Source organism: Paraburkholderia steynii, assembly GCF_900100565.1.
GTDB classification, from domain to species: Bacteria; Pseudomonadota; Gammaproteobacteria; order Burkholderiales; family Burkholderiaceae; genus Paraburkholderia; species Paraburkholderia terrae.
The window spans coordinates 72,057-129,371 of record NZ_FNDI01000021.1 but is presented as its reverse complement, the minus strand read 5'-3'; the positions used below and the strand labels follow the sequence as shown (position 1 = coordinate 129,371).

Below are 57,315 nucleotides of genomic sequence, written 5' to 3'. Positions count from 1 at the left end.
GAACTCACGCAGACGATCCTCGAAGGCTTCTTCCCGCAAGTCGAGTCGTCGGCCCGGCCGATGACCCGCACACGCGCCGGCCTCACGCAACTCGGTTTGCCGTACGCGCAGGACGCGGGCATCACGCGTCATCTCGCGGCGTTTCTCGGCCGCCAGGTCGCGGCGCTCGCGGAGTTGCAGGGCACGCAGAGCAACGGCCAGTTGCCGCTCGAAGCCAATGCGACGTTCCTGCATCCGACAGCCGTGCTGTTCAACGGCGGCGTGTTCAAGTCGGCGCTGCTGGTCGAGCGGATCATGTCGACGCTCAACGGCTGGCTCACGGCCGACGGCGCCGCGACGGCGCGTCTGCTCGAAGGCGCGGACCTCGATCTCGCCGTCGCGCGCGGCGCCGCGTACTACGGCTACGTGAAGCGCGGCCGTGGCGTGCGCATTCGCGGCGGCACGGCGCGGGCGTACTACGTCGCAATCGAATCGGCAATGCCTGCCGTGCCCGGCATGGAGCCGCCCATCTCCGCGCTGTGCGTCGCGCCGTTCGGCATGGAAGAAGGCACCGACGCGCCACTGCCGGAGCAGGAGTTCGGGCTGGTGGTCGGCGAGCCGGTGCATTTCCGTTTCTTCGGCTCTTCAGTGCGGCGCCTCGATCAGGTCGGCACGATGCTCGACTACTGGTCGCCGGATGAATTGCAGGAACTCGAAGAGATCGAGGCTTCGCTGCCCGCCGAAGGCCGTACCGTCGGCGAAGTCGTGCCCGTCAAGCTGCACGCGCGCGTGACGGAAGCGGGCACACTCGAACTCGAAGCGATCCCGCGCGGCACGAACGAGCGCTGGAAAGTCGAGTTCGACGTGCGCGGCGGCGCGCAAGACTGACCGTCAAGGCTTCGATGAAGCAAAAGCAGAAGCAGGCAGCCGCGCGTTTCACGGTCGGCATCGACCTCGGCACGAGCAATACCGTCGTCGCGTACGTCGAAACAGGTTCCGACGATATCCGCGTGTTCGAGGTCGATCAGCTCGTCGCGCCCGGCGAAGTGGGCGCACGGCCGCTGTTGCCGTCCGTGCGCTATCACCCGGCTGCGGGCGAGCTGAATCCGGGTGATCTGCAACTGCCGTGGCCGCAAGCCACTGAACAACCGGGCGGCACACAGCCGCCCGTCATCGGCCAGCTTGCGCGCGTACTCGGCGCGCAGGTGCCGGGGCGGCTCGTCACGAGCGCGAAAAGCTGGCTGTCGCATGCATCGGTGGACCGGCTCGCGCCGATCCTGCCGTGGGGCGCGCCCGACGACGTCGCGAAAGTCTCGCCCGTCGCCGCGAGCGCGAGCTACCTCGCGCACGTGCGCGCCGCCTGGAACACGCGCTTTCCCGATGCACCGCTCGAACAGCAGAACGTCGTGCTGACGGTGCCCGCATCGTTCGACGAAGGCGCGCGTGCATTGACGCTCGAAGCCGCGCGTCTCGCGAAGCTGCCCGCGCTGCGGCTGCTCGAAGAGCCGCAGGCCGCTTTCTACGACTGGCTGTTTCATCATCGGGTCAATCTTCGAGAAGAGTTAAACGACACGAAGCTCGTGCTGATCTGCGACGTCGGCGGCGGCACGACCGATCTCACGCTGATCAAGGTTCACATCGACGCGAGCGGCGAGCCGCAATTGACGCGCATCGGCGTCGGCAATCATTTGATGCTCGGCGGCGACAACATGGACCTCGCCCTCGCGCGGCTCGCCGAAACGCGTCTTACGCAGTCGCAGGACGGTCAGGCGCGGCTGTCGGCGGCGAGTCTGTCGCAACTGGTCGAGCGCTGCCGCGTCGCGAAAGAGCAATTGCTCGATGCGAACGCGCCTGAGTCGGTCGCGATCACGCTGCTCGGCTCGGGCTCACGCCTGATCGGCGGCGCGCGCACCACGCATCTGACACGCGACGAGATCGGGCGCGTCGTGGTCGACGGATTCTTTCCGCAAGTCTCCGCCGACGAGATGCCGCGCCGCTCGCGCGCCGCCATCGTCGAATTCGGTCTGCCATATGCCAGCGACGCCGCCGTCACGCGGCACGTCGCGGCGTTTCTGAAGCGGCTCGCGGCGCAATCGCGCGAGGCGCTCGGCGAGGCTGACGGGAACAGCGCAGACGACACGCTGCCCGTCCCCGACACGCTGCTGCTCAACGGCGGCGTGTTCCGCGCACACGCGCTGACGCAACGGCTGGCCGACACGCTCGGCGCATGGCGCGGCAAGCCGCTGCACGTACTGCAGAACGATCATCCCGATGTCGCCGTCGCGCGCGGCGCCGTCGCCTATGGACTGGCGCGCGCGGGCAACGCGCCGCGCATCGGCGGCGGCTCGGCGCGCAGCTATTTCCTCGTGCTCGAAGGCGATCAGGGCATCTGCCTGTTGCCGCGTGGTATGGAAGAAGCGCACGAGGTGCATCTCGACGACCGCGTGTTCGCGCTGCGGCTCGGGCAGCCGGTGCGTTTTCATTTGATGTCGACGGTCGCCGATACGCGCTTCAAACCCGGCGAACTCACGGATCTGTCGCAAGGCGATTTCATCCGCCTGCCACCGATTGCAACCGTCGTGCAACGCCAGCAGGCATCCGATGCCGACGAGCGGCCCGTGAAGCTCACCACGTCGATCACCGAAGTCGGCACGCTCGAAGTGAACTGCATCGCCACCGACGACCCTTCGCAACGCTGGCTGCTGCAATTCGAACTGCGGCGCGACGAGGCCTCTTCGACGACCCATGAAGACGGCGAAAGCGCACGCCACGCGTCGCTCGATCACGCGATCGAACTGATCGAGCGCGCGTTCGGCGCGCGTGCATCGAATGTCGGACCCAACGAAGTCAAGCGTCTGCGCGCGCAACTCGAACACACGCTCGGCCCGCGCGAAAACTGGGATGTAGCGCTCTTGCGCGAACTGTTCGGCGCATTGTGGGACCGCGCAAAGCGCCGGCGCCGCTCGGCGGATCATGAGCGGCTGTGGCTCAATCTCGCGGGCTATTGCCTGCGGCCTGGCTTCGGCTATCCCCTCGACGAATGGCGTGTCGAGCAGTTGTGGTCGATTTTCGACGACGGCATCCAGTACATCCACGAAAGCCGTGTGTGGTCCGAATGGTGGACGCTATGGCGTCGCGCGGCAGGCGGCCTGAGCGAGGACGCGCAGTTGCAGTTGCTCGACGCAATGGACTTCCTGCAAGCCGCGAGCATCAAAAAACAGAAGCTGCCGTTCGATCCCGCCAAGGTCGGCTATGCGGACATGATTCGCGTGCAGGCTTCGCTTGAGCGCATTTCGGTGGAGCGCAAGATCGCGCTCGCGCAGACTTTGCTCGAGCGGCTGCGCAAGCCTTCGGAGAATCATCAAACGTGGTGGGCCATCGGGCGCATCGGCGCGCGGCTGCCGTTCTACGGCAGCGCGCATGGCGTCGTGCCACCCGACATCGCGCTGCCCTGGCTCGAAGCCGTGCTTGCGCTGGACTGGAAAAAGGTCGAGCCCGCCGCGTTCGCTGCCGTGCAGCTGTCGCGCATGACGGGCGACCGTTCGCGCGACCTGCCCGACGCAGCGCGCGAAACGGTGATACGGCGGCTCGAAACGCTCGGCGCGGCGCCCGCGTGGGTCCAGATGGTCCGCGAGACCGTCGCGCTCGATGAAGCCGATACCGGCCGCGTATTCGGCGAATCGTTGCCGGCCGGGCTGAAGCTGATCGGCGGCGCGTAGCTCAAAGCGTTTGAGCGCGAGCGGGTGCGCTCGTCCTTGCCTGCTGATGGCGATGAGCTTCTTCGCTTGCGGGCTCATCGCGGCGTGCATCGGCGGTTGCCGTGACCAGCACCGCGCGACGCGTGCAGCGCGCGACCACGTCGCTCATCCGCTCTTCCCAGAAACGCCATTTCGAGCCCTGCCCCGCGCCGACAACGATCATGTCCGCGTCGAGTTCTTCGGCGAGCCGCGCAATTCTGCGGCCCACGCTACCGCCTTCGAGTTGCACCGTGACGGCCTGCGTATGAATGTCCCATGCGTCGAGTTCGAACACTTCTTTGCAGCGGCGTTCGACCGTACGCTCGAGTTCCGCCACCATCTGTATCGAATCGAAGCAGCCGTACTCGACACCCGCCATCGCCCACCAGGGCATCGTGTCGACGACATACACGGCCGTGAGCCGTGCGCCCGTGTGGCGGGCCTTGTCGATGGCGGACTTCAATACGCTGTTGTCCGGGTTCGTGCCGACTGCTACCAGAATGTGCCTGATCATTTCGTGTGCCTCCGTCGTTACGTTGCTTCCATGTCATGCATGATGCGACGCGAGACTTAGCGATAAATGAGCGAGGCAAGGCACGCTGCGGTGGATGTGCAGCGCGATTGAACTGAGGATTCGAGAGGAAGCGGATGGCGCGAAGCGCGCCATCCGTGGCATTCGATTGGACGAATGCGATCAGATGATCAGGCGGGAAATCTTCGAGCCTTCCAGCGATACGCCCGCCATCAGCCCGCCGTTCGTGAGCACGAACGCTTCGACGGGACTCATCGCCGTCGACGTATCCACGTTACCGTTCGCGCCGACGTTCACCAGCGCGACCGACGCATCGACGCCCGCCGACCAGCCCTGGCTGCGAGTGAACTCGCTGAGTGCGTCGTCCGTCATGAACAGCATGACGATCGCCTTCGACTGCGCGCCGATCTGCAAGCCGAACGACGCCGCCGCGATGCTGTAATAACCCGATGTCTGTCCGCCGACGCGCAGTGCGCCCTGCCCGTACTGCCCGCCGAACCAGAAGCCCGCCGAGATCACCGAAGGGAAGACGAGGATGCCGCGCGACTTGTCGGCAAGCTCGCGCGAGCCGCCGATCGTGTTGAACAGACGCGTGAGTGTTCCGTCGACGTCGGCATCGATCGACCGGCGCTTGCCCGCGTTCGCTTCGGGCGACGCATCCGACGACGGCCCCGTGGTCGTGCAGCCCGCGAGCGCCAGTCCGCCCGTAGCGAGCGCGGCCGTGGTCATGGCGATGAATCGGCGGCGTTGTATTGTCATTGTTTCTCCCTTGCTTGATGCCGTTGTTGATACCGTGGTCGATCCCGGTAGCGGGTGTATGTCGATCGTTCCGCTTCGATCCTTTGACGAAGGTCAATCCTATCCGATGACAGCCAATGCCGCGTTCGAGTTCCTTACCGCCCGCACTTCAAGCATTGGCGATGCGCTCATGCATGGCGCGGCAATGGCGCACCAGTTCGGGCCGCGACAGCACATACGCCTTCAGCGGCGTGTCGATCTCATAGAAATAAATGTTCGCGACAAAGCCGTAGATCGCGGCGTCAATAGTGGCCGGTTCAGGGCCGAACACGAAGCCGCTATCGCCAAGCAGATCGGCCACCACCCGCAAATCGCCGATACCTCGCGCGTACACCTGATCCGGCTCGTAACGGCCGATGCCCTGATAGTGATAGCGCTGCCGGTTGTACTCGCGCGCCGCTTCGAGATCGTTCGTGGTGACGTCGGCGTGCTCGCGCAGCACAGCATCGCGAAACGCCGGCCAATAACGATCGTCGCGCCAGCGCGAATAGCTCATTGGCCAGTAGAGATCGTCGAGTGTGCGGCGCACAAGGAAGTCGAGATTCGCCTGACCTTGCGATAGCGCGCTGTCGATCTGAAGATCGTACTTGTCCTTCAGATACGCGATGATCGCGTCGCTGTCGCCGATCGTCTCACCGTCGTCCGACAGATACGGCAACTGGCCGCGCGGCGCGCGCGACGTATCGAGAATATGTTGGTGCTCGAAATCGAGCCCGCACAGCCGCATGAACGCGTAGACCTTCAGGCCGAACGCATTGTTGTCGGCGACGCCGAACAGATCGGGGTACGAATACAGCGTCAACATGAATGAAGTCTCCGTGGTTCGTGAGTATCGATTCTGCGGGCATTCTTCATGGGCAAAAGCACGGTGCTACAGGCACGTCTTTAACACCGTTGCGCACCGCAATGCGTGCGCCAACCCACATTCGGGCGTCCCGTTTTTTTATTCGGTTTTAATGCGAATCGCGCTACGCTAGCTTCGTTGTCAGTCTGGAGAAAAGGGCATGACGAAGACCCGAGCCATTCTGCGCGCCATTTTCGGCGTTCACCACCATCACGACGATGTTGCGCGGCGCCGCGCTTCCGCCGGTCGCAGCGTGATGATGCGCGTAACGCTCGACGCGCAACACGTTACACCGCTGCGCCGCGCGCTGACCCGCGATTGCGCGGGCCAACCGTGGACCATCCGCATCGCGACGCTGCCGCATACCGAGCGCGTGCAACTCTCGCTCTATCTGCCGAAAGACGCAGTGAACGGCGCGATCCGGCAAGTGACGCGCATTGCGCCTGCCGCGCAGTTCGGCCACCTGTTCGAGATTCCCGACACGCCGACGGACGGCTGGCGCGATCTGCTGCGCGCAACCTCGTGGGCACAGGCAGCGAGCGCGTTGCGCCCCGCGAAGCCGCCCGTCAAAGCCAGCGACGACGACGCCGACACGCTCGACCGTCTGCTGAGCCCCGGCAACGTGCTGCTCGACACGGACGCCGCCGATCGCGCAGCGCTGTTCGCGCAGATCGGCGTGTTTTGCGAAACGCACTATGGCGTGCCCGCCGGCCAGGTGATCGACGGATTGAACACGCGTGAAGCGCTCGGCTCGACGGGACTTGGACAAGGCGTCGCCGTGCCGCATAGCCAGATTGCGGGCTTGCTGACGGCGGTCGTGCTGTACGTGCGCCCGCGCATGCCGCTCGACTTCGACGCGCCGGACGCAAAGCCCGTCAGCGACGTGATCGCTCTGCTCGTGCCCGAAGGCGCGAACACGATGCATCTGAATCTGCTCGCGGACGTCGCGCAGCGCTTTTGCGACCAGCATTTTCGCGAGCGTCTGCACGCGTGCGGCAGTGCAAGCGAAGTGTGCCGGCTGTTCAGCAGCGCCGCCGAGCCGGCAGAAATCCCTTCCCTGATGCCGCATCCCGCTGCGCGTGGCGACGCATCCAGCGCGCGGCTGCGGGCGTGACGCTCGCCCCGATCACCTTGCCCGTTCATTCCCAGCGGACTTCGTCGCGGCCTTGCAACGCCGCGACGCGCAAGGTTTCCTGCGTGCGCCGGAACACGCGCGGCGGTACGCTCGGCGAGTCTTCCGCGAGCCGGTCGAGGATCTCGCGCACTTCACTCACGTAGCGGCCGTCGCGCGCGCCGGTGTCGCCTGCGTAGATCGCTTCCAGCCTGCGCCGCACGGCGCCATAGCGCGCGCCCGCCGAACGATGCTGTTCGGCACGCTCCGCGTAGCGCAGAAAGGTCTGCAACGCCGCCGACACGGCCGCCGCAATGCTCACCAGCCCGACGACGAGCCGCACCCATCGCGAGTCCGCTGACGCCACCAGCGACAGAAACACCGTCGTCCCGACCACGGCCGACACGACTGTCACGCCGATGCCGAACATCCGGTTGCGCGCGGCAAGCAGATCGGCCATGTCGTAGTGGCTTTTCTGCGACTCGCGCGCGCGGCGAATCCACTTCAACAGCAACTCGTCCTCGTTGACGGGCGGCCGGTATTCGGCGCGCCCGCTCAAAGCGGGATCGGGGCGCGAGCCCACGCCGGCGCCCGGCTCCGCATGCGTATCGACCATCGTCATGCCCTTGCCTTCCTTTGACGAAGAGAGGCCAGCATAGCATCGCGGCTTGCACGTACGCACGGTGCCAGTTCCCACTGCGAAAGTTGGTAGGATGATGGAATCCGCAGGGGTATCGATGGCAAAGCGAGAAGTGGAATCCTGGTATCGGCCGCCGGCGGAAGAAGCGTGTCCGTTGTGTGGCCGCGCGATTCCAGCCGATCAGCGCGACGAGCATCATCTGGTTCCGAAGGCCGAAGGCGGCCGCGAAACGGTCGTGCTGCACCGGATCTGCCATCGGCAGTTGCATGCGCTCTTTTCGGAGCGCGAACTGGCGACAACCTACGCATCCGTCGATCGCCTGCTCGAAAACGAACAAGTCAGAGCTTTCGTGAACTGGGTACGCACGAAGCCCGATGGGTTTCATGAGCGTACGCGCAGCAGCCGGCGCAAGCGCTGAAACGGATCGCGCGCATCGGGCGCGTGGTCCTGACATCAACGGAACAAGTCATGCCTGTGTACGACTATGAGTGCGCCGAATGCGGCACGTTTGAAGCAGCGCGGCGCATCGCCGAACGCGACGAACCGGCCAGTTGTCCTCGCTGCGGCACATCCGCGGAACGCGTGCGGGTCGGCGCGCCCGCGTTGCTCGGCAGCGCGTCGGGCGGTTCGTCGGGCGGCGCATCCGAAAGTGAAGGCGGATATGGCATGCGGCATCGCGGCTGCTCGTGCTGCCCTTGAGCGCGTGCGAACGGCGCGGCATGCCCTCGCGCAACACTCGCGGCTTTCGGCACGCACGGCACGCATGGCGCGCCGCTAGTCTCTAGCCGCGCCATGCGGGCTGCGCCCATTGCCTCACGCGAAACCACTTCCCCTCACTCACGACGCCCAAAGGTTGCGCCATGCCGCTTCGCCTGCCCCCGCTGAACTCGCTGCGCTTCTTCGAGGCAGCGGCGCGGCACGGCAGCTTCAAGCTCGCCGCCGCCGAACTGAACGTGACGCCGAGCGCCGTCAGCCACGGCATCGTCGCGCTCGAAGAATCGCTTGGGGTCGCGCTGTTCGTGCGCGAGCCGCGCAAGCTGTCGCTGACACCAGCGGGCGAGCAGTATTTCCCCTACATCGCCGAGGCGTTCTCGCTGATCGCGCTCGGCACGCAGCGGCTGCCCGACAACCGCACGCATCGCACGGTGACGGTGAGCTGCGCGCCGACGCTCGCGATGCGCTGGCTCGTGCCGCGCCTGTTCGAGTTTCGCGCGCAGTGGCCGAACATCGACGTTTCCGTCGATACCTCGCGCCGCCAGGTGGGCTTTCCCGTCGACGGCTTCGACTTCGGCATCCGTTTGAGCCGTGGTCCCGTCCCGGGCAGCGACTGGAGCCGGCTGTTCGGCGAGCGGCTCGTGCCCGTTTGCAGCCCCGCGTATCGCGACGAGCGACGCGACGCACTCGGCAACGTCGACTTGCGCCACGCGACGCTGATCCACGTCGATACCGCGAGCGAAGACTGGCAGGCGTGGCTGGACGGCGCGGGTGTCCACGATATCGACGCATCGGGCGGCGTGCGTTTCGACACGATCCAACTGGCCCTCGAAGCGGCCACGACGGGCATGGGCGTCGCAATCGGCAGACGGCCGCTGGTGAACCGCGAGCTGGACGCCGGGACGCTCGTCGAGGCCAGCACGCCGACCGTCGATGCGAAGACGGCGTACTGGCTGGTCAGCGCGGAAGGCACGGACTCGCGGCCCGATCTGCAGGCATTCAAGCGCTGGCTGCTTCAGGAAGCGCACGCGTTCGATGACGCTGCTTCAACGGGCGAAGCCACGCACTTCACGACGGCAACCCGCTAGCACCCACTAGCGACCCACTCCCCCTGCGAGTGAATTTTCTTCATCTGTCGCCGAAAACTTTTCGTTTGTCGCGCCTGCTGGCTGCTGCGAGGATGCCGCCAGGAGGAAACGAAACATGTCGACAGCCAAACCCGCTTACGCAGCACCCCTTAAAAACCCGACCTTTTACGTGATCGTCGCCGCCGCGCTGATCATCAGCGCGGCCATGGGCATCCGGCAGACCTTCGGTCTCTTCATCGGGCCGTTTTCGTACGATCGCGGCCTGCCCGTCACGCTCGTGGCCTTTGCGATCGCGCTGCACAATCTCGTGTGGGGCTTCGCGCAGCCGTTCGCAGGCGCCGCCGCCGACCGCTACGGCGCCGCGCCCGTCGTCGCGTTCGGCGCCACCACCTTCGCTGCGGGCCTAGCGCTCGCGGCCGGTTCGCCGTCCGCTATCGCGCTGATTGCAGGGCTTGGGCTGCTGGTCGGCATCGGCGTGAGCTGTACGACGTTCGGCGTCGTGCTGACGGCCGTCGGGCGCGCCGCGACGCCCGAGCAGCGGAGTATGGCGATGGGCATCGCGAGCGCGGGCGGCTCGCTGGGACAGGTGCTGATGGTGCCGTTCGCGCAACTGGTGCGCGAAACGTCGGGCATATCGACGTCGCTTTACGCGCTCGCCTTCCTGATGCTGGTCGCCGCGCCCTTTGGCATTTTGCTTGATCGTCGCAGGGAAGTCGGCGCGCCGAATGTGGCTGCATCAACCGCAGCGGCCACTGTCCCGCCGCTGCGCGAAACGCTCGCCCACGCCGTGCGCCATCGCGGCTACCGGCTGCTGACGCTCGGCTTCTTCACTTGCGGCTTCCAGCTTGCGTTCATCGCCACGCACCTGCCCGGCTATCTGACCTTGTGCCACATGCCAATGGGACTCGGCGCCACCGCGCTCGCGCTGATCGGCCTGTTCAACATGGCGGGCAGCTGGGCGTGCGGCTGGCTTGGCGGGCGCTTCCGTCAGCAGCATGTGCTCGGCTGGCTGTATCTGATTCGCGGGGCGACGATCGCGGCGTTCTTCCTGCTGCCGAAGTCGACGGTTTCCGTCGTGCTGTTCGCCGCCGTGATGGGCCTGACGTGGCTCGGCACGGTGCCGCTCACCAGCGGCCTGATCGCCAAGGTGTTCGGCACGCGGCATCTCGGCACGCTGTTCGGCGTCGTGTTTCTCAGCCACCAGCTGGGTTCATTCCTCGGCGCGTGGCTCGGCGGCTACGTGTTCGACGCGACGGGCTCGTACACGCTGATCTGGGCCGCGACGGCATTGGCGGGACTGTTCGCCGCGCTGCTGCATTTCCCGATCAACGACACCGTCCACGCACCCGTCGAACCGGCGCGCGCCTGAGTTTCGCTGAGGCTTTTCCAGAGGCCAGTGTTCAGGATTGGCCATTGACGCGGACGGCTCATGCCGTCCGTTTTTTTGTCTTTTGCCAACCCGCTCTCACGCAATGGCAGCAGCCGCAGCCGCAGCTTCGCGTTTACGCGTCGCGTAGCAGCGCCTGACGAACATCGCGGCCTGCCGCAGTGCCTGATTCGCCTCGGGCAGGAATGGCGCGAAACACGGCAGCGCGTGCGGCATCGCATGCCACTGCGCGACCTGCACCGTCACGCCCACGCGATTGAGCCGCGCCGCGAGCGCGAGCGCATCCTCGTACATCGCTTCCGTGTCGCTGATCTGCAGATGGATGGGCGGCAGATCGTGCAGTTCACCGCGCGACGGCGACACATACGGGTCCCACGCGCTCGCGTCGCCGATGTACATCCGCGCGGCATGCTGCATCGCTACGCGTGTCGTTGGCCCTGTGCCGCGCGCCGCGCGCCATGTCGTCGTCAGATCGGCCCACGGCGAGAACAGCACGGCGCCCGCAGGCAAGGCCTCGCCTGCGTCGCGCAGCGCGACCAGCAACGCGAGCGCGAGGCCGCCGCCCGCCGAGTCACCCGCGACAACGATCGAATTCGCCGCGATGCCGCGCCCGATCAGCGTGCGGTACGCGTGCAACGCATCCTCGAGCGCGGCGGGAAACGGGTGCTCGGGCGCGAGCCGGTAGTCGGGCGCGAACACGGGCGCGCCGCTATGCGCGGCGAGCGCCGTCGTCACCGCGCGATGGGTCGCCGACGATCCAAAGTAGTAGCCGCCGCCGTGCAGGTACAAAATCGCGTTCGCGATGGGTCCGGGTCGGGTCGACGGTAAAGTCCAGAGCCCGTCGAGACCCTCATCGCGCACCCTGCGCGAACGCGGATTGAGAAGCGCCGCGAGCCACGCGCCCGGCAACGAGAGCCGGTGCGAGCGCGAGCGCATCTGCGCGACATCGGGCGCGGGCGCGCAGCGCGCCCGAGCCCGATGCCCGACGAGCAGCGGCATGGCCATCAGAACGGCACGCGCCTGCCAGCTTGCGGCCATGCGATCCGCGAGGCCTTCGATAGCCGGATGGTTCGACATGGCCGCGCCTCAGCCTTGCGTCGAACCAAAACCGTCGCCCCAGCCGGCGCAACGTGGGTAGCGCACGCGCGCGCCGATGCGGCACCGCGAAGGCTGCATGCGGTAGGCGCGCGCGGCATAGACGGGCGCACGCAGGTTCGCACACGCGGCGCCTTGCGGCGTGCAGTCGACATGCACGGCGATCCGCGTACGGGTGCCGGGATCGTACCTATCGAATGCGGCCGGTGTGTGGTTGAACGCATCGTTGCGTTTGACAACTACCTTGACTTCTGGAATGCCTTTCATCGCTCTCTCCTCGCCGCGCGTTTCAGCGTGATTGCTGTGCGGTGAGGAGATTGTGTCGATGCAGAGTGAGGGGAGAATGAGGACGCGCGGCGCTCAGGTTTTAGGCGCTTCGCCGAGCATGACGGTCCAGCCGAGGCCGCGTACATTGCGGATCACCGACTGTCCGAACTTCTTGCGCACCGAGTGAATGAGCACGTCGACGGCATTGCTCTCGACTTCCTTGCCCCAGCCGTACAGCTTGTCCTCCAGCTGGTCGCGCGACAGGATCGTGCCGGGCCGTTCGAGAAACGCGAGCATCAGCGCGAACTCGCGCGCCGACAATACCGACGACACCCCATTGCAGCACAGCGTGCGCTTGTCGAGATCGAGGTTCAGCGCGTCGTCGCCGAGACGCGACGATGCGTAGCCTGCCTTGCGCCGCAACACGGCGCGCATGCGCGCCATCAGCTCGGGGACGTCGAAGGGTTTGAGCACGTAGTCGTCGGCGCCGACGTCGAGGCCCTGCACGCGCGCTTCGAGATCGTCGCGTGCCGTGAGGATCAGCACGGGCACGGTATTGCCCGCCGCGCGGGCCGACCTCAGCAGTTCGATGCCGCCCATGCCCGGCAAGCCGAGATCGAGCAGGACGACGGTATATTCGGCGGCAGCGATGGCCGCGCTGCCCGCATTGCCGTCGCGCACCCAGTCGACGCTGTAGTCAGCGTCCTGCAGCGCGCGCATCAGACTTTGGCCAATCTGCAGATCGTCTTCAACCAGTAGCACTCGCATGATGTCGTGTCCACAGCAACGAAGCGTTGTCGTTGGCCGCAGCGCAAGGACCGATCAGCCGCATGGCGCACTGCGCACTGCGCGCGGGCGGCGGTTTGCGATTCCGGGCCGTGGCGGCCGGCACGCCCCACTCCCGCGCACCAGCCAGATCGCATGATAACCGAGCCTGCACAGGCTAAACCGTTCGGTATCGACGACAAAAAAAGGCCGACTGCCTACGCAGTCGGCCGAAGGATTCTGGCTTGCACCGATCGCCGTGCCAGAACCAGAGGGGCCTGCTCCAACAGTTCCCATCTTAGGCACGGAGAATTAGCAAAGAATGAGCGGCACTGCGCTTGTGGCACCGCTTACGGCACCGACGGAAAACCGATCGACGCGACGATCCCCGATTGCCCATCCGTACGGTTGCGCAGGCTCGCCTCGCCGCCGTACCGGTTCACGATAGCCTGCACGATCGACAAACCCAGCCCGCTGCCCTCGATCTGCACATTGGCCCGGAAAAACCGGTCGAACACGCGCGGCAGCAGCGCCTCGTCGATGCCTGGCCCGTTATCGACCACTTCGATCCACACCTTCCCGTCGCGCACCTGGATACTCAGATCGACCTTGCCGCCATCGGGCGTGTAGCGGATCGCGTTGCTCACCAGGTTGCGCAGCGCGATGCCGATATCGGCGTCGTTCGCGCGCACAAAAGCGCTCGTCATCTCGTCGGCGCCGATGTCGATGCCGCGCTGCATCGCGATCGGCAGGACTTCGGCCACGGCGTCGACGACCACCTCCGACACGTCGACGCGCGTCAGCGTGTCCGCCTTCATGGGCGCATCGGCGCGCGCGAGCCGCAGCAGCTGCGCGATCATCCGGCCGCTGCGCCGGATGCCGCTTTGCAGTTCGCGGAAGCGCTCCTGGTTACCTGGCGCGATATGCGGCGCAAGGTTGTCCGCCTGCAACTGCAGCGCGGTGAGCGGCGTGCGCAGTTCATGTGCCGCGTCGGCGATGAACTTCCGCTCGCTCTCGATGGACTGTTCGAGCCGCTCGATCATCGTGTTGATCGACAGGATGAACGGGCGTATCTCGGTCGGCACGCCCGAGGTCGACAGTTGCTCGAAATGCGCCATGTCGATGGCCTGTACCTGTCTGCCGAGCCGCGTCAGGCGCCTCAGCGCGCGCCGCACGACGAGCAGCACGGCGATCCACACCAGCGGCACGAGCACGATCATCGGCCACAGCGTATTCAGCGAGCGCGCTTCCGCGAGGTCCTGGCGCACGCGCGAACGCTGTGCGACCTGGACGACCATCGACGGCTCGCGCAGCGTGTAGATGCGCCAGTTCTCGCCGTTCACCATCGCATTCGTGAAGCCCGGCTCGGCCTCGCGCGGCAGTGGGAGCGAGGGGTCGGTCGAGCGGTAAGGCGTGGAGATGCCGTCCTTCCAGACCGTGAGGTAGACGTCGCGCTCGGGCTGCGAGCCGCGTGCGGGCGTGGTGGGCAGCGCATCGGCGAGGCCGCTGTGATACAGGCGCGTGGCCACCTGTTCGAGACGCAGATCGAGCAGCGCGCTCATGCCGGCTTTGGCAAGCTGCCATGAGCTGATGCCCTGCACCACGCCGACGACGCTCACCAGCACACAGAGGGCGAGCACGAGTTGATTTCTGAGGGAGCGGATCTTGGGCATGGACATGGTCTGATGCGTGCCGTCCGGTGAGAGTTGTGCAAACGGGATTGAACGCCAGGGCTGACGTGCCGCGACCCTTGTAGCCGGTAGCGGCGTCCCCTTTCCGCGAGCCGATTCTACACCGCGCTACACGCTCTTCTGGTTGCAAAGACAATAACGCGGGCGCGCAGAATTTTCTGCGCGCCCGCGGTTTCGTATCGGGTTGTTCGCCGGGTTCGGCGGTGCTTCAACGGCCCTTCAATGTCCGACGTAAATCGACTTCATCCCGACATCGTATTGAGGATGGAAGGCCGCTCCGCCTTGTGAGGTGCCGTCCGCGACGCCGCCGTATCCGTCAGCGTGCTGTGCGTCGAGACGCGCCTGCGCAGCTTCGAGGTTCGCTGGATAGTGCGCCTTGTCGCCAATCGGGTTGTAGCCCGCGCCTTCCAGTTGTGTGAGTTGCGCCTCGACTTCGGCACGCGAGACGGGTGCCGTCGTTTGCGCAAACGAGGCGATGGGCAATGCGAGCAACACGGCGACTGCAGCGGTCTGAATCAGCGTTTTCATGATGTTTCCCTCCGGGTTATTGGCTCGATGAGCCTTGCGATGAAGTTCATCGTAGAGATCGAAAATTAGAAACAAATGAGCGCCCGTTCTGGCGCGCCCCCGTCTGCCTAGCGCCAGTAGCCGTAATAGCCGCGATAGGCATAGTGCGGATGCCCCCAGTAGCCGACCACGACGGGCGGCGCGTACACCGGAGGAGGCGGCGCGTAATACACGGGCGGCGGTGCATACACAGGGTACGGCGCGACGGAGACGACGGGCATGACGGGGACGACGGGCGCGACGCCTCCAATCCCGACGCCGACGAACACGTGTGCCTGCGCGGCGCTCACCAGTCCCAAGCCGAGCAATGCGGCGACTGCAATGTGGCGAATCCCTTTCATGTTGTTCTCCTGGACGTTCGATGCCGTATCAGTGATGCATCGGTTGATTCGCATTCTGTGCGCCGATAGTGAGCAAAGAATTAGCCTCTGAATCAGGCGAAACAATCGTTATGGCACACCGTGACATAACGGTTCATCGCATGCCCGGCGCACTCATTTCCCGCTAATTAACCGCGCCTACGATTCATCCCGTCGATGCAGCGTCATGGTCGGAAAGCGACGAAACGGCAAGCAGCACAAAGCCCGCGCATCGCAGTCACGCAGCCGTGCGAATCCCATTTTCGCCAGCGCGTTTCCTTATCGCACTACTGAAGGAGCACATCATGTTCAACCAGCTCGCACACCGTCTCGGCACGCTGTTCACGTCCTCGCGCGACAGCGAACGCGAAGCGTGGCTCGCATCGTCGACGGACCTCGCCGATCTCGAACGCCGCCAGCGCATGCTCGACGACAGCAGCTATCCGTTTCACGTGAATTCGAACCCCGCGCCGCGCGACTGGATTGCGTGATGCACCGCGCCGTCAATCGAATCGAAGTAAAGGAGATCTGAAATGCGTCACTATCGAAGCGACAGTCCCGAGGCTGCGGCCCGCATCGTGGCCGCCTGCCTGCTGTCGGACGGACACGTCGGCGTCGACGAGCTCGAAGCACTGGAGCGTTACGGGATGGAAGCGCGGCTGAAGATGAACCGCGGACAACTGCTCGTCGTCATGCAGCAGATGTGCGAGGACCTGACGTCGACGGCCTATCTGAACTGGGGCGACACCTGCCGCCTCGACCCTGCCGTGATTTTTTGTCTCGCGCAGGACGTCAGGGACTGGCGGCTGCGCCGCGAAGTCATGGCGCTGTGCAACGAGGGCGCGCACGCGGACGGACATCTGTCCGAAGGCGAAGCGGCGTTCATTCAACTGTTGCGCGCGGCGTGGCAGATGCCCGAACCGTACGACATGCACGACACGCGGAGTTTGCGCCGCAAACTGAAGCTCGTGCCGGTTCAGCCGGGCTGAACGCCCGTCACTTTCTCTCAACCCACCGCGCTTTCCCGCCGACGCATCAGGTGCCGAGGCGGGAAAGCGCTTCACGCATGGGTTCGACGGATACCTTGACGATGCCGTCGAGCGGTGTATCCCGCTGTATCCAATTCCAGCCGCGAGCCTGCGTGCCGCTCGCATAGCACGAAACCGCCTATCGATAGCGCAATCCGCCTGGACACCTTCGCACGAAATGTCAGTTCTCTTTGCGCGAGCACGCTGCTTGAATGAACGTTTCCCACTTACACGGAGACGTCAGATGTCGAATACGCAAGCGGGTTTCGCCCCATCGAACGCAGGCACGATCGTCACGCAAGCCGCGCACGCTGCGCCTGAAACGCTCGATCTGCGCCGCGTCGCTGGCCGCATCGGCGCGGAGATTCGAGGTGTCAGGCTGTCCGGCTCGATCGATGCGCAGACCTTCGATGCGATCCACGCCGCGCTGCTGAAGCACAAGGTGGTGTTCTTTCGCGGCCAGCAGCATCTCGACGACACCGAGCAGGAAGCGTTCGCGCGGCGCTTCGGCGAGACCGTCGCGCATCCGACCGTGCCGTCCGTCGACGGCAGCCATCGTCTGCTCGAACTCAATTCGCAGCATGGCGGACGCGCGAACTCATGGCATACGGACGTCACGTTCGTCGATGCGTATCCGAAGATTTCGATCCTGCGGGCCGTCGTGATTCCGCCATACGGCGGCGACACGGTCTGGGCCAATACGGCGGCTGCTTACGAAAACCTGCCCGAACCGCTGCAGCGTCTTGCCGACACGCTCTGGGCGCTGCACACGAACGCCTACGACTACGCGTCGTCGCACGTAAACGCCGACACCGAGCAACTCAAGCGCTACCGCGAAGTGTTCACGTCGACGGTCTATGAGACCGAGCATCCCGTCGTGCGCGTACATCCGGAAACGGGCGAACGCTCGCTCGTGCTAGGTCATTTCGTGCAGCGTCTGAAGGGACTGTCGGCGGGCGACTCGACGCATCTGTTGCAGACCTTCCACGATCACGTCACGCGGCTCGAGAACACGGTGCGCTGGAACTGGACGCAAGGCGACGTCGCGATCTGGGACAACCGCGCGACGCAGCACTACGCGATCAACGACTATGGCGACGCGCATCGCGTCGTGCGCCGCGCGACAGTGCATGGCGATGTGCCCGTGAGCATCGACGGGCGGCAGAGCGTGGTGCTGCGGGGTGCAGGCGCCACGCTGCAGTAAGCGGTGCGCTTGCCGGCAGCCTTCGATGACTAGAAGTCGCCGCGGCCGATGGTCATCGGCTGCACGGTGCTGCCCGGCAGCGCGTACAGCGTGATGCTCACGTTGGTCGCGTCGACGCTGTTGCCGGCGGCCTGTTCGTTGAGTTCGAAACCTTGCGACTTGTACAGGCCACCGTCGTCGAGATTCTGATAGCGGACGTCGTACGCGCCCGGCGCGACGCCGATCAGCGTGAAAGTCTGCCCGGCCGGCACGAAGAAATGGCGCACCGGCTGGTCGAACACGGACGCGTTGTAGACGAGTTTGCCGAACACGTCGAAGCGGTTGACGGAGTTGTCGATCGTCACCGAGGAATGCCCGCCCGCTGCGCCGACGGGCATGCCGTCGAGATAGGACGCCGTCGACGGCCACGGCAGTCCGTTCGGCGCGAGCGTGGGCCTCACGAACAGCGCATGCGAGGCTGAAGCGCCACTTGTGACGGACCCATCGCTGGTCCACGGCGAGGTCGCTGCCTGCGCCGACGACATCGCCGCAAGCCCGCGCCGTTTGCCATCCGACGGCGTCGCGTCATCGGCGTCGGCGTGATTACGCGTACCGTATGGCGAGCCATAGGACGAGCCGTGCGAAGACGTGTTGCGGGTGAACGGCCACGGCGTCGTCGATTCCGAAATCGCGACGTAGCCGAAGAATGCGCAGACACCGATCACCGTCCAGCTTCGCAGCGAAATCTTGCGGAGTGAGAAACCGGAGGCCGCGCGCGGCTTTCGCTTCGCGGCGCGCGGATCGACATGTGCATGTGATGTCCATGCGCTCGAACGGGTCTGCGAACGCGGCGGGACCTCACGCCGGGTCTGCGTGGCGGCCGCCTGCCAACTCGTCCGCTGGGACGCCGACGCCGGCTGACGCGGCGGCGGTTGTGGCGCAGCCGCTTCGGCCGCTTCACGCTCTTTACGCGCGAGCCATTCGTCGTGCTCCTTGCGTTGCACGGGGTCGCTCAGAACCGCATAAGACGCGTTGATGATCTTCATCACCCGCTCGGCATCGGGATCGTCGATCCGCCGGTCAGGATGATATTTCTGACTCAAAGTCTTATAGGCCGCGCGGATCACTTCTTGAGGCGCGTCCCGCGAGACTTTCAGATTGTCGTAGTGGCTGTGAATTTTCACGCCCTTCCCCGATTGCCGTGCTGGTCTTTTGTGATGATTCTACGCGAGCGCCGACGCGCCGGCCGCTCGCGAACGCGGCCGGAAGCCGGCTTTTCTATCGCCGTTGTGGGCCAGGCCGCATTTCGCGCGGCGCCCGGCCGTATTGCGTTGCGGCATGCGCCGCGCCGTTCAGGCCGTTTTCTGGTCCTGCTACCGGATGTCTGCTTCTGCCGTGATTTCGGGGCGCTCTTGCTGCTCGTTCCAGATCTGGCTGTCCGGGAACCAGAACGCGCCTTCGCGCGGCGGCACGGCGAGTTTAACCGGTAGCGACAAATTGAACATTTTCGACCAGGCGGACAGATACGACGGCGTCTTCACCAGATACCCGCAGCTCGCGAGCAGCAGGCTCGCGACCAGCGCCTCGCGTCCGATCGCCAGTCCCGGATGACCGCTGAAGTGTACGGGTGTGCCGCCCGTTGCGAGCAGCTTCGCGGGCGCGACGCTGACGGGCACGGGAAAGTCCCATTTGACGAAGTAATCGAGGAACGCCTGCTCGTCGCTCGACACAAAAATGTTTGTCAGGTGCGGCTCTTCGGCGAGTGTTGTCTCGACGAGGCGGCAGAACGCTTCCCATGCGATCGTGTGCGCTTCGGCCTTCTTGTCGGTGCCGCGAAAATGCACGCCGAGCGTCGACGCGCCGATGCCGAGCCGCTTGCGGATCGCGTCCACTTCGTCGCGGATCGGCGCGGCGGGCTGATAGTGCGAGCGGAACAGTGCGCTGCCGTGCCGCAGATCGAGCCTCGGCTCATACCGGCGACGAAACCCAAGCCCACCGAGATCTCTCACAACCGACGTGCGCACCCGCACGCTCGACGAGGGCAGCGGCACCGCGCCAATCGTGTCGAAGTATTCGGAGAACCAGTCGACCTTGCCTTCGGCGTCGCCGTAAATTCCGCCGCGCGCGGAAATGAGCGGCGTGAGGCGCTTTTCTTCGCAATACATCAGGATGAACAACACCATCTGCATTACCGAAAAGAAGCCGGAGTGCGCGCGAATCTCGATCGCAAAGTAGCCGCGGTTCAATCGTTGTTGCGCGTGCAACGTGATGCGGCCCGGCGTGCTGATCGAATGTTTGAAGCCTTCGCTGCGTCGGATGTGTCTCGCGATGTCGATCAACTTGTTCAACATGCCACGTCCCTCTCATGCGCCGGGCAGCCCTTCCCGGCAAGCCGTCTGTGTTCGAAGAAATCAGGCACGTTGCGGCGCAGTGCGCGACGGGAGCGAGGCGTCCATCATGCAGGCAGGTCCTGCCGCGCCTCGTTCGTCATAGCAATCGGGCCGCTTGCCCGATGCAATATCAGCCAGCAAATAGACGTGTTGCGTCACGCGCCATCTTATCGGGCATGACCGCGATGGTCGAGCGTCGCAAAATAGACTGTGTGCGAAGTCATACACTTGGCAGTTCGCGCTGCTAATCGTATGAAGTTATCGCTGAGGGATGGGGGATACCTGAAACTGATGGGTAGGTCCGCGGCGGGCCGCCCGCTTCGCGCGATGTACGCTCCGCGTCGAGCGCAGGCGGCACCGCAAAGCGGGATGCGAGATCAACCTTTCATGTCGACCCAGATGCGGCCCCAGGCGGTCGCGTACCTGAGCGCCTGTTCGCCGTCGTAGAAGTAGTCGAGTGCGTTGAAGATGCGGGCGGGCAGGCCCGGCTTTTCGATGATCAGATCGGCCGCGTGCAGGCCGTCGTCGCGAATTGCGGCGCTGGCTTGCAGACGATAGCCACGGTGTGTGGTCAGCATGGGAATAGTCATGGGTGCGTCTCTGGCTTCAATCGGGATAGCTGGCGCTACGCGCGGCCGACGCCGTGCTTCACGCCCGTCCCGATTGCTCTCAGGCCAGGATCCGCATTATCGCGATGCCCCGTTACTGTTCAATGACGGCCCGTGCTTTTACACACTGGCCCGTTTTTATACGTTTAATCTGATCAATCGGCGATCGGCTTGCCCGACGCGTCTTTGACCTTTGCCTTCCATTGCGTGCGGATTTGCGACACGACGCCATCCGGCAGCGGGATGTAGTCGAGTTCCTGCGCGGTCTGGGTGCCGTTCTTGAATGCCCAGTCGAAGAACTTGAGCGTTTCCTTGCCGCGATCCGGCTTGTCCTGCGACGCATGCACGAGTACGAACGTCGCACCGACGACGGGCCATGCATCCTTGCCCGGCTCGTTGGTGAGGATCTGATAGAACGACTTCGACCAGTCCGCGCCTGCTGCCGCCGCCTTGAAGCTGTCCGTCTTCGGCTCGACGACGGTGCCCGCCGCGTTCTTCAGCGACGTGTACGTCATCTTGTTCTGCTTCGCGTACGCCCATTCGACGTAGCCGATCGCGCCCGGCAGCCGCTGCACGAACGCCGCGACGCCGTCGTTGCCCTTGCCGCCCGTGCCTGTCGGCCAGTTGACGGTCGTGCCTTCGCCGACCTTGCTCTTCCATTCCGGGTTCACCTGCGCCAGATAGTGCGTCCAGATGAAACTCGTGCCCGAGCCGTCCGCGCGACGCACCACGGCGATGTCGGTATCGGGCAGCTTCACGCCGGGATTGAGCGCGGCGATGGCCGGGTCGTTCCACTTCTTGATCTTGCCGAGAAAAATGTCGCCGAGCACCGGGCCGGAGAGCACCAGCGCGCCCGGCTTGAGGCCCGGCAAATTGACGACGGGCACCACGCCGCCGACCACGGTCGGAAACTGGAACAGGCCGTCTTTCGCGAGTTCGTCGTCCTTGAGCGGTGCGTCGGAGCCGGCGAAGTCGACTGTCTTGGCAAGCACCTGTTTAATACCGCCCGACGAGCCGATGCCCTGGTAGTTGATACGGCCGCCGCCCGTCTTCTGGTAGGCATCGGCCCATTTGGTGTAGATCGGGGCCGCGAAGGTGCTGCCTGCGCCCGTGACGTCGGTTGCGTGCGCGAAGGAGCAGGACAGCGCGCCGATCAGGCTGGCGGCTGCAAACAGAGCGATTTTCATGGTTTTCCTCCATTGTTGACAGGCGTTAGCGCTGTAGCGCTTACGCCTGTCCCATGCACGACAGTGCGGTCGACAGGCATTGGCGTTTGCGCGCCTTACTCCCGTCCCATGCACGAAAGTGCAGTCGAGCAGAGTCCGCGCCTCGGCGCCTGACTCGGACCCACGCAAGTGAGTTGCTGAAAGCTTTGTATGGGGTGCGTTTCGAAATTAGTCGCGCTTCATGACAATGCGGTGACGAATGAAGCGGACTTCGCTGCGGCGATTGCACAGACAAATCCACACACACCCGACACGCGCTCGCAGCCCTTCCCGGCCGTCAACCGATTTCCCCCGCGAGACGCCCCAGTTGACGAAGCGCCGCGTCCATCCGTTCATCGAACGGCCCCGGACAACTGAGGCGGATAAAAGAACGGAAGCGCTCCGAATTCGAAAAGATCGAACCCGGCGCGATCCGGATACCGTGCGGCAACGCAGCTTCAAAAAGCGCATCCGACGACTTGCCGTCCGGCAATTCGACCCACAGCAGCAGCCCACCAGGCGGCAAGCTCAGCCGGGTGCCAGCGGGAAAATATCGGCCAATCGCGTCGGCGCTCGCCTCGCGCTGCACGCGCAGCTTCTCGCGCAACCGGCGCAGATGCCGGTCATACGCGCCCGAGCCAATGAACTCGGCCGCGACGAACTGCGCCAGCGACTCGTTGTTCCGCGTTTGCGCGAATTTCAACAGCCGCACGCGCGCATGCCAGCGTCCCGACGACATCCAGCCGAGCCGCATGCCCGGCGCGAGCACCTTGTTCAGCGACGCGCAGTAGATCACGCCGCCGTCGCGGTCCCAGGCCTTCAGGGGCCGCGCGGGTTCCGTCGATTCGATCAGCTCGCGATACGGCTCGTCCTCGATCAGCGCGATGCCACGGCGCGCGCACAGCTGCACGAGTTCGGCCTTGCGCGCATCCGGCATCACGCAGCCGAGCGGATTCTGCAAGTTCGGCACGACGACGAGTGCCTTGATGTCCGGGCAAGCGGTCAACGCGATATCGAGCGCTTCGAGCGACAGGCCCGTTGTCGGGCTGGTCGGTATTTCGAGCGCGCGCAGCCCGAGACTTTCGAGTATCTGCAACAGCCCAAAAAACGCCGGCGATTCGACGGCAATCGTATCGCCCGGTTGCGCGACCGCGCGCAACGCCAGGTTCACGGCTTCGACGCCGCCGCTCGTCACGAGCACATCGTCGGGCGAGGCCGTGACGCCCGTCGACAACGCACGCTTCGCGACGGCCTGTCTCAGCTCCGCCGCGCCGCCGTCTTCGCCGACCTCCGTCAGCAGCGTCGGTCGATGGCGCAGGATGCGCGAGGCGAGCGCCTGCAACCGCTCGGTCGGATACAGCGCGGCATCGCCCGTCGCGCCGCCAAGATTGAGCGCATCCGGAAACGCCTGAGCCCGCTCGATCACGCGCGAGATGCGTTCGTGCAGGCCGACGTAGCGCGCCGGCTCGGCAAGCGCTGGAATGTCCGGCTCGGCGACGGTCGCCAGTTTCGAGGCGGGCGCGCGCCGCACAAAGTAACCCGCACGCGGCCGCGCCTGCAGCCAGCCGCCGTCTTCGAGGCGACGAAACACCTGAATCGCCGTCGACAGACTCACGTGATGCTGGCTCATCAACGCGCGCACCGACGGCATCCGGTCGCCGGGTGCGAGCGTGCCCGACGCGATCACACGGCGATAGTGCTCGGCGAGGCGTTCGTAGAGCGGCGCGCCCGTGTCGGGCGGCGCGAGAAGGGGTTCGTCGTTCAGCAACATCATCCTTCGGATCGTGCCTGCTGCGTGGATAGATCGCCAGATACAGACCGTGGCAATTCAGACGGAAACAGAGCAACAAAACAGGTCTCTGTATCGGTACAGATTCTAAACGTGTGAGTCTGTTGCGGTCCGATGACTCTCTTTACGCTTTCGACATGTTGCCCGCCGAATCTGATATCGCCGGGCTTATCCGTTGACTGCTTCCGGACTGAGTTCTCGATGAAACCCTTCGAATACCGATACGCCCCCGGCCAGATTCACGCCGCCTGGTTCAAATGCGGCAGCGCGATCGTCGCGCTGGAAGGCACGCTGCGGGTGAGCTACCGCGATGCATCGCTGGATTGGCTGCTTGGCGACGCACCCAAGGTGTCGGTCGTCCTTTGTGAAGGCGAGCGCCATGTGCTGCCGTATGAAGCGTTCGTCGAAGTCCTCGCAACCGGGCAGCGTCACGCGATCGCGCAGATCGATACAGGGCCGCGAGGATGGCCAATGGTCGCGACGATCGGGCGCTGGCTCGTTTCGATTGGCCGCTTGAACGGTGCGCTGTTTCGGCGAAGCTGAAGCGGTGGCGTTGGGGATGCGCGCGCTGGTGTCGTAGCTCAAGCCGTGAATGGCAGTTCGGCTTGTATGGGCAGCGGCGGCGCCTGCTCGCTCGCCAGCGACAGCCCGCTCACACGCACCCCAAGCAGCCGCAGCTTGCGTGTCAGCGCGACGCGTTTCAGGCATTCGGTCGCGGCGCGCCGGATCGCCGCCGCGTCCGATGTCGCGGCCGGAATGGTCAGATCGCGCGTGACAGTGGAGAAGTCGTCGAAGCGCAGCTTGATGCCGATCGTGTGTCCGACGTAGCCCTTGCGCTGCAGGTCTTCCGCGACGCGCACGCACAGACGCGTGAACGATTCCGACAGCGCGGGCCGGTCATGGCGTGGATGCAGGTCGCGTTCGAACGTCGTCTCGCGGCTCATCGACTTCGGCTCGGATTCGACGACGACAGGACGCTCATCGCTGCCCTGCGCGACGTGCGTGAGCCACGTTGCGTATTTGAGCCCGAAGTTGGCCTGCAGCAGATCCGGCGCCGCATGCGCCAGATCGCCGACCGTGTTGATACCGAGCGCGGCCAGCCGATCGCTCGCCTTCGGTCCGATGCCGTTGATCTTCCGCGCAGCCAGCGGCCAGATGCGCGTGGGAATGTCTTCGGGCGTCAGAATGGTGAGGCCGTCCGGCTTGTCCAGCTCGGAACCGATCTTCGCGAGCAGTTTGTTCGGCGCGACGCAAATCGAGCACGTCAGGCCCGTTGCGCTATGCACGGCGTGCTTGATGCGCGAACCGATGTCGGCGGCATCGCCCGGCACGTCCGTGAGGTCGATATAGATTTCGTCGATGCCGCGATCTTCGATACGCGTCGTGAACTTCGCCACTTCCGCTTTGAAGAGACGCGAGTAATGACGGTAGGAATCGAAATCGGTCGGCAGCAGGATCGCGTCCGGCGCGAGTTGCGCTGCCTTCATCATGCCCATTGCCGAAAAGACGCCGAATGCGCGCGCCTCGTAGGTCGAAGTCGTGACAACCCCGCGGCCCGCGTAGTCCTTCAGCTTCGCAAAACGGCGCGTGCCGTCAGGCAAGGTCTCCGGTATCGCGTTGCGCCCGCCGCCGATCACAACCGGCTTGCCACGCAACTCCGGATAGCGCAGCAATTCGACGGATGCGTAGAACGCGTCCATGTCGAGATGCGCGATACGGCGGACGATGACACTCATGTTGCGTGATGCAGTTTGCGAGGGAGGACGGTGGTTGGGGTGCGCGACGCCAAATTATTCTGCCGATGCCGCCCGCTCAAGCCACAGCGGACGAGGACATGCAGTTTAGCAAGTCGCACGCACGGCCCGGATTGAAACGCCCGCCACCTTCCCGCATCGGTCAGACACGAAACACGTTGCCATCCGGACCGATCTTGCGCGGAATGCTCCGGTTGCCGGGCCGCTTTGTCGCCACCACCGACGACGCGCCGTGATCCGCCTGTACGTTGCCCGGTTCGGTGACCTTCCTCGCAAGCCGTGGCGCCGCCGGCTTTTGCGCATGCGGACGCAGCGGCTTTTGCACGGCCGGGGCGGCAGAATGACCACGCGCTTCCGGCGGATTCCAGATTTCGACGTACTTTTCCGCGTGTGCCGCAGAAGTCAAAGCCAGCGCAATCAGCCCGACATATAGACGACCTGCCTTCATCGCTCACTCTCCTTGCCTGGAACTTCCTGACGGGCTTCGCTTGCCGGGGCGTGCGCAGGATCGTGCGCGAAAGCGTCTGTCATTGCCGCGCGCGCCGTGCCGACCGACCGGCCATTCTCGCATGCATAGAACGTAGGCTCGCCCGCCTTGCCGCGCCGGATCGCCTCGTCGATTTCCCACTCGCCGAACGCCGACTTCAGGTCCGCGACAAACGCCGCGATTTCCGGCATCGGATGAACGGCGGGGTGATGCACACGCATTTCCATGACGCACGCTCCTCTTGAATCGCACGCCGATACTGTATATTCATACAGGCTTTTGCGCAATTGATATGAAGGGGTGTTGCGTGAATCGCTAAGACACGGAATTACCGGGAACTGGTCAGGCCGAGTGAGACTCGCCGACGGCGAAATGCAACGCTGCAGCCCGCCGCCAGGACAAACGTGGACGCCCTTGAAGCTGTCGAACGTGTGTCCCCTGCGCAAGTCCGAACGGCGGACAAAGAAACGCCGGGCCGTCGCAATGTCGCGACGCCCGGCGTCAATTCGTGATGCATCGCGGCAAATCGCCTGCCGCGTTCAATGACGACGTGGTCAGAACGAGTGACGAATGCCCACCATGCCAACGAACTGCGACGGTCCCGATGACGGCGTCGTGTTCTGCGAATCGCCGACAACCGCCACCGCGTCCGCGATCGCCACGCCCGAACCCGACGCGATCAGCGACTTGCCGCGCGCCAGTTGATAGGCCTCCAGCGCGTAGAACGTGGTGCGCTTCGACAGGCTGTAGGTCTGCTCCAGCGAAATCTGGTGATACTGCGCCGGATCATCGATACCGTTCGCCTTGCTTGCGCGCGTGTAGCTATAGCCGATCCCCGCGATCACCGACGGCGTGAACCGGTACGTCGCGATCGCGCCGTACGTGTTGAACACCGCCTCGCTCGCGAACAGCGAGCGCGAACCCGGCGCGTACTGCACGTTCGAGTAGTTCACGCCGACCATCAGGTCGCTGATGTTGTAGCGAGCGGCGGCAGCAATCATCTGCGTGCTGCTCGCGCTCGCGTAGCCGTTGTTGACGGGCGAATTGATCGCGAAGCTGCCGAGCGACTGGCTCGTCGTGATGTCCTTCAGCTTCACGTAGCCCGCCGCGGCCGAGAACGACTGGTAGTCGTAACGCAACGCCGCGCTCAGATTGCTGCCGTTCGTCACGCTGCCCGGCACGCCGCCGAGCCCGTACTGCGCGGCGAATGTGAGACCCGCGATATTCGGCGATGCATAAGTGATCGAGTTGTTGAAGCGCAGCGTCGTGTCGAGCGCGTCGAGATCGCCCGGGTGCGCGCCCGTGGCGCCCGTCAGCACGCCCGTCGGGCCGAGCGCGCCGACCATGTTGAAGTAAGGCGTGTACTGGCGACCGAGCGTCACCGTGCCGTACTTGTCGTTGCTCAGGCCGACGTACGCCTGCCGGTTGAACAAGTTGCCCGCGCTGCTTTGCGCGCCCGTCAGCGAATTGAAGCCGCTTTCCAGGCGGAAGATCGCTTTCGTGCCGCCGCCCAGTTCCTCTGCGCCTAGCAAGCCGAACTTGCTGGCCTGCAGGTTGCCCTGGCTCATGTAGAAGTTCGAATGGCCGCGCTGATTGCTGACGTAGCTGAATGCGTTATCGACGACGCCGTACAACGTGACGCTGCTTTGCGCGAAAACACCTGTCGACAGTAAGGCGCCAGCGAACGGCAGGCATGAGAGGGCCATTGCACGCGTGCGCGTGCATTTCAAAGTCTTCATTGCTTGTAGTCTCCTTGCGACGGAGCAGGCGCTTCAACGCCCTGCTCTCGTCCCATGCAACATGGTGGTGGATTGGAATTGCGAACTGTTGGTCGTGTCGTGTGTTGAATTTATGGATGCACGAGGCGCAGCGTCAGACGGCGCCAGCCGTTCACGATTGCATCGCCGATCACTTCGCCATTCGTACAAATCGCCGCGCGGGTCTCGGACGCAGGCACGCTGAGTTGCACTTCGTGTTGCGCGAACGGCATCTGCCCTTCGCGGTCGATAGCAATGCGCAACGTGGTTGCGTCGCTTGCGATTGCGACATTCCAGCGCCCTTGCACGCCATCGCGCCACGCTTCCGTTTCGCCGTCGTCTTCGACGCAACCGCCTTGCGCAGTCCCCGTTCCCTTGAACGGCAGCGCAATGAACGCTCGCTCGTCAGAGGGTTGCGCGAAGTGCTGCTCCGCGACGTTCAACGGAATGACACTGCCTTCGCGCAGCAGCATCACAGGTTGCTCGAACGGCGCCGGCAGCGTCACGCTCTGCCCGCCTTCGAACACCTCGCCGCTCCAGTACGACGCCCAGCGCGCGCCATCCGGCAGATACACTTCGCGCTCGCTCTGCCCTTGCTCCACCACAGGCGCAACGAGCAGCGACGAACCGAGCATCATGTCGTCGCCATCTGCGAGGCAGCGCGGATCGTTCGGAAACTCCGCGAACAGCGGCCGCAGAACCGGTTCGTACGAACGATGCGATTGCCACAGCAGTTCGTACAGATACGGAATCAGCCGATACCGCAGCTTGATGAGGCCGGCGATCTGCGCAGTCGCTTCGGGATACATCCAGGGTTCGTTGACGGTGCCATCGTCGTTCCACGAATGGATGCTGAAACGCGGCAGGAAAATGCCAAACGCGACCCAACGCAGCAGCAGTTCCGGCTCGGGCGCCGGACCGGAAAATCCGCCGATGTCATGACCGCTGTTCGACACGCCCGACATCGCGAGGCCGAGGCCCATTTTCAGGTTGTAGCGCAGCGTTTCCCACGACGTGTAGTTGTCGCCGGACCACGTCTGCACGTAACGATGCATGCCGACGCCGCCCGAACGCGACACGAGAAATGGCCTCGTGCGGGGCGCGTGCTCGCGCTGCGCGTCGCGTGATGCGCGCATCATCAACTGCGTCTGCAGCACCTTGGCCTGATGCGCCGGGAACGGCTCGCCGAAGCCTTGCGCGATCGCGTCGGGTGTCCAGATTTCAAACTCGTTGTTGTCGTTCCACGTCGATGCAATGCCGTAGCGCAGCAGACTGTCTTTCACGCGCGCCTTCCACCAGTCGATCGTGGCGGGATTGGTGAAGTCGAGATACGCGCCCACTTCGTCCCAGAACTGCACCCATGCGGGCTCGCCGTCGCGGGAATCGATCAGCAGCCCCGCCTTCGCGGCTTCGTCGAATGCCGGATGGTCTTGCAACAGGCACGGCTTGATGTTCGCGCACAGCTTCACACCCTCACGCAGATAGCCGTGTACGAACCCTTCGATGTCCGGAAATTTCTCGTGATTCCAGTTGAATACGTAACGCTTCGCGCCAATCGACGTGTAGCCCGACGACAGGTGGAACGAATCGCACAGCACGTCGTGCTCGCGGCAGCGCTCGATGAATTCGCCCATCTTGTATTGGGCGTCGGGCGCGTCGGTATAGCTCATCGTCGAGCCGGAATAGCCGAGACCCCACTTCGGCATCAGCGCGGGCCGGCCCGTGAGCCAGGTGAAGCGACGCACCGCGTGCAACGGCGTATCCGCCGACGCGATGAAGTAGTAGTCCAGATCGCCATGCTCGGCGACGAAATGACGGTAGTGGCCGTGATAGTTGTCCAGCTCGCGGCCCATGTCGAAGCGGCAGTCGGCGAGCGTGTCGTAGAACAGGCCGAAGCCCATCGACGTTTGCGGCTGCCACGTCACGTAAAACGGGATGTGCTTGTAGAGCGGGTCCGTGCTGCGCGCGCTATAGCCCATCGCGTCGATGTTGCGCATCTCGTAGCTCTGGTTCGCGCGGTCCAGCGTGCCAGCGCGCTCGCCGAGGCCCACGTACATTTCGCCGCGCTGCCGCTCAACGTAGTGATAGACGCGCTCGTCCCACCAGCCGAAGTTGTACGCCTGTGTCTTGCGGTCGTTCATCACGTCGTGCCATGCGCCGTCGCGCGCGATGGCCCACGAACAGAAGCCGCCGTCCAGCGCGACCGTCAGACGGACCTGCGCGGTTTCGACGACGAGCCGTTCCGCGTCGCTCGTCGCGCTGAATACCGTTTGCCCAAAGCCGCTCGTGTCGCGCCGGTCGCGGCCGTCGAGCGGCACATCTTCCAGACCGGGCGCGATCGACCAGGTGCGCGGTCCGCGAAGCTCGCCCGTCGGCAGCACGAGCACGCGGATGATGTCGTCGGCGAGAACGAACAGTTCGATTCGCGCGCCACTGGCGTCGGACAACACGATCGGATTGCCGGCATTCCCGGCAAGCGCCTCGGAGACGGAAAACAGAGGTCGATTCTTCAACGTAGCCATGATGTGTTTCCAGGTCAGTCAGTTCAAGCCGCGCTGCCCGCGCCGTTTTCGACGCGTTGCAGACGGGCATCGCGCGACACGCCGCGCATCAGGATCACCAGCAGCGTCGCGCCGATCAGGTCGAACGCGCCGAGCGCGCCAAACAGCGGCGTGTAGCCGATCTTGTCGGCCAGCGCGCCCACCATCAGCGAAAAACCCAGCCCGCCGATCCACGCCGCCATGCCCGCAAAGCCCGCCGCGGTGCCGACTTCGCCGGGTTCGAACACGTCGGCGGCCAGTGTGTTGACGAGCGCGGAAATCATCTGGTGCGCAAAGCCGCCGACGCAGAACAGCGCAATGGCCTCGTACGGCGAAGCGACCAGCCCGATGCACGCCGGACCGATCATCATGAATGCGCCCAGCACGACGCCCGCGATGCGCGACCAGATGAGCGGCACGCGCAGCCGCTTCATCAGGAACGGCGACAGATATCCGCCGAACAGACCGCCGAGATCCGCCGCGAGGAACGGCAGCCACGCGAACATCGCGATCTGCTTCAGGTCCATGTGGCGCTCAGTGGCGAGATAGAGCGGAATCCAGAAGCTGAAGGTCTGCCAGGCCGGCTCGGCGAAAAAGCGCGCCTGCGCGATCGCCCAGAAACGACGCGTGCCGAGCACTTCGCGGATGCGGCGCTTGTCCTGGCCATGAGCAGCAGGCGGCGTCTGCCCGTCGACGATGGCCGTGCGTTCTTTCTCGCTGATCCGCTTGTGGTCGGCCGGCGCGCGATAGAACACGTACCAGAGCGCCGCCCACACAAAACCCAGCGCGCCTGTCACGGCGAACGCGCTCTGCCAGCCGTAGCGCAATGACAGAAACACGACGAGCGGCGGCGCGAACAGCGATCCGAGCGAGGTTCCCGCGTTGAAATAACCAACAGCCACCGACTTCTCGCGATTCGGAAACCACTCGGCGACCACCTTCATGCCGGCCGGAATCGCGACGGCTTCCGACAAACCCATCAGACCGCGCAGTGCAGCGAGCGACAGCCAGCCGCTGGCGAGACCGTGCAGCATGCCCGTTGCCGACCACAGGCAGGCGAACAGCGCGAAGCCCAGACGCAGCCCGATCAGATCGATGATCAGCCCGCAGACCGGCTGCATGATCGTGTAACCGATCTGGAACGCGCCGACGACGTACGAGTACTGCTGCGTGTTCATGTGCAGCAACGTCTTCAGCTCCGGCGCCATGACGCCGAGCGCGTTGCGCGACAGGTAGTTGACGATGGTCCCGAGGCACACGAGCGCGATGATCCACCAGCGCAGGCCAATGATTGTTCTCAAGTCTGTCTCCATTTCCTTTATGCAGACCGGGCCCGAGGTTGCCCGGCGGTGTCGCTGGTGGATGCGCGAATTCGAACATCCAGTTAGCGTTTATCGTCGGTCATCGTATCACTGAAACGTCTGTAGGATACCAGGGAAAACCATGTAGTACACGAAGCACACAGGGCGAAAGGCCTTTCAGATGGCCGTTCTGCGCAATTTGCGAGCGGCTGTGTTGCGAAAGGACAAAAACGTGGACGGAACACGCATGATGTTCATTCGAACATCGGATTGTTCTCTTACGCGCCAAAAGGAAGATTGGAATACTGAGAAAGCTGCCCGCAACCAGGCCGGAAGGAGTCCAATCTTCCGTGGCGTCTCGCGAAATGGGAAACAGGTCGAAGAAATAGCCGCGTGGCGAGAAAATTCTTTGAGATACGTCGTCGTACAAGTACAGGCGTTCGTATATCGGCAAAAATTTCGCCTATACTTTCTTTTACCTTTCTTATTTCTTTCGATTTAGACTAGCGCCACACCCAGAACACTACGGAGCGCTATATGGGGAATTTAGGAGGTTTCATGCAAGGTGCGGCCGCATTGGGCGGCTGCATCGGACTGTTCGCGACGGTCGTCTGCCTCATCGAACTGTTCAGCGGCTAATCGCCAGATCAAGCGCTGGAGACCACATAACACCAAAGAGCCGTCGCAAATCGACGGCTCTTTTTTTTCACTCATGCTCCACGGCCTGGGTTTCTTCCATCGTCGACGCCCTCACCCGCTCAGCGAAGCTTTGCAGCGCCGCCAGCGATCCATGCACACTGTGATATTCCTGTCGACCGATCCGTGCTTCGAGCACGACGGTCATGCCTGCTTGTCGCGCTACATCCAGGATGTCCATGTCAATCTCCGCTATTCGTCCGAACTCTTGAATCGCCTGGCGCCCTCAAAACCGAAGCGCCTTGATATCTATTCTATGAATCCCTCGTCAAGCATCAATCGCATCCGCGGGGAATCTATGTTTGCGTGGCGACAACAATCCACGCGTCGCGCTGGCACGAAAGTCAATGCACGCTGAAGTGGCCAGATTCACCGCGCGCCCGCGTGCCTGTAGGATCTCGGATGCCAGCCACGCGCGGCGCACGCAGCAGGACAACGGCGTATGAGAGGACGTCATGATCGTTTACAAGTTCGGAGACGGTTCCGGCGCAATGCCACCCGATCTCAGTCCATTCGTCGTCAAGCTCGAAACGTGGCTGAGACTCTCGGGCATTCCGTACGAAGGACGCATCGGCAATCTCAACGCGATGCCGAAAAAGAAACTGCCTGTCGCGGAGATCGACGGCGTGACGATCTGCGATTCCTCCGCAATCATCAGTTACCTGCAACGCCGTCATCCGAATGCACTCAACGACGCGCGGCTCGATCCGCAGCAGCGCGCGCAATCCGCCGCGATCAAGGCGCTCTTCGAAACGCATCTGTATTTCGTGACCGTGTATTTCCGTTGGGCCGTCGAGCGCAACATGGGGATCTACAAACCGATTCTGAGCGACTACGCACGGCTCACCGCGCCGCCGCCCGTCCGCTCGCTGGTGGGCGTGCTCGCGCCGCTGCTGATGCCCGTGATTCGCCGCAAGGTGCTGCGCCAGGCGTGGGAGCAAGGCACGGGACGACATAGTTACGACGAAATCGCGCAGATGGGCATCGAAGGCTGGCAGGCCGTTGCCGATCTGCTCGGCGACCAGCGCTTCCTGCTCGGCGACGAGCCGACGACGATCGACGCCACCGGCTTCGCGTGGGTCCACACGACGGTCGCGCATCCGTTCGAGAGTCCAGTACGCGATTTCATCTCGCGGCATCCCGCCTTGATGGCATATCACGAGCGGATCGCCGAACGCTGCTGGCCGGACCTGACGCGAGCGGCGCGACGCTGAATCCTCCGCATGCACTGTCATGAATCGTCAGTGCCGCTGGCCTGCCTCGCGAACCGCGAACTGTCTATTCCGCACAATGCGCGCGCCGGTGACAATCTCCGCTCGCCTCATTCTTCCCCGCCCATCCCATGACCAGCCTTCCGATCCTTTCCGCGAACGTCCTGTTCGCCTACTCCGCGTATTTCGTCGGCACGGCGAGCCCCGGGCCGAGCAATCTGGCCATCATGTCGATCGCATCCACGGACGGGCGCAAGGCCGCGTTCGCGTTCGCCGCGGGGGTCGTGTGCGGTTCGTGCTTCTGGGCGATGCTGGCGGCGCTCGGGCTCTCGGCGGCGCTGCTGGCGTTCTCGGGAGCGATGGTCGGGCTGAAGATTTTCGGCGGCTGCTATCTGCTGTGGCTCGCGTTCAAGTCGGGCCGCTCGGCCTTGCAGCCGCGTGCTGCCGGAACGCAATCAGCGGGGACGCATCTGCCGTTGCGCCGCATCTACGCGCGCGGCTTGCTGCTGCATCTGACGAACCCGAAGGCGATTCTCGTGTGGATTTCGGTGGTGGCGCTCGCGTCGCCTGCAAACGGCGGCGCGCCGCATATGCTGACCATCGTCGCCGGATGCCTCGCGATCGGCATGCTGGTGTTCGGCAGCTATGCGGCGCTGTTCTCGACACCGCTCGCGCGCCGCGTGTACCTGTCGATTCGCCGCTGGCTCGACGGCGGGCTTGCGATCGTCTTCGGCCTGGCGGGTTTGAAGCTGTTGACGTCACGCGCGTGATCGTTCAAACCGCGTGCGTCCGTTACTTTTCCCAGTAACACACGACGCCTTGCTTCGCGCTGCTGTCCGACGCATATGGCACGAAGCCTTTGTCACGGCTGCGCGCGAACACACGGCGCGCTTTCGCCGCCGCATCGCAACCGCCGACATAATCGAGCGTCGCGATCCAGAACGCGTGTCCATTCGGTCTGAGCGCCAACGCTTTCCACGCGCCCAGTTCCGCTTCCGCCGCAGCGTCGTACTTCGGCGCATACACCTCTTCATGCGCGACGCCATCGAGCAGCGATGCGAACGCAATGCCGCCCGTCATGCCTTCGCGCGTCGTGCGTCCCGTCGCGTTCTGCATCACGAACACGAGTGCCGGGTATTTCTCGCGCAGCTTGCGCACGAGATCGAGGCCGCCTTGCGTACACGCGGCGTCACAAGGGCCGTTGCGCGTCGACGTTCCGTGTTCGACGATTTCGAGGTTGTCGAGATAGAAGCCGTCCGCGCCCTGCGCGACCAGACGCGGCGCGACGTAATCGACGATGAGCCGCTGGTAATCGGCATTCGACAGATTCATCCACGTCTCCTGCCGGTAGCCGCGATACGTGCCCGCGTGCGCCGCCTTGTTCGCCTCGCATGACACGAAGCCTTCCGGCACGTCGCGCCAGTACGAACGATAGGTCTCGCACGATCCGAGGTTCAGGTAGCTCAGCACGATGTTGCGACCGTCGTTCTTGAGCGCCGAGACTTCGGCGGGCGTGAAGTTGTCCGCGTCGGGATCGAGATCGACGTCGATGACACGAAAGGTCGACGCCGCGCGTGTCACGCTGCCGAGCGCCGCTGCATCGCCGTAATACGACATCCACGGCGACGCGTCGAACGCGCGGGTCTGCACGAGGTCGGCGGGTTGATCCGCAGACTGCGATGGCGGCGGCGCGGCGACGCTTGCACCAGCCAGCGACAACGCCGCACCCAGCACGACACAAAACCGCCGTGCGCCATCAAACGCGCACTTCAACGCTCCGTTCACGCATCGCTCGCAAGGGAAAAAACGAGCGCCAGTGTAACCGCCCCGCGTGAACAAACGTAAAGCAGCATCGATCAGATGCCCGCCTGCAGCCGCTGCGCTTCACGCGCGAACTCGCCCGGCACGACGGGCCGGCCGAACAGATAGCCCTGCTGCCGCTCGCAGCCGATCGAGCGCAGAAACGCCGCCTGCTCGCTCGTTTCGACGCCTTCGGCCGTCACGTTCATCCCGAGCGAATGCGCCATCGCGACGACAGCATGCGTGATCGCCACGGCATCGCGATGCTCGGGCAAGCCCGCGACGAACGAACGGTCGACCTTCAGGCTATGCAACGGAAAACGCTTCAGATAAGACAGCGACGAATAGCCGGTGCCGAAATCGTCGACGGAAATGCGCACGCCCATGCGCGCGAGCGTCGTCAGGAGCGGCATGACGGCGTCGCTGTCGCTCATCAGCACGCCTTCCGTGATCTCCAGTTCGAGAGCGGACGCCTCCAGCCCCGCATGCTCCAGACTCAGCGCCACGTGCTCGATCAGCTCACCGTTGATCTGACGCGGCGACAGGTTCACGGCCATCATCAGATGCGGCGTGATCGTCCTGCGCCATTCGACGGCCTGCAGGCACGCGTTCTCCAGCACCCAGCGACCGATGTCGATGATGAGGCCGGTATCTTCGGCGACGGGAATGAACTCCGCGGGCGACACATGACCCAGCTCGCCGTTATGCCAGCGCAACAGCGCCTCGGCACCGACGATGCGCCCCGTCGCCCCCTCGACGATCGGCTGATACGCGAGGCTCAGTTCGTCGGCGACGAGCGCGCGCCGCAGCGACTGTTCGATCGCGAAGCGCCGTTGCAAACGCTCGCTCAACTCGGCCGTGAAGAACTGGAAGTTGTTGCGGCCGCGCTGCTTCGCGTGGTACATCGCGGAGTCGGCGTTGCGCATCAGCGTTTGCGCGTCATGTCCGTCGTCGGGAAAGAGGCTGATGCCGATCGACGCGCCAAGGTAGTACTCGTTGCCGCCGACCGCGAATGGCATCGCGATCGTATCGAGCACGCGCTGCGCGAGCGACGTCAGAAACGATTCGTCGCCGTAGTCGCCCGTCGCGATCACGAACTCGTCGCCGCCGACGCGCGCGAGCGTGTCCTCGCCGCGCACGCAGGTGGCAAGCCGCGCGGCGACGCTGCATAACAGCGCATCGCCCGCTTCGTGGCCGGCGATGTCGTTGACTTTCTTGAAGCCGTCGAGATCGACGAACAGCACGGCCAGTCGCGTCACGGCAGGTTGAGACGCTTCAGCATCCTGACCTTCGACGCCCGCATGCGGCGCGAGCAGCGCGCTCATCCGGTCGGCGAGAAACGCGCGGTTGTAGAGCCCCGTCAGCGAATCGCGCGTCGCGAGGTGCTGCAGTTGCGCGCGCGCCGAGCGTACCGCGCTGATGTCGTTGAACGATACGAGCACGGCGTTCGGTTCGGTCTCACCCGGCCTGACGATGGGCACGACGTTTTCGGTGATCCAGATCGATTCGCCGCCTGTCAGCTCGAGCCGCAGCGTCATGCCGACCACGGGTTTGCCCGTGCGCAGCACGCGCTGCGTCGGCTGCTCGCCTGGCTCGACGGGCGAGCCGTCTTCCCAGTACGCGGCGCGAATCACCTTGTAGATGTCCTGGCCGATCACTTCGCCCGTCGCGCGCAGCATGCGCCGCGCGCTCGGATTGCAGGCGAGCACGAGGCCTTCGCGCGTCTGCACGACGATGCCTTCGTTCAGGTGATCGACGACGAGCCGGTGATGCTCCTCGCTTTCCGCGAGGCGCTTGCGCATCAGATCCTGATGGACGGCGAGGCCGACGCTGTGGCCGATCTCGTGCAGCAATGCGTGTTCATCTTCGTCTGGACGCCGGCGCCGGTCGTAGTAGACGCCGAACGCGCCCAGCACCTGACCCGCGTCGTCCTCGAACGGCACTGACCAGCAGGCGCGCAGCCCGATCGGCAGCGCGAGATGCCGGTAGTCCGCCCACAGCGGATCGCTTTCGATGTCCTCGACGATCACCAGCCGCCGGTCGTGCATCGCCGTGCCGCAGGAACCGGCGCACGGGCCGATCGACATGCCGTCGATGGCCGCGCTGTAATGCGCCGGCAGCGACGGCGACGCGCCGACGCGCACGGTGACGCCATCGGTATCGAGTACGAGGATCGAGCACCGCGAGCCTTCGCCTAGCAGCGTTTCGGCGCGGCGGCACACTTCCGCCAGCAACTCGGGCAACGGCGTGCTGCGCGTGAGCAGGCGCAATACGCTCTGTTCCGATGCCAGCACCTCGGCGGCCAGATCGGACCGGTGGCGAGTGCTTTCGGACGGCTTGTCAGTCGCGATGTCTGCAGTCACTGGACGACTCATGGTTGCACTCCCTTCATGCAACAACGGCAGACGGACGCGCGCCGCGTATCAGGGTTTATACGGAGCGCGTGGCCGTGGACGTGCAACGCTGCTACTTTCCATGCGGATCGAATGGCCGCGCCTCGATCCCGCCGCGCTTCGCGACGATCGCCGTCGATTCCGGTATTTCCTGCCACCAGCCTTCCAGGTCGACGAGCGGCTCCGACAGCACGAGGAACGCGTCTGCGCCGACAGCGGCCAGACGCGGATCATCCGGATACAACTCCATCAGATGACGGATCGACGTGCTGTGATAGAGCGAGCGCGACTGCCGCTCGCTCGAATAGCGCGCCGACACGATCTGTTCGCCGTCCGTCACGCAGACGGTCATGTTCAGCGGCGCCTCGATGCCGTGCCGCTGCCCCGTCTCCTCGACGAAACCCGCCATGCGCTCCAGCGCGAGCACGGGGTCGATTTCGAGCCCGAACGTGAGCGCGAGAAAGAACATGACTTCGGAATCCGTCGAGCCTTCGATCGATGCGAACAAGTCCGGGTCGATGCCGAGCATCAGGTCGCGCCGCACTTTAGGATAGTCGCGCACGAGACCGTTGTGCATGAAGAGCCAGCGGCCGTGGCGAAACGGATGGCAGTTGGTTTCCTGCGAAGGGGTGTCCGTCGCCGCGCGGATATGCGCGACGAACAGCGACGCGCGCACGGCCCGCGCGGCGTCGCGCAGATTGCGGTCGCTCCACGCGGGATGCGCGCACCGGTAGCGGAACGGGATGTCGGTTGGATGGCCGTACCAGCCGACGCCGAAGCCGTCGCCGTTGGTGGTGGTCTGCCCGAGCCGCGAGTGCAGGCTCTGGTCGATCAGCGAATGCTTGGCCCGGAACAGCACGGCTTCGAGCTGAATCGGGTTTCCTGTGTAAGCCAGCCAGCGGCACATGATCGCTCTCCTCGATGAAAAACGCCTAGGCCCGCGCCGGTTTCAAACGGTTCACATCCCGTTCACGTCCGCTTCGTATCCGGTGCTCATTCGTTCAACCGCCCGCCCGGCCACTGGCGATCGGCGCAAGAAACTCGGACAGCCCCGTCAATATGATCTGCACGCCAATGCACAGCAACAAAAATGCGGACACGCGCAGCGCCACCTTGGTGCCTTCCTTGCCCAGATAACGGCCGAGGGTCGCGGCGTGGTTGTACGTGAACCAGACTGCGAGCATGACAAGAAACGAAATCGTCACGGACGCGATCGACGACATCACGAACTCCGACAGCTTGTGGCTGCGGTTCGCGTTCAGCGCGATGGCCGTCGCCATCGTGCCGGGGCCCGTGGTGAGTGGCACTGTCAGCGGAAAGAATGCCTTCGACATCGCGTTGTCGGGATCGACGGGCTTGACGGCCGCTTCGTTCGGCTGGCGCTCCGGCGCATTGAGCATATTCCACGCGCTGACGGCCACGGCAAGACCGCCGCCGATGCGCAGCGCTTCCATTGAAATGCCGAAGAAATGCAGGATCGGCGTGCCGACAAAGAATACGACCAGCAGCACGAAGAACGCATTGAGGGAAACCCGCTTGGCGAGCGCGGCGCGTTCCGCGTCCGTCAGCGAATCCGTTCGGTCGAGAAACACGAAGGCGATCGCGATCGGATTGATGATGCTGATCAACCCGGTGAAGCCAAACAGAATCTCCGAAATCAGGCTCGAAATCATCGATGAATTTGCTCTTTGATGGTTTTGATTTTTGCGCCGCGCAACGGAGCGTGAGGGCCGACCAGTGTATATGCAACGAATTCCGCACGCCATGTAAGAGGCACCTTCTTCATGCAATGCAGCACACCTGCGATGCATGCCGATGCCCACGGGCACTGCGTTTGCGCACGTTCCTTTCAATATACCTGCATATTTTTGGCGACCTTTACCGGAATGTGGCAAGAGGCATACAGTCGGTGCGCGGTATCCCAGTCGTTACTTCAGGAATTGACGTTCATCGAGACCGGCTCATTCTCATTCGAGGAGTTGTCCCATGTCATTTCGTCTGCTCGCCGTGCTGCCGTTCATCGGCATTCTGCTCGGCGTTCCGTTCGTCAACCGAGTCGAGCCGCTCGTGCTCGGCATGCCGTTCGTGCTTGCGTGGATCGTTATGTGGGTTGTTTTGAGCTCGATCATCATGGGCATTATCTATCGGCTCGATCCTGTGAACCGGCAAACGCCTTCTGCCGAGGAGGTGCGTTCATGAGCAGCGCCCTCGCAATCATCGTCGCCGTCACGCTGTTCGCGCTCTATCTCGGCGTGCGTGCCCGTCATGGGCATGACATGAGCCTCGAGCAATGGACGGTGGGCGGCCGCAGCTTCGGCACCGCGTTTGTATTCCTGTTGATGGCGGGTGAGATCTACACGACGTTCACCTTCCTTGGCGGCAGCGGCTTTGCATATGGCAAGGGCGCACCCGTCTATTACATCCTCGCTTATGGGACGCTGGCGTATGTGCTGTCGTACTGGATGCTGCCGCCCGTCTGGCGATTTGCAAAGACGCATCGCGTCGTGTCGCAACCGCATTTCCTTACGCGCAAATACGATAGCGCGTCGCTTGGGGTGCTGGTTGCCATCGTTGACGTTGCTGCGCTGATTCCGTATCTCGTGCTCCAACTCAAGGGGCTGGGCATTATTGTTTCGACGGCTTCCTATGGCGCGATTTCGTCGTCGGCGGCGATCTGGATCGGCGCGGGCGTGGTGACGATTTATGTGATCGTATCGGGTGTGCGCGGTTCTGCGTGGAACTCGGTCGTCAAGGACATGCTGATACTTGGCATCGTGCTGTTTCTCGGTATCTATCTGCCGATGCATTACTACGGCGGGCTCGGGCAGATGTTTCATGCGATCGATGTGGCGCGGCCTGGTTTTCTCACGTTCCCTGAGAAGGGGTCGAGCGTTACGTGGTTTCAGTCGACGGTGTTGCTCACGGCGCTTGGGTTTTTCATGTGGCCGCATACGTTCGGGTCTGTTTTTACCGCGAAGGATGAACGCATCTTTCGGCGTAATGCGATTGTGCTGCCGCTTTATCAGTTGATCTTGCTGTTCGTGTTTTTTGTCGGGTTTGCTGCGGCGTTGAAGGTGCCTGGACTTAAGGGCGGCGATATCGATCTTTCCTTGTTCAAGTTGTCGCTGCAGACCTTTGATCCCTGGTTCGTTGGGGTGATTGGTGCAGCAGGTGTGCTGACGGCGCTGGTGCCTGGGTCGATGATTCTCACTACGGCTTCAACGCTGCTTGCCAATGATATTTATCGTGGGCTCGTGCAGCGGAATGCCTCTGATGAGACTGTTGCGAAGCTTGCTCGCGTTTGTGTACCTGTGGTTGCGCTTGTTGCTGTTCTGTTTACGCTGCACGGCGGAGAGACCATCGTTGCGCTGCTTTTGATGGGGTATAGCTTTGTTACGCAGCTGTTTCCTGCTGTTATTTGCAGTCTCGCGCCGCGGAATCGGGCTACCAGGCAAGGCGCGTTTTGTGGGATTCTCGCTGGGGTTGCTGTTGTTGCTGTGACGACGATCTTCAAGTTGAGTGTCGGGCAGTTGATGCCGTTTTTGCCTGATGTACTGAAGGACGTCAATATTGGGTTTGTTGCGCTGGCGGTGAACCTTGTTGTGTTTGTGGTTGTTAGTGCGGTTACGCAGCCGCAAGCTGAAACAGATCAGTCTCGCGTGCAGACGCATTAGGGTTGTTGTGTTTGTTGCTGGCGGCGCCTTTTTTTGTGGTCTGCAGGGGGCGGCGCTGGCATCCGCGTTATGGCTTCGTGGCTCGGCCGGTTCGGTTTGCTTGGGTTTGCGCTGGCATCCGCGATTCGTTAGCGTGCTTCACGCGTCGCCCCTGTGCGGGGCGGCACCTACTTTTCTTTGCCGCCGCAAAGAAAAGTAGGCAAAAGAAAGCGGCTAACACCGCCAATCCTTGTTCCTGCCTGAGGGCCCCCACAGGGTCTTACGCTTCACATGGCAGCCTTTCTGTTTGCGTGCGTTGCCAACGCTTCGAATGAGCGCCTCACCCGCTTCGAATACCCGTGCATGGGCTAACGGCAGCGAATGGTATGTGCCGCCCAGGTGGCAAACTGTGTGTAGGTTGTCGCGTCGTATAGCCTGGCGCTCTTACAGGGTGGGACGCATGCGCTATCGGTCCGGAGTGAGGCGTGTGGAGCACTACGGCCTACACACAGTTTGCCACCTGGGCGGCGGTGGACTATCTGGCACGGCATGGTGAAGCGCGGGTGCGTGAAGCGGGTGAGGCGCAGCGCAAGAGCGTTGGCAACGAACATGGGTCACGTGATTGCCGTGTGAAGCGTAAGACCCGTTGGGGGCCCTCAGGCAGGAACAAGAATTGGCGGTGTTAGCCGCTTTCTTTTGCCTACTTTTCTTTGCGGCGGCAAAGAAAAGTAGGTGCCGCCCCGCACAGGGGCGACGCGTGAAGCAGGCTAACAAATCGCGGATGCCAGCGCAAACCCCAAAAAAACCAAACCAGCCGAACCACGAAGCCATAACCCGGATGCCAGCGAACACACAAGCAAACCAAACCGCCCGCGCCGCGAAAAAAACCTTTCTACTTCGAATACAAAGTCGAATCCGCAAAATGCTCTGCATCGAGCACCCGCCCAACCAGAATCAACGCGGTACGCTGAATATCCATCCCCTGCAACTTCTCAACAATATCAACAAGCGTACCAACAACCTTCTCCTCATCCGGCCAACTAGCCCGATAAACCACCGCGACGGGACAGTCGCCACCGTAGTGAGGCGTCAGCTCATCGACAATAGAAGCAATATGCCGCACCCCAAGATGAATCGCCATCGACGCACGATGCCGCGCAAGATCGGCAAGTTGCTCGCCCTCCGGCATCGAAGTCTTCCGCGCATAGCGGGTGAGAATCAACGTCTGCGACACATCCGGCAACGTCAACTCAACCCCAAGCGCGGCCGCGCAGGCCGCCGTAGCCGTCACACCCGGCACGATCTCATACGGAATGCCAAGCGCCCGCAAGCGGCGAATCTGCTCCCCAATCGCGCCGTACAACGACGGATCGCCCGAATGCACGCGCGCGACGTCCTGCCCGTTCACATGCGCGTCGGCAAGCAGACCAACGATCGCATCCAGATCGAGCTCGGCCGTGTTCACCACCTTTTCAGCGACATTGCCGCTCAACACGGCTTCAGGCACAAGCGAACCGGCATACAGAATCACCGGACACGTGCGCACCAGGCGCTGCCCCTTCACCGTGATCAGTTCAGGATCGCCCGGTCCCGCACCGATAAAAAACACCGTCATTTCACAGCACTCCAATCTTCTTCGTTCAATGCGCGCAGCAGTTGCGCCGGACTGTCGAACTCGCGATCGACCTCAGGCAGCGAAGGGCGCCGCATCATCACCACGGGCACCTTCAGTTCGCGCGCCACCTCGAGCTTCGGCTGCGTCGCCGCTCCGCCGCTGTTCTTCGTCACCAGCACATCGATGTGATTCAGCGCGAACAGCGCCCGCTCGCCGTCGATATCGAACGGCCCGCGCGCGTCGATGACGCATGCACGCTCGTTGCCCGGATGCGCGTCGAGACAGCGCACAATCCAAAATTGATGCGCAGGTATTTCATCGAGATGCGAAAGCGGCTCGCGGCCCGACGTGAACAGCACCCGCCGAAACGGACGGATCGCATCGACCAGTTCATCCCAGCCGCCCACCATGCGCCAGTCGTCGCCCGCTTGCGGCGTCCAGCCCGCGCGGCGCAGCGCCCAGCACGGCACGTTGGCCTCGCGGCACGCCGCGGCCGCGTTCGCGCTCATTTGCGCGGCATACGGATGCGTCGCGTCGATCACGAGCGCAATGCCTTCGCTTTCGATAAACCGCGCAAGCCCATCGCTGCCGCCAAACCCACCGACGCGCACTTCACACGCCAGCCCTTCCGGCACGCGTCCGAGTCCCGCCAGGCTATAGACATGCTGCGGCCCGAGTTGCCGCGCGATCTGCAATGCGTCGCCCGTGCCGCCGAGCAATAACACACGCTTCATCGCGCCACCCCGATGATGTTGCCCTGCCGGTCGATCGCGAACATCTCGACTTCGACCGACGCGGGCACGATTTCGCGCGCCACGTCGCGCGCGCGTGCGCAGACGATATCCCCGAGCGGCACGCCTTTTTTTCGCGCCATCGCAAGCGCTTCCTGGCTCGTGTTCGCGCCGACGATAGCGGCCTGCAACGCGTCATCACTCGCCGGATGTTGCGCCGACCACGCGGCGAGTTGCGGCAAGTCGATGCTCGAATTGCGGCTATGCAGATCGAGATGCCCCGCCGCGAGTTTGCTCAGCTTGCCGAAGCCGCCGCACATGCTGAGCTTGTCGACGGGCGCGCGCTTCAGATGCTTGAGCACCGCGCCCGCGAAGTCGCCCATCTCGATCAGCGCGATATCGGGCAACTGGTAGTAAGCGCGCATCGCGTCTTCGCTCGCATTGCCCGTACACGCGGCAATATGCCGATAGCCGTTCGCGCGCGCCACGTCGATGCCCTGATGGATCGACGCGATATACGCCGAGCACGAGAACGGCCGCACGATGCCCGTCGTGCCAAGTATCGACAGCCCGCCGACAATGCCCAAGCGCGGGTTCATCGTCTTCTGCGCCAGCGCTTCGCCGTTCTCGACGCCGATCGTCACTTCGAAGCCGCCCGCATAGCCATGCTCGGAGGCCAGTTCGGCAAGATGCGCGGTCATCATCTGACGCGGCACCGGGTTGATGGCCGGCTCGCCGACGGGCAGCGTGAGGCCCGCGCGCGTCACCGTGCCGACGCCCGGCCCCGCATGAAAACGCACGCCGGGCGCGTCGGCCAGACGCACGCGCGCGAACACCACGGCGCCGTGCGTGACATCGGGATCGTCGCCCGCGTCCTTGACGGTGCCCGCTTCGGCGCCGTCCTTACCGCCGTCGACCAGGCGGCAGAACACGAGTTGCATCGGCACATGCTGGCCTTTCGGCAACACGATTTCCGCGACATCGCTCGCGATACCCGACAGCAGCAAACGCGCCGCCGCCAGCGACGTCGCCGTCGCGCAGCTTCCCGTCGTGTAGCCGCTGCGCAGTGGCGCGGGTTGTTCGGGCGTTTCGTCGCGCATCACGGTTTGCGGGTGTCGAGTAGCGTGATCGGCAGCGCGGAGCGCCACGTCTCGAAGCCGCCGAGCGCCTGCGCCTCGGCAAGCGCAATGCGTGTCAACGCGCCGCCATACTGCGCGCGCCACGCAACGAGCGCCGCCTCGCCTTCGAGCGTGACGGCGTTCGCAATCAGCCGCCCGCCTTGTTTCAACGCGCGCCAGCACGCATCGAGCACGCCATGCGCCGTCACGCCGCCGCCGATGAAAATCGCGTCGGGCGCGGGCAAGCCTTGCAGCGCATCGGGCGCCTTGCCTGCGATCAGTTGCAGTCCCGGCACACCGAGCGCGTCGCGATTGTGCTCGATGAAACGCTGACGCTCGCCGTTCGCTTCGATCGCTATCGCGCGGCAACTGGCGTGCGCGCGCATCCATTCGATACCGATCGAGCCACAGCCCGCGCCGACGTCCCACAGCAGTTCGCCGGGCGCGGGCGCGAGGCGTCCGAGCGTCAGCGCGCGCACGTCGCGCTTCGTCAACTGGCCGTCGTGACGAAAGGCGTCGTCGAGCAGGCCTGGCGTCAACGCGAGCCGCGGCGCATCGGACGACGCATCGCGCCGGCAATCGAGCGCGATCACGTTCAGCGACGCCGTCTCGCCAATCGACCAGTCGTGCGCGCGAGCGTCGATCAGGCGTTCGGATGCGCTGCCCAGATGCTCCATCACGATCATGCGCGTCGCGCCGAAGCTGCGTTCGACGAGCCACGCGGCGACGGCGGTAGGCGTCGCGCCGTCCGCGCTTAGCGCGAACACGCGTGCGCCATCGTGCAAATGCATCTGCAGCGCCGCAAGCGGCCGACCAACCAGCGACACGGTCGCAACATCCTGCAACGCCCAGCCAAGACGCGCCGCCGCAAGCGACACCGACGAGGGAGCCGGCAGCACGCGCAATTCATCGGCTGGAACGTGGCGCGCGAGCGTTGCGCCGACGCCGTAAAACATCGGATCGCCGCTCGCCAGCACGCACACGGGCGTGTCGCGCCGCGCGAGCACGGGCGCGATGTCGAACGGATGCGGCCAAGGCTCGCGCGCGGCGTTCAGGCACACGGGCAGCATCGCCAGATGCCGCTCGCCGCCATAGATCACCGACGCGTCGATCAGCGCGCGCCGCGCCGTTTTCCCCAGGCCGGCAAAACCGTCATCGCCCATTCCCACCACGGTCAGCCACGCCGACATGCGTCGATCCTCATCTGCTTGCTGTACTGAAAACGCTGCTGCGGGCCGTGTTTCAAGGCTGCGGCATCGTTGTGCTGTTCGAAAAAAGGCATAATACCCGTTCGCCGGTGCCTTTCGGGGCCTAAGAGGGAACACACATCACTGCGATGACCGTGACTGCCCCCGCAACTGTATGCAGCGAGTCCACGCCAATTTGCGCCACTGGTGATACCGGGAAGGCCGGTGTGGACGTTGACCTGCTAGTCAGGAAACCTGCCGGCCAACAGTTCGTGCCAGTCAACATCGGGCGGGGTGTACCGATGCCGAGCCGCTCTCCTTCGAGATGCCCGGGCCGTCGCGCGACGTTAACCCGGTGATGTCTTGAGCCACGCTTTCCATTCGTCCGACGCTTCCGCCTTGCGCCCTTCGGCTTGTCCGGGGCTGTTGCGCATCGTACCCGCGCTCGACGGCGGCATCTGCCGCGTGAAGCTGGCGGGCGGCGAATTGAGCGCAACGCAGGCGCTCGCCATCGCCGGGGCGATCGACGAACACGCGTCGGGTATCGTCGACATTACGAATCGCGCGAACCTGCAATTGCGCGGCGTCAAGCACGGTCATGAAGACGCGCTCATTGCGGCACTCCTCGACGCGGGCCTCGGCCCGCAAAACACTGAGCACGCATTCGCCGACGACGTGCGCAACGTAATGATCAGCCCAGCGACGGGCCGCGATGCGAGCGCCTTATTCGACACAACCGCGCTCACTGCCGATCTGCTCACGCTGCTTCAAAGCGACACGCGTTTCGTCGCGCTGTCGCCGAAATTTTCGCTGATGCTCGATGGCGGCGAGCGTCTGATGATGCTCGATCATCCGCACGACATCTGGTTTTCGGCGATGCCGCATCGTGAGCGTTCTGACGCCTGGTTCGCGTTCGGCCTTGCAGGATGTCCGCCCGTTCTTGCGCAACATGACGGCGCATTAGCCGCCGTCACGGCTTCGGATCTCGCAACGTTCACGCGAGCGCTCATACACACGTTCCTCGACCTCGCCGCGCCAGACGATACCCGCATGCGCGACCTGCTCGCCAAGCATTCCATCGAGAGCATCATCAGGCACGCCGAACGCAAATGCGGCGTACAGACGTTGCGCGACGCGTCGATCGAACGCTGGCACCGCGAACCTGCCGATGCGTCGCGAAGGCTCGGCGCGTATCGACAAAACGACGGCCATCGTTGGCATGTCGGCGCGCAGCCCGCATTGGGCCGCATCGACAGCGCGGTACTGCGTGGCCTCGCCGAACTCACGCACGGCAACGAACGCGCAACCCTGCGCATGACACCGTGGCAAAGCGTGCTGCTCACCGATATCGACCCAGCGAACCTCGACGCCACGCTACGGAAGCTCGAAGCACTGGGCCTCGCCACCACTTCGCAAAATCCGCTAACCCGCGTGATCGCATGCACCGGCTCCGCAGGCTGCGCGAAGAGCCAGGCGGACACCAAAGCCGATGCCCTGAAGCTCGCTGCACACGTGCCCGCACATGCGCAAGTGCATCTCAGCGGCTGCCCACGTTCCTGTGCAGCCGCGCACCGCGCGCCCTACACGCTGCTCGCAGTGGCCGACGGCCATTACGACCTGTACCAGACACACGACCCGCGCGAGCCCAACGGCTTCGGCCGATGCATCGCGCGCGGTCTGACGATCGACGAAGCGGCAGACGTGCTACAAGCATCCGCCCTTCCCCCAACTGATGAGCCATTCGATGCTTGACTACATCCGCGACGGACAGGAAATTTATCGCCAGTCGTTCGCGACGATACGCGCGGAAGCCGATCTTTCGCGCATTCCCGCCGACCTCGAAAAGCTCGCCGTGCGCGTGATCCACGCATGCGGGATGGTCGATATCATCGGCGATCTGCGCTTTTCGGACGGCGCAGGCCGCGCCGGGCGCCAGGCCCTCGCCAACGGCGCGCCAATCCTCTGCGACGCGCGCATGGTCGCCGAAGGCATCACACGCGCGCGGCTGCCCGCGCACAACGAAGTGATCTGCACGCTGGCCGATCCATCCGTGCCCGCGCTCGCGCGCGAGATGAACAACACGCGTTCGGCGGCGGCGCTCGAACTGTGGCAGCCACATCTGCCAGGCAGCGTCGTCGTAATCGGCAATGCGCCGACCTCGCTCTTTCATCTGCTCGACATGCTCGATAGCGGCGCGCCGCGCCCCGCGCTGATTCTCGGCTTCCCGGTCGGCTTCATCGGCGCGGCGGAGTCGAAGGCGATGCTCGCCGCCAATAGCCGCGGCGTGCCGTTCGTCGCCGTGCAAGGCCGGCGCGGCGGCAGCGCGATGGCGGCAGCCGCCGTGAACGCGCTCGCATCGGAGGACGAATAATGGCCGATCAGGCGAACAGCACGCGCGGGCGTCTCTATGGTCTCGGCGTCGGTCCCGGCGACCCGGAACTGATCACGGTGAAAGCGCTGCGGCTGCTGAAATCGGCACACGTGGTCGCGTACTTCGTCGCGAAGGGCAAGAAAGGCAACGCGTTTTCGATCATCGAGTCGCATCTGTCGAGCGAGCAGGAACAGTTGCCGCTCGTCTATCCCGTGACAACGGAAGCGCTCGAACCGCCGCTGTCGTACGAAGCGATCATCGCCGACTTCTACGACACGGCCGCCGAAGTGGTCGCGAAGCACCTCGATGCGGGACGCGACGTGGCCGTGATCTGCGAAGGCGATCCGTTCTTCTACGGCTCGTACATGTACCTGCACGACCGGCTCGCCAACCGGCTTGCGCCGCGCTTCGAAGGCGAAGTGGTGCCCGGCGTGTGCTCGATGCTCGGCGGCGTCGCCGTGCTCGGCCAGCCGCTCGTATATCGCAACCAGACGCTGTCGGTGCTGTCAGGCGTGTTGCCCGAAGACGAACTCAAGCGCCGTCTCGCCGCTGCCGATGCCGCCGTCGTGATGAAGCTCGGCCGCAATTTCGACAAGGTGCGCCGTGTGCTCGACGAACTGGGACTCGCGGAGCGTGCTCTGTACGTCGAACGCGCGACGATGGCGAACCAGCGCATCGTGCCGCTTGCCGAAGTCGACCCGATGGCGTCGCCGTATTTCTCGCTGCTCGTCGTGCCGGGGGAAAAATGGCAAGGCTGACGACGCCGCCCGCAATCGTGATCCTCGGCGTCGGCGCGCTGGACACGGCGCGGCGCGTGCAATCCCTTTATGACGGCGCGCAGGTGCATGGCCTGCAAGGCCGCGTCGCCGACGCCGATGTCGCCTACACGGAACTCAACGCGCATCTGCGCGAGCTGTATGCGAGCGGCACGCCGATCATCGCGTTGTGCGCGGCGGGCATCGTGATCCGCTGCATTGCGCCGCTGCTCGCGGACAAAGGCGTCGAGCCGCCCGTGCTGGCCGTCGCCGAGGATGGCAGCGCCGTCGTGCCGCTGCTCGGCGGGCTGTCGGGCGTCAACGTGATGGCGCGCGAAATCGCCGCCGCGCTCGACGTGCCGCCCGCGATCACCACAAGCGGCGAACTGCGCTTCGGCGCGTGCGTGCTGAATCCGCCCGACGGCTACACGCTTGCCAGCATCGACCAGGGCAAGCGCTTCGTGTCCGATCTGCTCGCGGGCGAGGCGACGCGCATCGAAGGCGACGCACCGTGGCTCGACAGCGTGCAACTGCCGCGCGCCGACAACGCTCGACGCGCGATCCGCGTCACGCCGCTGGCGTGGAACGGCGCGACGGACGAACTGGTGATTCATCCGCGCAGTGTCGTCGTCGCCGTCCATGCAACGGGACCGGGTGACGGCTTGTTGCATCAACGGATACTCGAAGCGGCGCAGACGCATGGGCTGGCGGCGCAATCGCTGGCGGTGCTGCTCGCGCCTGCTTCGCTGACGGGCGATCCCGCGCTTCAACAGGCTGCGGATACGCTGCAGGTCGCATTGCGCTTCGCCGTCGGCAGCGGTGACGACAACGGCGCGGGCCAGATGCTCAGCCAAACCCTACGTGTGCCCCACAAAGCGCTCGATGCAAACGCCGACGCGTCCATCGCCTTCGCCGTCGCGCACGCGCCGCTCGATCCCGCGACAGTCGGCCGCGCGCGCGGCAAGCTGAGCGTGATCGGCCTCGGACCCGGTGACGCGTCGCTGATGGTGCCCGCCGCGCGCACGGCGCTGACGCAGGCCACCGACATCCTCGGCTACGAAACCTACGTGAAGATGGCAGGCCCGTTCCGCGCGGACCAGCGTGTGCATGGCACCGACAATCGCGAGGAAATGCAGCGCGCCCGCCACGCATTCGAACTGGCGAGCACGGGACGGCACGTGGCGATGGTGTCGTCCGGAGATCCAGGCGTGTTCGCGATGGCGGCCGCCGTACTCGAAGCGCTCGACAAAGTGCGCGACGACGCGCAATACGCGGCGTGGGCGGGTGTCGAACTGGAAATCGTGCCCGGCGTGTCCGCCGCGCTGGCGACAGCCGCGCAGGCAGGCGCGCCGCTCGGCCACGATTTCTGCATGCTGTCGCTGTCGGACAATCTGAAACCGTGGTCGATCATCGAAACGCGGCTGCGTCACGCAGCCGAAGCCGATCTGGTGATGGCGTTCTACAACCCGATTTCGCGCGCCCGTCCGTGGCAACTCGACAAGGCGCTCAATATCGTGCGCGAATCTCGCGCGCCGACGACAATCGTCGTGCTCGGCCGCGATATTGGCCGTCCCGGCGCGACATTGAAAACGACGACGCTCGCCGAGCTGAAATCCGTCGATGTCGATATGCGAACGATGGTAATAATCGGCTCATCGACGACCCGCGTGTTCCGCCCCGCCGGGCACGGCCGGGAATGGGTTTACACGCCGCGCTGGTACGAATAGGGGCCGCTTAAACGTTTGCATCGATTTAAACCGGCCATTTATTGAAATTGAATAAAGCCGGCGAAAGGTGAATTACGGCCGCGCAAGAAAAATAAACTAAAGTTTTTTCATGACGCGACGTATACAACGATTATCTCCGGCCACCGCTTCATTCGCCCATCATGCAAACCAGTGAAGACACCGTCGACACAGACGCGAGCGCGCCTGTCACCGCTGCGCGTCAGCTTTCGCCCGATGCCGTACCCGTCGGCACGCCGCTCGAATTTCCGATTATCGACAGCGATGGCGCGCTGCTGTTCGATCGCGGCGCGATCGTAATCGGCGCGGATGAGCACCGCTTCCTGTTCCAGCATTTCAAGCCGCAGCGCGGCGACCTGGACACCGCGAACGACGACGGCACGCGCGCCACACAGGCGGCAGCCAAGCCAGGCGACGCCGAAGCGCTCGCGCTCAAGGACATGCATCTGACGATCGGCGCGCTGATCGGCGTGCGCTCGCAGGTCGGCATGGGCGCGCCGATGCATCCGTCGCGCATCATCGGCTTTGCGCCGAACGAGTCGCTGTTCGTCACGCCGCCGCTCGTCGACGGCAAGCCGATGGCGCTCTCCGTCGGCGAGAACGTCGAGATCGTCGCGATTGCGAGCCAGGCGGTGTTCCGCTTCGTGTGTACCGTCGATTCCGTCTGCCAGGTGCCGTTCCACTATCTCGTGCTGTCGAAGCCGGGCGTGGTCCGCCGGCTGCGCGAGCGCAAGTCGGTGCGCGTGCGCGCGAGCCTGCCGCTGCGCTTCAGCGTCGAAGCGCAAGGCACGGGCTACGAAAGCCTCGGGCTCGTGCAGAGCGTGAGCGCGCTGGGCATGTCGTTTTCCGCCGCGTGGACGGTCGGCGAAATCGGCAAGCGCATCCGCGTGGCGTTCACGCTGCGCTCCAAAGACATGGAGACGCCGATCGAAACCACGGCGATCATCCGCAACGTCCAGCCCGGCTCAAAACCCGGCGATCCCGCTACGCACGGCATCGAGTTCGACCAGCTCAACCAGGTCGAGCAGATGGCGCTGAAAGTCTATGTATTCGACCGGATCGACGATGTGATCTTCTGGACGAGCGGACCAAAGTAACGCCTGACATTGCGCTCGCGCATGAAAAAAACGGCCCGGTCATTTGCGTGACCGGGCCGTTTGGCTTGTGGGCCGCCTCGACGTCGGCGGCCCGTGTGAGCGCTGTTACTGCGCGGGTGGTTTTTGCAGCGATTGCGGCATCTGCCACTGTTGTCGCTGCGGCGGCTGTTGCAGCTGCTGCAACTGGAGGAGCCGTTGCGCTTGCGGCTGTACTTGCGGCTGTACTTGCGGCTGCGCTTGCTCCTGCTTCATCTGCTGCGGCCGTGGTGACTGCGGCGCGGCGGGCGCAGCCGGCACTGCCGAAACAGACTGCCCGCTCACGCGAATCTCGACGCGGCGGTTCGGCGCCAGACACGCGATCACAGCAGCAGACTTCCGTCCCGGGCAGGTCGCGATCGGCGCAGTCGATCCCGCACCGCGCACGTCGAAGCGCGCTGGGTTCAGCCCGCGTTCCTGCAGCGCGTCCGCTACAGCCTGCGCACGGCGCCGCGACAGGTCGCGGTTGTGCGCGACCGAGCCGAAGCGGTCCGTGTAGCCGATCACCGTGACGACATCGATCGATTGCGCGCGCTTCAGATCCGTTGCGAGCGCGTCGATCGCAATGGCGCCATCCGCCTTGAGCTTCGCGCTGTCGAAATCGAACAGTGCGTCGGCGGACAACGAGATCGGCGTGGCGGATTCGACGACAGGCGGCGGTGGCGGTGGAGGCGCACAGTGATCGAGCTCCTGATTCACCTGCACGCTCAGCTTCTGCGCGCGCTCGATCGCTTCCCAACCGTGTACCCAGCGCGTGCCGTGCGTTTCGTCCTGCTCCTTCCAGACTTCGTCGGTGAGGGCAAGCAAGCGGCCCGCCGACTCGCCCTTGCACATCGATGCCGACACCCGCGCGTTGGTTGCTTCGATAGCGCGGATCGCCTGCACCCACTTGTCGCGTGTGGGCCAGTTCTTCGCCGTGTATAGCGGCTCCCACGGCACGCTCTGGTCGATCAGGTAGCGCGCATTGCCCAATGCCCGTTGCGCGGCATTGTTATAAACGCGCGAAACGAGCACGTGGCTGTCCTGACGCTCAGCGATTTCGAGGAAGCCTTCCGCCACACCGCGACGGTAGGGATCTGCGATCTTCTGCGCGGCAGGCACGAGCGCCTCGGCCTGGCTCTTGATGCTGGCCGCGGACGCAGGCGCTGTCAGCGCAGCGGCGAGCGTCGCAGCAAACGCGAAGCGCGCGGTTCCGCGTAATGTTGGTTTTCTCATAGATTTCTCCACGTCCGCCGCGCTTGGCGCGCGGCGGACGTATCAGGCCATCAGAAGCCGATCGTCACGCCTGCCGACGCGCCCGTGTTGGCACCATTGCCCGTGGCGCGCGTCACGTGTGCGTTCACGAGGACGCGATCGTTGACCCAGTAGTTCGCGCCGATGGCGACGGCTGCCGCCCCGCCATACGTGCCGGCTGCCGCCGACATCTGGAAGTTGCCTTCCGCGCGCGCATTCGGGATCAACGAGGTCGCTGCCATCGCCGCTGCACCCAGCGAGTTCATCTTGTCGTTCATCTTGTTGAACTGGCTGTCGGTGTACGAGTTCGACTGCTGAACCGCCTGGTTCACCGTGTTGTTGCTGGCGTTCGTGATCGCATCGTTCAACTGGCCGACGTTGACTGCGTCGGTGGTTGCCGTGCCCGCTGCGACGTTCGTGACGCGACGCTGCTGGCTTGCGGAACCGACGGACACGGTGTTGTCTTCCGACGCCACCGAGCCTGCGCCGAGCGCGACCGAGTTGTTGCCGCTGGCGGTCGAGTTCGCGCCGATTGCGACGGCGTTGCTGCCCGTTGCATTCGATGCATAACCCGTCGCGACCGACTGCAGACCGTTCGCAACCGACAACGCACCCATTGCCGTAGCATGCGTGCCGCCTGCCTTCGCCTGTTCGGTGTTACGGTCGCCATCGCCGACGAACAACGTATCGACACCCGTGCCCGCGTTGCTGATGCTGTTGACCTTCGACAACAGATCCGAGTACTGCGAGTAGTTCACCGCGTCGGTGTCCTTCTCGCCCGCTGCAACGTTGTGGATCGCCACCGGCTTGGAGGTCGGCGTACCGTCACCAAGCGTGATGTTGCTGAAGTCGGTGACTTCCTTGCCGCTGTCATCCTTCACGGTGTTGTATGTCACAGCCGTCTTCGTCGAACCATCGGCGCTGATGATGCCCGCCGCCTTCAACTGCGCGTTGTTGACAGCGTCGTTGTCACCCGTACCGGCTGCGACGCCCGAGAGAACACGCGCGCCGTCCTTGCCCGTAAAGTCGACGACCGAACCATCCGTCTGTGATGCAACGAGAATGTTCTTGCTCGTCGCATCCTGCGTCACGAGACCAATACCGCCTTCGTTGATCTGCGTTTGCAGGTTCGTGATGTCGGTGCTGTTCGCATACACGCGGGCGTCGAGGTTCGTGATCGCTCCGCCGATCGTCGTGACCGTCGAGCCGCCCACGATGTACGTCGGGTTGCTGATCGTGCCGTCGGTCTTCACCGTCGAACCGCCGCCGATCACGCTGGCCGTCGATGCCGCCACGTTGTACAGCTGCGTGCCGTTCACCGCGTCGAAGCTCGATGCGTTCACGTTGCCAGCCGCCACGCCCGTGAGCCTGCGTGCGCCCTTCGTGCCCGCGAAGTCGACGATCGAGCCGTCCGTCTGCGATGCGACGAGAATGTTCCTGCTCGTTGCATCCTGCGTCACGAGACCAATGCCGCCTTCGTTGATCTGCGTTTGCAGGTTCGTGATGTCGGTCGTGTTCGCATAGACGCGGTCGTCGAGATTCGTGATCGCGCCGGCGATGTTCGTGATCGTCTTGCCACCGATGTTAAACGTCGGGTTCGTGATCTTGCCCGTCGAAGGATCGAACGACGAACCGCCGCCGATCGCATCAGCCGTCGATGCCGCCACGTTGTACAGCTGCGTGCCGTTCATCGCGTCGGTGCTCGACGCGTTCACGTCGCCTGCTGCCACCTTGGTGATCTTCGTGCCGGTTGAGCCTGCCAGCGTGATCTGGGTCTTGTCCTGGTCGTCGTATACGACACCCAGTGCATTACCCGAACCCGCAGCGTTGTTCAGCGCCGTCAAGGCGTCGGCAACGTTGGTGTACGTTCCGCCACCGAACGTGTACGCGGGTGCCGTGATCTCGCCCGTCGCCGTGTTGACCGACGCGCTACCGCCGAGAGCCTTGGCCATCGACGTGCCCTGCGCGTACAACTGCGAACCGTTGATCGCCTCGGTGCTCGACGCGTTCAACGCACCTGCTGTCAGACCTGTGATCTTCGTGCCGGTCGAGCCCTTCAGCGAGATCTGATCCTTCGTTGCCGTGTCGTAATCGACGGCCAGCGGGTCGCCGCCCGAAGCGATGCGCGTATCCAGCGAAGTCAGCGCAGCGGCCACGTTGACGTACGTGTTGCCCGCCAGTGTGTACGCCGGTGCCACGACTGCGCCCGTCGTCGGGTTGACGGAAGCACCGCCGCCGAGGGCGCTTGCGACGCCTGCAAGCTGCGAAACGTTCACGGCGTCGTTGTTCTGCGTACCGGCTGCGACGTTGATGATCTGGCGTTGGCCGCCGGACTTGGCGTTGCCCACCGAGAGGACATTGGCGCGGCCACCGTCAGCACTGGCGTAGCCGAGCGTAACGCTGTTCGAACCCGACGCCAAAATGTTCGTACCGATCGCCAGCGTGTTGACGCCGCCAACCTGCACGTTGTTACCGATTGCAATGCCACCGTTTGCTCCCGGTACCACCGTCGAACTGTTGTTGCCGATAACAATCGCATTGTCAGCGGCTGCCGTAACGTTCGTACCCATCACCACAGTGTTAAGGCCGTCGATTGCAATCTGCTGCCCGATACCAACCGATCCATCCCCCAGCGTCCGAACATTGACACCAACGGAGACTGCATTGTCAGCCGTCACCTTCGAATTCAGGCCGATCGCCATCGAGTCCGTACCCGTAGCCTCGATCTGACCGGCCTTGTCGGTCGGTCCCGACACGATCAGTTCTTCCGGCGGCAAGCTTGACGTAGGAGAAGCTCCGAGCATTGAAGTCGAATGCACCGCCGACTGCAGCAGGCCAGAGTTGCTCGTCCCGTGCAGATTCAGATTTGCGATAGCTGCTTGAATGTCCGAATTCACCTGGCCAACGGTCGCTGCGTCCGTGTCGTCGATACCGTTCGCGACGTTCACGATACGTCGCTGGGTGAACGAATTACCCACCGCGAACGTGTTGGCCACGTTGGCCTGAGAGCCATAACCGATTGCTACAGCATTCGCCGCCGTGGCGAAAGCCGAGCGACCAATGGCGAGCGCGTAGTTTTGGTTAGCAACTGCATTCCCGCCGATTGCGATCGAATCGGTACCCCCTGCCTGTGCCGCCACCGCCGTGCTCGGGCCAAACTTGATGTACTTCAGGCTATTCAGGAAGCCGTCAGAGCTCGTGAGGCCTGCCAGTGCGCTACCCACGTCCGAGTACGTCTTGCCGAGCACGTTATACGCCGGCGCCACGATCGAACCGTTCGTCGCCACCGATGCGCCTGCACCCAACGCAGCCGTCACGCCCGCGAGCTGCGAAACGTTGACTGCATCGTTGCTTTGCTGACCAGCCGCCAGGTTCACGATCTGACGTTGCGCGCCCGCGGAACCCACTGATACCGTGTTATCGCGATCCGCGACCGATTTCGCACCCAGCGCCACGGCGTTCGATGCCGTCGCCACTGCCGCCGGACCTGCCGCGACACTGTCAGTACCCGTTGCCAATGCAGCCGCCAGTGACGAGCTCACATTGAAGTACTTCATGTTCGCGCCGCCGTTCGCGATGTTGTTGACGGCGTTGCTCAGGTTATTGACCTTCACATCCTCCGCCATCAACTGGCTCACGTTCACCGCGTCCGTGCCCGCATAACCCGCGGCAACATTCGTGATGCGACGCTCCTTACCCTGTGCGCCCACCGACACTTCGCCGAAAGCCGTCGTACCCGACAGCGTTGCGCCACCCGGTGCAAAGCCAGCCGAACCCAGCGTCGACGAGTTCGCCAGCGAGTTCGAGCCCAATGCCACAGAGCTCGCAGTCGTTGCCGTTGCCGCGCCGCCGATCGCCACGCTGTCCTTGCCCGATGCCGACGAGTCACCCAACGTCGAATTGGCGTGGAAATACTTGATGCCGTCGCCGTTGATGATGTTGTTGCCGAAGTTCTGTACCAGGTTGTTCAGGTACGTAACGTTGTTCGAAACGTTATTGACCTTGCCATCTTCAGCCATCAACTGGCTCACGTTCACCGCGTCCGTGCCTGCATAACC

At 64.1% G+C, this 57,315-nt stretch carries 52 protein-coding genes and 1 riboswitch (1 of these 53 cut by a window edge); of the genes, 20 read left to right on the top strand and 32 right to left on the bottom strand.

From position 1 onward, the window contains the following. Together BLT65_RS31290 and BLT65_RS31285 are read left to right on the top strand one after the other, a co-directional pair. A protein-coding gene (locus BLT65_RS31290; protein ID WP_091785222.1) for an Hsp70 family protein crosses the window boundary here: on the top strand, positions 1-867 show its final stretch. The gene continues 993 nt to the left of window position 1, outside the view; the window shows 867 of its 1,860 coding nt (coding positions 994-1,860); its start codon lies beyond the left edge, outside the window; its stop codon occupies positions 865-867. Positions 868-881: 14 nt separating this feature from the next. Then, a complete protein-coding gene (locus BLT65_RS31285) occupies positions 882-3,698 on the top strand; it encodes an Hsp70 family protein (RefSeq protein ID WP_091785220.1) in 2,817 nt (938 codons plus the stop codon). Between the two features lies 1 nt (position 3,699). On the opposite strand, the gene BLT65_RS31280 is transcribed toward BLT65_RS31285, so the two are convergent. The 3 genes from BLT65_RS31280 to BLT65_RS31270 all read right to left on the bottom strand — a co-directional run bounded on the left by BLT65_RS31280 (position 3,700) and on the right by BLT65_RS31270 (position 5,851). Continuing rightward, positions 3,700-4,230: a universal stress protein gene (locus tag BLT65_RS31280; protein ID WP_091785217.1), complete on the bottom strand. Its 531-nt coding sequence runs from the start codon at positions 4,228-4,230 to the stop codon at positions 3,700-3,702. A gap of 180 nt (positions 4,231-4,410) precedes the next feature. Next, positions 4,411-5,001, bottom strand: a complete 591-nt coding sequence (locus BLT65_RS31275; protein WP_165576867.1) for a BPSL1445 family SYLF domain-containing lipoprotein — start codon at positions 4,999-5,001, stop codon at positions 4,411-4,413. Between the two features lie 154 nt (positions 5,002-5,155). Further along, complete coding sequence (locus BLT65_RS31270) at positions 5,156-5,851, bottom strand: glutathione S-transferase family protein (protein ID WP_091785210.1); 696 nt, start codon at positions 5,849-5,851, stop codon at positions 5,156-5,158. Positions 5,852-6,050: 199 nt separating this feature from the next. On the opposite strand from BLT65_RS31270, the gene BLT65_RS31265 reads away from it, so the two are divergent. Beyond that, positions 6,051-7,004, top strand: a complete 954-nt coding sequence (locus BLT65_RS31265) for a PTS sugar transporter subunit IIA (protein ID WP_091785207.1) — start codon at positions 6,051-6,053, stop codon at positions 7,002-7,004. Between the two features lie 25 nt (positions 7,005-7,029). Here the strand turns inward: BLT65_RS31265 and BLT65_RS31260 are convergent, their stop codons facing one another. Then, positions 7,030-7,623, bottom strand: a complete 594-nt coding sequence (locus BLT65_RS31260) for an SLATT domain-containing protein (RefSeq protein ID WP_042309307.1) — start codon at positions 7,621-7,623, stop codon at positions 7,030-7,032. Between the two features lie 115 nt (positions 7,624-7,738). Here BLT65_RS31260 and BLT65_RS31255 point away from each other — a divergent pair, with 115 nt between their 5' ends. The 4 genes from BLT65_RS31255 (at position 7,739) to BLT65_RS31240 (ending at position 10,812) form a co-directional block, all read left to right on the top strand. Next, complete coding sequence (locus tag BLT65_RS31255) at positions 7,739-8,059, top strand: HNH endonuclease (protein ID WP_091785204.1); 321 nt, start codon at positions 7,739-7,741, stop codon at positions 8,057-8,059. 50 nt (positions 8,060-8,109) lie between these two features. After that, a complete protein-coding gene (locus tag BLT65_RS31250; RefSeq protein WP_091785201.1) occupies positions 8,110-8,340 on the top strand; it encodes an FmdB family zinc ribbon protein in 231 nt (76 codons plus the stop codon). Positions 8,341-8,501: 161 nt separating this feature from the next. Then, positions 8,502-9,443, top strand: coding sequence for a transcriptional regulator GcvA (gene gcvA / locus BLT65_RS31245; protein ID WP_091785198.1), 942 nt, complete (start codon positions 8,502-8,504; stop codon positions 9,441-9,443). Between the two features lie 115 nt (positions 9,444-9,558). Next, on the top strand, positions 9,559-10,812 hold the full coding sequence (locus BLT65_RS31240) for an MFS transporter (protein ID WP_091785194.1): 1,254 nt from the start codon (positions 9,559-9,561) through the stop codon (positions 10,810-10,812). Between the two features lie 96 nt (positions 10,813-10,908). Here BLT65_RS31240 and BLT65_RS31235 read toward each other — a convergent pair whose 3' ends face one another. The 6 genes from BLT65_RS31235 to BLT65_RS31210 all read right to left on the bottom strand — a co-directional run bounded on the left by BLT65_RS31235 (position 10,909) and on the right by BLT65_RS31210 (position 15,556). Continuing rightward, positions 10,909-11,907, bottom strand: coding sequence for an alpha/beta hydrolase (locus tag BLT65_RS31235; RefSeq protein ID WP_091785189.1), 999 nt, complete (start codon positions 11,905-11,907; stop codon positions 10,909-10,911). Positions 11,908-11,916: 9 nt separating this feature from the next. Further along, positions 11,917-12,192: a hypothetical protein gene (locus BLT65_RS31230; RefSeq protein ID WP_091785186.1), complete on the bottom strand. Its 276-nt coding sequence runs from the start codon at positions 12,190-12,192 to the stop codon at positions 11,917-11,919. A 93-nt stretch (positions 12,193-12,285) separates the two neighbouring features. Beyond that, positions 12,286-12,960 carry a response regulator transcription factor gene (locus tag BLT65_RS31225; RefSeq protein WP_007589771.1) on the bottom strand — a complete coding sequence of 225 codons (675 nt, stop codon included), beginning with the start codon at positions 12,958-12,960 and terminating at the stop codon, positions 12,286-12,288. A gap of 347 nt (positions 12,961-13,307) precedes the next feature. Then, complete coding sequence (locus tag BLT65_RS31220) at positions 13,308-14,636, bottom strand: sensor histidine kinase (RefSeq protein WP_091785183.1); 1,329 nt, start codon at positions 14,634-14,636, stop codon at positions 13,308-13,310. 231 nt (positions 14,637-14,867) lie between these two features. After that, positions 14,868-15,176 carry a DUF4148 domain-containing protein gene (locus BLT65_RS31215; RefSeq protein ID WP_091785180.1) on the bottom strand — a complete coding sequence of 103 codons (309 nt, stop codon included), beginning with the start codon at positions 15,174-15,176 and terminating at the stop codon, positions 14,868-14,870. 107 nt (positions 15,177-15,283) lie between these two features. After that, entirely contained in the window at positions 15,284-15,556 is a 273-nt protein-coding gene (locus BLT65_RS31210) for a hypothetical protein (RefSeq protein WP_042309334.1), read from the bottom strand. 323 nt (positions 15,557-15,879) lie between these two features. Here BLT65_RS31210 and BLT65_RS31205 point away from each other — a divergent pair, with 323 nt between their 5' ends. The 3 genes from BLT65_RS31205 to BLT65_RS31195 all read left to right on the top strand — a co-directional run bounded on the left by BLT65_RS31205 (position 15,880) and on the right by BLT65_RS31195 (position 17,806). Beyond that, positions 15,880-16,065 carry a DUF3563 family protein gene (locus tag BLT65_RS31205; protein WP_042309290.1) on the top strand — a complete coding sequence of 62 codons (186 nt, stop codon included), beginning with the start codon at positions 15,880-15,882 and terminating at the stop codon, positions 16,063-16,065. Between the two features lie 42 nt (positions 16,066-16,107). Then, positions 16,108-16,563 (top strand): tellurite resistance TerB family protein, encoded by a 456-nt coding sequence (locus tag BLT65_RS31200; protein WP_042309288.1) that lies wholly within the window; start codon positions 16,108-16,110, stop codon positions 16,561-16,563. A gap of 283 nt (positions 16,564-16,846) precedes the next feature. After that, on the top strand, positions 16,847-17,806 hold the full coding sequence (locus tag BLT65_RS31195) for a TauD/TfdA dioxygenase family protein (RefSeq protein WP_091785177.1): 960 nt from the start codon (positions 16,847-16,849) through the stop codon (positions 17,804-17,806). 29 nt (positions 17,807-17,835) lie between these two features. Here the strand turns inward: BLT65_RS31195 and BLT65_RS31190 are convergent, their stop codons facing one another. The 5 genes from BLT65_RS31190 to BLT65_RS31170 all read right to left on the bottom strand — a co-directional run bounded on the left by BLT65_RS31190 (position 17,836) and on the right by BLT65_RS31170 (position 23,762). After that, a complete protein-coding gene (locus BLT65_RS31190) occupies positions 17,836-18,969 on the bottom strand; it encodes a J domain-containing protein (RefSeq protein WP_091785174.1) in 1,134 nt (377 codons plus the stop codon). 189 nt (positions 18,970-19,158) lie between these two features. Then, a complete protein-coding gene (locus BLT65_RS31185; protein ID WP_042309282.1) occupies positions 19,159-20,136 on the bottom strand; it encodes an O-fucosyltransferase family protein in 978 nt (325 codons plus the stop codon). Positions 20,137-20,552: 416 nt separating this feature from the next. Next, the gene (locus BLT65_RS31180) at positions 20,553-20,765 is read right to left on the bottom strand and encodes a hypothetical protein (RefSeq protein WP_007743864.1); all 213 of its coding nucleotides are present in this window, start codon (positions 20,763-20,765) and stop codon (positions 20,553-20,555) included. Positions 20,766-20,938: 173 nt separating this feature from the next. Continuing rightward, the gene (gene pstS / locus BLT65_RS31175) at positions 20,939-21,970 is read right to left on the bottom strand and encodes a phosphate ABC transporter substrate-binding protein PstS (protein ID WP_091785171.1); all 1,032 of its coding nucleotides are present in this window, start codon (positions 21,968-21,970) and stop codon (positions 20,939-20,941) included. Between the two features lie 316 nt (positions 21,971-22,286). Beyond that, positions 22,287-23,762: an aminotransferase-like domain-containing protein gene (locus BLT65_RS31170; protein ID WP_091785166.1), complete on the bottom strand. Its 1,476-nt coding sequence runs from the start codon at positions 23,760-23,762 to the stop codon at positions 22,287-22,289. A gap of 216 nt (positions 23,763-23,978) precedes the next feature. On the opposite strand from BLT65_RS31170, the gene BLT65_RS31165 reads away from it, so the two are divergent. Beyond that, positions 23,979-24,320 carry a hypothetical protein gene (locus tag BLT65_RS31165; protein ID WP_091785163.1) on the top strand — a complete coding sequence of 114 codons (342 nt, stop codon included), beginning with the start codon at positions 23,979-23,981 and terminating at the stop codon, positions 24,318-24,320. Positions 24,321-24,358: 38 nt separating this feature from the next. On the opposite strand, the gene dinB is transcribed toward BLT65_RS31165, so the two are convergent. The 7 genes from dinB to BLT65_RS47360 all read right to left on the bottom strand — a co-directional run bounded on the left by dinB (position 24,359) and on the right by BLT65_RS47360 (position 32,493). Then, on the bottom strand, positions 24,359-25,513 hold the full coding sequence (dinB, locus tag BLT65_RS31160) for a DNA polymerase IV (protein ID WP_091785160.1): 1,155 nt from the start codon (positions 25,511-25,513) through the stop codon (positions 24,359-24,361). A gap of 160 nt (positions 25,514-25,673) precedes the next feature. Continuing rightward, positions 25,674-25,979: a hypothetical protein gene (locus BLT65_RS31155; RefSeq protein WP_091785157.1), complete on the bottom strand. Its 306-nt coding sequence runs from the start codon at positions 25,977-25,979 to the stop codon at positions 25,674-25,676. Further along, the gene (locus BLT65_RS31150; protein WP_091785154.1) at positions 25,976-26,245 is read right to left on the bottom strand and encodes a hypothetical protein; all 270 of its coding nucleotides are present in this window, start codon (positions 26,243-26,245) and stop codon (positions 25,976-25,978) included. Before BLT65_RS31150 ends, BLT65_RS31155 begins: the two co-directional genes overlap by 4 nt. Positions 26,246-26,572: 327 nt before the next feature. Next, positions 26,573-27,757, bottom strand: coding sequence for a porin (locus BLT65_RS31145; protein WP_091785151.1), 1,185 nt, complete (start codon positions 27,755-27,757; stop codon positions 26,573-26,575). Between the two features lie 110 nt (positions 27,758-27,867). Then, positions 27,868-30,297, bottom strand: coding sequence for a glycoside hydrolase family 31 protein (locus tag BLT65_RS31140; protein WP_091785149.1), 2,430 nt, complete (start codon positions 30,295-30,297; stop codon positions 27,868-27,870). Positions 30,298-30,320: 23 nt separating this feature from the next. After that, on the bottom strand, positions 30,321-31,616 hold the full coding sequence (locus tag BLT65_RS31135) for an MFS transporter (protein ID WP_091785146.1): 1,296 nt from the start codon (positions 31,614-31,616) through the stop codon (positions 30,321-30,323). Between the two features lie 706 nt (positions 31,617-32,322). Continuing rightward, positions 32,323-32,493 carry a hypothetical protein gene (locus BLT65_RS47360; protein ID WP_007589740.1) on the bottom strand — a complete coding sequence of 57 codons (171 nt, stop codon included), beginning with the start codon at positions 32,491-32,493 and terminating at the stop codon, positions 32,323-32,325. Between the two features lie 274 nt (positions 32,494-32,767). On the opposite strand from BLT65_RS47360, the gene BLT65_RS31130 reads away from it, so the two are divergent. Both BLT65_RS31130 and BLT65_RS31125 read left to right on the top strand, forming a co-directional pair. Further along, positions 32,768-33,526, top strand: coding sequence for a glutathione S-transferase family protein (locus BLT65_RS31130; RefSeq protein ID WP_091785144.1), 759 nt, complete (start codon positions 32,768-32,770; stop codon positions 33,524-33,526). Positions 33,527-33,654: 128 nt separating this feature from the next. After that, positions 33,655-34,293 carry a LysE family translocator gene (locus BLT65_RS31125; protein ID WP_042309263.1) on the top strand — a complete coding sequence of 213 codons (639 nt, stop codon included), beginning with the start codon at positions 33,655-33,657 and terminating at the stop codon, positions 34,291-34,293. Between the two features lie 22 nt (positions 34,294-34,315). On the opposite strand, the gene BLT65_RS31120 is transcribed toward BLT65_RS31125, so the two are convergent. The 4 genes from BLT65_RS31120 to BLT65_RS31105 all read right to left on the bottom strand — a co-directional run bounded on the left by BLT65_RS31120 (position 34,316) and on the right by BLT65_RS31105 (position 39,389). Beyond that, the gene (locus BLT65_RS31120) at positions 34,316-35,308 is read right to left on the bottom strand and encodes a glycoside hydrolase family 191 protein (protein WP_091785141.1); all 993 of its coding nucleotides are present in this window, start codon (positions 35,306-35,308) and stop codon (positions 34,316-34,318) included. Positions 35,309-35,379: 71 nt separating this feature from the next. Further along, a complete protein-coding gene (locus BLT65_RS31115) occupies positions 35,380-37,698 on the bottom strand; it encodes a putative bifunctional diguanylate cyclase/phosphodiesterase (protein ID WP_091785137.1) in 2,319 nt (772 codons plus the stop codon). Positions 37,699-37,789: 91 nt separating this feature from the next. Further along, a complete protein-coding gene (locus BLT65_RS31110; RefSeq protein ID WP_042309257.1) occupies positions 37,790-38,623 on the bottom strand; it encodes a class II glutamine amidotransferase in 834 nt (277 codons plus the stop codon). A 94-nt stretch (positions 38,624-38,717) separates the two neighbouring features. Further along, positions 38,718-39,389, bottom strand: coding sequence for a MarC family protein (locus tag BLT65_RS31105; protein WP_042309255.1), 672 nt, complete (start codon positions 39,387-39,389; stop codon positions 38,718-38,720). Between the two features lie 313 nt (positions 39,390-39,702). On the opposite strand from BLT65_RS31105, the gene BLT65_RS31100 reads away from it, so the two are divergent. Together BLT65_RS31100 and BLT65_RS31095 are read left to right on the top strand one after the other, a co-directional pair. Then, positions 39,703-39,915 carry a DUF3311 domain-containing protein gene (locus tag BLT65_RS31100; RefSeq protein ID WP_091785134.1) on the top strand — a complete coding sequence of 71 codons (213 nt, stop codon included), beginning with the start codon at positions 39,703-39,705 and terminating at the stop codon, positions 39,913-39,915. After that, positions 39,912-41,390, top strand: coding sequence for a sodium:solute symporter family protein (locus tag BLT65_RS31095; RefSeq protein WP_091785131.1), 1,479 nt, complete (start codon positions 39,912-39,914; stop codon positions 41,388-41,390). Before BLT65_RS31100 ends, BLT65_RS31095 begins: the two co-directional genes overlap by 4 nt. Positions 41,391-42,261: 871 nt before the next feature. Here BLT65_RS31095 and cobM read toward each other — a convergent pair. From cobM to cbiE, 4 genes are read right to left on the bottom strand one after another with little or no spacing between them, the layout of a single operon-like run. Beyond that, complete coding sequence (cobM, locus tag BLT65_RS31090) at positions 42,262-42,984, bottom strand: precorrin-4 C(11)-methyltransferase (RefSeq protein WP_091785128.1); 723 nt, start codon at positions 42,982-42,984, stop codon at positions 42,262-42,264. Next, positions 42,981-43,718: a cobalt-precorrin-6A reductase gene (locus BLT65_RS31085; protein WP_091785125.1), complete on the bottom strand. Its 738-nt coding sequence runs from the start codon at positions 43,716-43,718 to the stop codon at positions 42,981-42,983. The genes cobM and BLT65_RS31085 overlap by 4 nt, the downstream gene beginning before the upstream one ends. Further along, positions 43,715-44,815, bottom strand: coding sequence for a cobalt-precorrin-5B (C(1))-methyltransferase (locus BLT65_RS31080; RefSeq protein ID WP_091785122.1), 1,101 nt, complete (start codon positions 44,813-44,815; stop codon positions 43,715-43,717). Before BLT65_RS31080 ends, BLT65_RS31085 begins: the two co-directional genes overlap by 4 nt. After that, the gene (gene cbiE / locus BLT65_RS31075) at positions 44,815-46,023 is read right to left on the bottom strand and encodes a precorrin-6y C5,15-methyltransferase (decarboxylating) subunit CbiE (protein ID WP_091785119.1); all 1,209 of its coding nucleotides are present in this window, start codon (positions 46,021-46,023) and stop codon (positions 44,815-44,817) included. The genes BLT65_RS31080 and cbiE overlap by 1 nt, the downstream gene beginning before the upstream one ends. 88 nt (positions 46,024-46,111) lie before the next feature. Then, positions 46,112-46,297, top strand: a riboswitch (cobalamin riboswitch). A gap of 86 nt (positions 46,298-46,383) precedes the next feature. Here cbiE and cobG point away from each other — a divergent pair. From cobG to BLT65_RS31050, 5 genes are all read left to right on the top strand, one after another. Then, positions 46,384-47,772, top strand: a complete 1,389-nt coding sequence (gene cobG, locus BLT65_RS31070; RefSeq protein ID WP_244186775.1) for a precorrin-3B synthase — start codon at positions 46,384-46,386, stop codon at positions 47,770-47,772. After that, complete coding sequence (locus tag BLT65_RS31065) at positions 47,765-48,391, top strand: precorrin-8X methylmutase (protein ID WP_091785113.1); 627 nt, start codon at positions 47,765-47,767, stop codon at positions 48,389-48,391. Before cobG ends, BLT65_RS31065 begins: the two co-directional genes overlap by 8 nt. Beyond that, positions 48,391-49,149 carry a precorrin-2 C(20)-methyltransferase gene (locus BLT65_RS31060; RefSeq protein ID WP_009769748.1) on the top strand — a complete coding sequence of 253 codons (759 nt, stop codon included), beginning with the start codon at positions 48,391-48,393 and terminating at the stop codon, positions 49,147-49,149. The genes BLT65_RS31065 and BLT65_RS31060 overlap by 1 nt, the downstream gene beginning before the upstream one ends. Next, positions 49,137-50,873 (top strand): precorrin-3B C(17)-methyltransferase, encoded by a 1,737-nt coding sequence (cobJ, locus tag BLT65_RS31055; RefSeq protein ID WP_091785110.1) that lies wholly within the window; start codon positions 49,137-49,139, stop codon positions 50,871-50,873. Before BLT65_RS31060 ends, cobJ begins: the two co-directional genes overlap by 13 nt. A 161-nt stretch (positions 50,874-51,034) precedes the next feature. Beyond that, a complete protein-coding gene (locus BLT65_RS31050) occupies positions 51,035-51,988 on the top strand; it encodes a flagellar brake protein (protein ID WP_091785107.1) in 954 nt (317 codons plus the stop codon). 105 nt (positions 51,989-52,093) lie between these two features. Here the strand turns inward: BLT65_RS31050 and BLT65_RS31045 are convergent, their stop codons facing one another. Together BLT65_RS31045 and BLT65_RS47355 are read right to left on the bottom strand one after the other, a co-directional pair. Then, the gene (locus tag BLT65_RS31045) at positions 52,094-53,239 is read right to left on the bottom strand and encodes an OmpA family protein (RefSeq protein ID WP_091785104.1); all 1,146 of its coding nucleotides are present in this window, start codon (positions 53,237-53,239) and stop codon (positions 52,094-52,096) included. Between the two features lie 50 nt (positions 53,240-53,289). Next, positions 53,290-57,315 (bottom strand): beta strand repeat-containing protein (locus BLT65_RS47355; RefSeq protein WP_208545830.1); only part of this gene is annotated, 4,026 nt, incomplete at its 5' end.

Coding starts and splice junctions, on each gene's coding strand:
- BLT65_RS31255 (WP_091785204.1), top strand. CDS start 7,739: ATGGCAAAGCGAGAAGTGGAATCCTGGTATCGGCCGCCGGCGGAAGAA.
- BLT65_RS31085 (WP_091785125.1), bottom strand. CDS start 43,718: ATGAAGCGTGTGTTATTGCTCGGCGGCACGGGCGACGCATTGCAGATC.
- cbiE (WP_091785119.1), bottom strand. CDS start 46,023: ATGTCGGCGTGGCTGACCGTGGTGGGAATGGGCGATGACGGTTTTGCC.
- BLT65_RS31155 (WP_091785157.1), bottom strand. CDS start 25,979: ATGAAGGCAGGTCGTCTATATGTCGGGCTGATTGCGCTGGCTTTGACT.
- BLT65_RS31170 (WP_091785166.1), bottom strand. CDS start 23,762: ATGATGTTGCTGAACGACGAACCCCTTCTCGCGCCGCCCGACACGGGC.
- BLT65_RS31110 (WP_042309257.1), bottom strand. CDS start 38,623: ATGTGCCGCTGGCTGGCTTACACAGGAAACCCGATTCAGCTCGAAGCC.
- dinB (WP_091785160.1), bottom strand. CDS start 25,513: ATGAGTGTCATCGTCCGCCGTATCGCGCATCTCGACATGGACGCGTTC.
- BLT65_RS31140 (WP_091785149.1), bottom strand. CDS start 30,297: ATGGCTACGTTGAAGAATCGACCTCTGTTTTCCGTCTCCGAGGCGCTT.
- BLT65_RS31280 (WP_091785217.1), bottom strand. CDS start 4,230: ATGATCAGGCACATTCTGGTAGCAGTCGGCACGAACCCGGACAACAGC.
- cobM (WP_091785128.1), bottom strand. CDS start 42,984: ATGACGGTGTTTTTTATCGGTGCGGGACCGGGCGATCCTGAACTGATC.
- BLT65_RS31095 (WP_091785131.1), top strand. CDS start 39,912: ATGAGCAGCGCCCTCGCAATCATCGTCGCCGTCACGCTGTTCGCGCTC.
- pstS (WP_091785171.1), bottom strand. CDS start 21,970: ATGAAAATCGCTCTGTTTGCAGCCGCCAGCCTGATCGGCGCGCTGTCC.
- BLT65_RS31150 (WP_091785154.1), bottom strand. CDS start 26,245: ATGGAAATGCGTGTGCATCACCCCGCCGTTCATCCGATGCCGGAAATC.
- BLT65_RS31260 (WP_042309307.1), bottom strand. CDS start 7,623: ATGACGATGGTCGATACGCATGCGGAGCCGGGCGCCGGCGTGGGCTCG.
- BLT65_RS31210 (WP_042309334.1), bottom strand. CDS start 15,556: ATGAAAGGGATTCGCCACATTGCAGTCGCCGCATTGCTCGGCTTGGGA.
- BLT65_RS31050 (WP_091785107.1), top strand. CDS start 51,035: ATGCAAACCAGTGAAGACACCGTCGACACAGACGCGAGCGCGCCTGTC.
- BLT65_RS31130 (WP_091785144.1), top strand. CDS start 32,768: ATGATCGTTTACAAGTTCGGAGACGGTTCCGGCGCAATGCCACCCGAT.
- BLT65_RS31105 (WP_042309255.1), bottom strand. CDS start 39,389: ATGATTTCGAGCCTGATTTCGGAGATTCTGTTTGGCTTCACCGGGTTG.
- BLT65_RS31165 (WP_091785163.1), top strand. CDS start 23,979: ATGAAACCCTTCGAATACCGATACGCCCCCGGCCAGATTCACGCCGCC.
- BLT65_RS31180 (WP_007743864.1), bottom strand. CDS start 20,765: ATGACTATTCCCATGCTGACCACACACCGTGGCTATCGTCTGCAAGCC.
- BLT65_RS31145 (WP_091785151.1), bottom strand. CDS start 27,757: ATGAAGACTTTGAAATGCACGCGCACGCGTGCAATGGCCCTCTCATGC.
- BLT65_RS31220 (WP_091785183.1), bottom strand. CDS start 14,636: ATGTCCATGCCCAAGATCCGCTCCCTCAGAAATCAACTCGTGCTCGCC.
- BLT65_RS31230 (WP_091785186.1), bottom strand. CDS start 12,192: ATGAAAGGCATTCCAGAAGTCAAGGTAGTTGTCAAACGCAACGATGCG.
- BLT65_RS31215 (WP_091785180.1), bottom strand. CDS start 15,176: ATGAAAACGCTGATTCAGACCGCTGCAGTCGCCGTGTTGCTCGCATTG.
- BLT65_RS31235 (WP_091785189.1), bottom strand. CDS start 11,907: ATGTCGAACCATCCGGCTATCGAAGGCCTCGCGGATCGCATGGCCGCA.
- BLT65_RS31185 (WP_042309282.1), bottom strand. CDS start 20,136: ATGTTGAACAAGTTGATCGACATCGCGAGACACATCCGACGCAGCGAA.
- BLT65_RS31045 (WP_091785104.1), bottom strand. CDS start 53,239: ATGAGAAAACCAACATTACGCGGAACCGCGCGCTTCGCGTTTGCTGCG.
- BLT65_RS31225 (WP_007589771.1), bottom strand. CDS start 12,960: ATGCGAGTGCTACTGGTTGAAGACGATCTGCAGATTGGCCAAAGTCTG.
- BLT65_RS31125 (WP_042309263.1), top strand. CDS start 33,655: ATGACCAGCCTTCCGATCCTTTCCGCGAACGTCCTGTTCGCCTACTCC.
- BLT65_RS31250 (WP_091785201.1), top strand. CDS start 8,110: ATGCCTGTGTACGACTATGAGTGCGCCGAATGCGGCACGTTTGAAGCA.
- BLT65_RS31205 (WP_042309290.1), top strand. CDS start 15,880: ATGTTCAACCAGCTCGCACACCGTCTCGGCACGCTGTTCACGTCCTCG.
- BLT65_RS31200 (WP_042309288.1), top strand. CDS start 16,108: ATGCGTCACTATCGAAGCGACAGTCCCGAGGCTGCGGCCCGCATCGTG.
- BLT65_RS31195 (WP_091785177.1), top strand. CDS start 16,847: ATGTCGAATACGCAAGCGGGTTTCGCCCCATCGAACGCAGGCACGATC.
- BLT65_RS47360 (WP_007589740.1), bottom strand. CDS start 32,493: ATGGACATCCTGGATGTAGCGCGACAAGCAGGCATGACCGTCGTGCTC.
- gcvA (WP_091785198.1), top strand. CDS start 8,502: ATGCCGCTTCGCCTGCCCCCGCTGAACTCGCTGCGCTTCTTCGAGGCA.
- BLT65_RS31265 (WP_091785207.1), top strand. CDS start 6,051: ATGACGAAGACCCGAGCCATTCTGCGCGCCATTTTCGGCGTTCACCAC.
- BLT65_RS31115 (WP_091785137.1), bottom strand. CDS start 37,698: ATGAGTCGTCCAGTGACTGCAGACATCGCGACTGACAAGCCGTCCGAA.
- BLT65_RS31060 (WP_009769748.1), top strand. CDS start 48,391: ATGGCCGATCAGGCGAACAGCACGCGCGGGCGTCTCTATGGTCTCGGC.
- BLT65_RS31240 (WP_091785194.1), top strand. CDS start 9,559: ATGTCGACAGCCAAACCCGCTTACGCAGCACCCCTTAAAAACCCGACC.
- BLT65_RS31100 (WP_091785134.1), top strand. CDS start 39,703: ATGTCATTTCGTCTGCTCGCCGTGCTGCCGTTCATCGGCATTCTGCTC.
- cobJ (WP_091785110.1), top strand. CDS start 49,137: ATGGCAAGGCTGACGACGCCGCCCGCAATCGTGATCCTCGGCGTCGGC.
- BLT65_RS31285 (WP_091785220.1), top strand. CDS start 882: ATGAAGCAAAAGCAGAAGCAGGCAGCCGCGCGTTTCACGGTCGGCATC.
- BLT65_RS31080 (WP_091785122.1), bottom strand. CDS start 44,815: ATGCGCGACGAAACGCCCGAACAACCCGCGCCACTGCGCAGCGGCTAC.
- BLT65_RS31270 (WP_091785210.1), bottom strand. CDS start 5,851: ATGTTGACGCTGTATTCGTACCCCGATCTGTTCGGCGTCGCCGACAAC.
- BLT65_RS31065 (WP_091785113.1), top strand. CDS start 47,765: ATGCTTGACTACATCCGCGACGGACAGGAAATTTATCGCCAGTCGTTC.